The sequence below is a fragment of the Bacillus sp. JJ722 genome, from assembly GCF_036963345.1.
Taxonomy (GTDB): Bacteria; Bacillota; Bacilli; order Bacillales; family DSM-1321; genus Bacillus_AD.
Window position 1 is genome coordinate 1 of the sequence record NZ_JBALMO010000030.1, and the last position, 57,671, is coordinate 57,671.

Below are 57,671 nucleotides of genomic sequence, written 5' to 3' on the forward strand. Positions count from 1 at the left end.
ATAGTTAAAGTGTCTATAAAGAAACTTTACCAAATATAAACAATTGGAACAATCGTTCTCTTATCCACAGGTTGTGGTGGATAAGTTGTGGTTAATTTGTTTATAGTAGTCATTTATCGAAGTAAAACACTGTGGAATCTGTGTATAACTTTATCCACAGGTAGGTAAATATTGGGATTTTGTCGAAAAATATTGTTAGTATGTAATTTAGGCACAAAATAGTTAAAGGTAGCTTTGAAAGAAAAGAAAAAATTAGGTATGATGTATTACGGTGTATTTTATGAAATAGGTAGAGGTGTAGAGAAAAATGCTTAAGTTATTTTTGCCAAGCGAACATGTAAAAAGTATCTTTGAGATTACTCCTCAAAGTTTAATTGATAAAGGAATAAAAGGGATCATAACGGATTTAGATAATACGTTAGTAGAATGGGACCGTCCCAATGCTACACCCAAGCTAATCGAATGGTTTAACGATATGCAAGCACACGGTATTCGAGTAACCATTGTTTCGAATAATAATGAGAAAAGGGTCAGAGCTTTTTCAGATCCCCTAAAAATCCCTTTTATCTTTAGAGCAAGAAAACCTTTGGCTAGAGCTTTTAAAAAGGCTATAGCAGATATGGGCATTAAAAAAGAAGAGTCAGTTGTAATAGGCGATCAATTATTAACGGATGTATTAGGAGGTAATAGAAGTGGGTTTCATACCATTCTAGTTGTACCTGTGGCTCAATCAGATGGCTTTTTTACAAAATTTAATCGACAGGTAGAAAGAAGAATCCTTTCTAAGTTTCAAAAACAAGGATTAATCCAATGGGAGGACAAAAAGTGACAGTTCAAGAACACGTATCATGTATAGGGTGTGGCATCCAAATTCAAACAGGTGATCCAAAAGGAATGGGGTATGCACCAAAATCAGCTCTAGAGAAAGAGCAAATTATTTGTCAGCGTTGTTTTCGTTTGAAAAACTATAATGAAGTTCAAGATATTTCATTAACTGATGATGATTTCTTGAAAATTCTTCATGAAATTGGACAAAATGACGCCTTAATTGTAAAAATTGTAGATATTTTTGATTTTAATGGTAGTTGGCTTCCAGGCTTACATCGCTTTGTTGGCAATAATCCAGTACTTCTAATCGGTAATAAGGTTGATTTGCTACCAAAATCGGTGAAGCCAAATAAGCTAACTCACTGGATGAAATACAGCGCAAAAGAACTGGGTTTAAAACCAATCGATGTTATGCTTGTGAGTTCTGCGAAAGGGTCTCGTATGGCGGAAGCTGTTGAAGCAATTGAACAATACCGTAAGGGTAAGGATGTTTATGTTGTAGGCTGTACAAATGTTGGTAAATCGACGTTTATTAACCGCATTATAAAAGAAGTTAGTGGAGAGGGAAATGTTATAACGACTTCTCACTTTCCAGGTACTACGCTAGATATTATTGAAATCCCGTTAGATGATGGACATGCTTTAATGGATACTCCAGGGATTATTAATCATCATCAAATGGCCCATTATGTTGATGGGAAAGATTTGAAATATATTACCCCGAAGAAAGAAATTAAACCAAAGATTTATCAGTTAAATGAAAATCAATCGTTGTTTTTTGGAGGATTAGCTAGATTTGATTATCTTTCTGGTGGAAGAAGATCATTTACTTGCTATGTTTCAAATGAATTAGGCATTCACCGTACTAAATTAGAAAAAGCGGATCAATTGTATCAAGATCATGCTGGTGAACTATTATCACCAAGTTTAGATCGAGTGGATGGTAAGATGCCTGAGCTTGTACCACATCAATTTTCTTTAAAAGAAGGCAAGATGGATATTGTATTCTCAGGATTAGGATGGATTACAATTAATGAGCCTGGTGCAATGGTTGTCGCTCACGTTCCAAAAGGTGTATCTGTAATGGTTCGTAAATCATTGATTTAAATTCTAATATGAAGGTGGAGAAACTTCTCGGTCGCTAGGTTAGATTCCATCGAACAATAGTTGAACGAGATACTTTATATGAACAGGTTGGTGGGGAAGCTGAAACAATTATACGGCGTAATTGGAGATCCGATTTCACATTCAATGTCACCAGATATGCACAACGATGCGTTTACTGATCAAGAATTGGATGCTTATTATAATGCTTTTCACGTACTACCAAGTCATTTAGAAGAAGCAGTTAAAGGCATGAAGGCTTTAGGAGTTAAAGGGTTTAATATAACTGTTCCTCATAAAACAGCTATTATTCCTTTACTGGATCAAGTTGATCAGCTTGCCGCTACTATTGGAGCGGTAAATACGGTAAAATATGAAGATGGTCAATTTATCGGTTACAATACGGATGGATTAGGTTTTGTAGCTGGCTTGAAAGAAGAACTGCATGATTCATTAACTGAGAAGAAAACATTGATCATAGGTGCTGGTGGTGCCGCAAGAGGAATTTATTTTTCATTAGTAAAAGAAGGAGTACATGAAATCGACATTGCAAACCGTACCGTTTCTCGTGCTCAACAAATTATTGATGAAAATCCTTATGAAGCAAGATCAAAAAGTCTTTCGATTAAATTAGCAGAAGACCATTTGCATGATTACGATTTGATTATTAATACCACTTCGATTGGTATGAAGCCAAAAGTGGATGAAATGCCACTATCACTTCAACATTTACGAAGTGATGCTTTTGTGAGTGATATTATATATAATCCTTTGGAAACGAAATTTTTATCAGAAGCAAAGAAAAAAGGCGCTTCTATACAGAATGGTTTACCAATGTTTATACATCAAGGAGCTTTAGCGTTTCATATTTGGACTGGAATAGAACCAAATATTGAAAGAATGAAAGCAATTGTTTTAAGGAAATTAGGAGGTTAACCATGTTAACAGGAAAGCAAAAAAGATTTTTACGTTCGAAAGCACATCATTTATCACCGATTTTTCAAGTAGGAAAAGGTGGCGTAAATGATAATATGATTACACAAATTCAAGAAGCATTAGAAGCTAGAGAATTAATAAAGGTCAGCATTCTGCAAAATTGTGATGTTGATAAAGATTCAGTTGCTAAAGAACTAGTAGCTGGAACAAAAGCTGAATTAGTACAATTAATCGGGTTAACTGTTGTCCTTTATAAAGAATCGAAAGAGAACAAACAACTAGAGCTTCCACTGAAAAAATGAAAAAAGTAGGAATCCTAGGTGGGACGTTTGATCCACCACATATCGGACATCTAATCGTAGCCAATGAGATTTTAACAGCGCTAGAACTTGATGAAATCCGATTTATGCCGAATCATACCCCTCCTCATAAAGAGAAATCTCAAGGTGTTTCAAATGAGGATCGAGTAGAGATGTTGCGCCTTTCGATTGAAGATCATCCACGATTTTCATTAGAGCTAATTGAATTAGATTCACCAGGTACTTCTTATACATTTTATACAATGGAAAAATTAAAAGAAAAAGAACCTAATACAGCGTTTTACTTTATTATTGGTGCGGATATGATTGAGTATTTACCAAAGTGGCATCGAATTGATGAGTTAGTGGGTTTAGTACAGTTTGTCGGTGTTCAAAGACCACCGTTTATAACGGATACACCATACCCTTTTGAATTAATTGATGCACCCCTTATTTACTTATCATCTTCTGCCATCCGAGATAAAGTGAAAAAAGGGGATACTATTACATATTTAGTGTCACCTGCTGTTGAAGAGTATATAGAGGAGAACTCTTTATATGAAACGTGAACAAGCTTTAGCGATTGTAAAAGTGCAATTAACAGAAGAACGTTATGTGCATACAATAGGAGTAACAGACACGGCAGTCACATTGGCAAAAAGATACGGGGCTGATGTGGAAAAAGCAGAACTCGCGGGGATTTTTCATGATTATGCTAAGTTTCGCCCTAAAGAAGAAATGAGAAAAATTATTGAAGAACAGAAAATGGCTAAAGAGCTATTGGACTTTCATCATGAATTATGGCATGCACCTGTGGGCGCTTATTTAGTGCAAAAAGAAGCAGGAATACAAGATGAAGAAGTATTATCTGCAATTCTTTACCATACAACAGGACGAGCACATATGACGAAGTTAGAGAAGATTGTTTTTCTAGCAGATTATATTGAACCAGGTAGAAAGTTTCCTGGAGTTGAAAATGTTCGCAAGATAGCGAAGAAGGATTTAGATGAGGCGGTTGTTGCGGCTTTACGTAATACGGTTAATTTCTTAATGTCGAAAAACGCTACCATTTATCCGGATACAGTTTTTGCATATAATGATCTTGTACAGAAAAAGAAAATGGAGGAATAAGTTTGTTAAACGAAAAAGAATTGTTAGTTACTGTAGCGAAAGCTGCTGATGATAAGAGAGCAGAAGATATTATGGTTTTAGATATGCAAGGGATTTCTTCAGTTGCGGATTATTTCGTAATTTGTCATGGTAATTCAGATAAGCAAGTTCAGGCAATTGCACGTGAGATGAAGGATAAAGCTGAGGAAAAAGGTGTAGATGTAAAGCGTATTGAAGGTTTGGATGAAGCAAAATGGGTTCTTGTTGACTTAGGAGATGTGGTTGCACATGTCTTCCATCGTGATGAAAGAAGCTATTACAATTTAGAACGTTTATGGGGAGATGCTCCATTATTCCCAATTGAACAAGAGCTTCAACAATGAGTTATGAACGATTTGCCTTTGTATATGATACGTTGATGCAAGATGTTCCTTACGATAAATGGATTGATCGTTTTATTGAGAAGATGGCTCAATTTGATATTAAGGGTAATCGTGTACTAGATGTAGCATGTGGTACGGGTGAGTTTACTGTACGTCTTGCAGACAAAGGATACAATGTAACGGGCGTTGATTTATCGGAAGAAATGCTTTCCATAGCGAGAGCGAAAGCTGAAGAGTATAGCGTGTCGATTCCTTTCTATCATCAAAATATGGTTGAGTTAGATATGGGTGAGTTATTCGATAGTATTGTCATCTTTTGTGACTCGTTAAATTATTTAGAAAGTGAACAGGATGTTCAGTCTACATTTCAACATGTGCATGAGCAGTTGAAAAAAGGTGGATTATTTATGTTCGACGTTCATTCTATTTATAAGATGGAAGAAATCTTTGTAAATGCAACTTTTGCTGATGCTGGAGATGCTGTTTCTTATATTTGGCATTCATTTGAAGGTGAAGAGCCTTATAGTGTTGAACATGAGCTTTCTTTCTTTGTAAAGGATGAAGATACAAACCTTTATGATCGATTTGAAGAAGATCATTATCAACGTACTTATCCAATTGCGATGTATGAACAATGGTTGCGAGAAGCTGGATTTACTATTAAAGAAGTAATAGCAGATCTTGAGAATATTGAACCAAGTGAACAAAGTGAACGGATTATGTTTGTTGCTATAAAAGAATAACAAGGGAAGAGGTTTTCTTTAGGACAACCTCTTTCCTTGTTTTTATTTTTAACTAATATTGCAGGAGTTTAAAGTTTTTTGTCGAAATTTAATATTGTTCATGAAATTGTTTCTCTATCTTCGTAATTTCCTCTGCGAATTTATGATGTGTTGCTTGAAAAATTTGTTCAAACACATCTCCCAATTCATTTTCTAGCACTTTGATACCTTCTCCAGTAATACCACCTTTTACGCAAACCTTTTCTTGTAAAGTCGGCAAGGAATATTGCCCGCTTTTTAACAAATCTCCAAATCCAATCAGCATTTTTTCAGTTAATATTGTAGCTGTTTGTTTATCTATACCTGTAGTTGCAGTTGCACCATCAATAAAACACTGTGCTAAATAGCTGAAGAAAGCTGGACCACAACTTACGATATCTGATGATACCCTTGTAATATCGTTTTCAATTTCAATTCCTTCTGAAATATTATTTGCAAGTTTGCGAATATAATGCTTCCATTCCTCTTTGCAAGAGTCTCCAAATGTAATCAATGAAACACCTGATAATACTTTATTAGTAATGCTCGGAATGAAACGAGCAGTGTTGCAAGTTAATACAGACTCCATTTGTTTAGTACTAATAGGACTAGTTATGGATACAACACATTGATTTTCAGTGATAACTTTTTCCATTTCTACAAAAAGAGGATACATATCACCAGGCTTTACACAAACAAAAATTAATTGGCAATCTTGAGTGAGTTGACGAATGTTAGTGCTGATTTCAATTTTTGGATGTTGTTGTTGGAGGGCGAGTGCTTTAGTTTGCGTACGGTTGTAAACCTTTAAACAAGACGCTTGAACAGAATGTGATTGTAGTAAGGCATCTGCGAGAATAGAGCCCATATTACCTGTTCCAATGATTCCTACTATCATGTATTCCTCCTCCCTTCTGCAATTACTTCATAAAACAATATGAGCTACAAATGGAAATTATGCGAAATAATCATGTAATAAAGGATGTGAATCAAGTGAAACAATTGGCACAAAAGAAAGTGTGGATCATCATTGGTGGAGCTGTAGCTCTATTGATTCTACTTATAATCATATACTTTCCTAATAACCGCCAAGAAGAAGTATTGACTGCAGAAAATCTTTTAGAGCAAGCGACAGACCAAGAAGAGGTGACAAAAGATGTAACAAAAGAAACGAATGTCCAAGAAGAAACAATTAAGAAAGTAGATGTTAAAGGTGCCGTAAATCGTCCCGGTGTATACGTAGCTTCAAAGGATGACAGAGTGTTAGATGTTATTGAAAAGGCAGGTAGCTTTACTGCTAAAGCAGATCGGAATGCTGTTAACCTTGCGCAGCGTGTAGAGGACCAAATGTTAATATATGTTCCGAATGTTGGCGAACAACCTCCTCAAGCTATGTCTCCAATGTCAGTTGAAAGTAGTTCGAATGAGGCCTCCGGTGAGGGGAAAATAAACATCAATACAGCGAGTGAAGATGAACTACAAACGATACCTGGTATTGGGCCTGCTAAGGCTAAAGCCATCATTCAGTATAGGACTGAAAAAGGTTCATTTTCAAATGTGGATGAATTGAAAGAAATAAGTGGTATAGGAGATAAAACATTTGAAAAATTGAAAGACCAAGTAACAATTTAAGCAGCATGATCATTCAACTAATCAGTCTCGAATCTCGATATATACTGAGGTACTTCTTCTTATCTAAACTATTCAAATGTGTGCAAACGTTGTAGAATAATCTGTAACATATTAATTATTGAAAAAGAGGGAAGCAAGATGAGTCGAATTAGTTGGCATCAATATTTTATGGCACAAAGTCATTTATTAGCTCTTAGAAGTACTTGTACACGTTTAACGGTTGGCTCTACAATCGTTCGTGATAAACGAATTATTGCTGGGGGATATAACGGCTCAATTGCTGGTGGCGATCATTGTATCGATAAAGGTTGCTACGTGATTGATAATCATTGCGTTAGAACGATTCATGCTGAAATGAATGCATTGCTGCAATGCGCTAAATTTGGTGTGCCAACGGGCGGAGCAGAAATTTATGTAACCCATTTCCCTTGTTTACAATGTTGTAAATCCATTATTCAAGCGGGGATTAAAGCAGTATACTATGCCGAAGATTATAAAAATCATCCATATGCACTTGAACTTTTCGAACAAGCAGGTGTTCAAGTAGAGCACGTACCGTTTACACAAGCAGCTCTAGATTCAAAAATGCATGAGAAAGCGAAGTTGTTTGAAGAAATGTTAAAAGAATTAGAAAATCTACACGTAGATGAACAGAAACTTCTTACTCTAAAAGAACAAAAGGAAAAACTCTTTCAATAGCAGAGGTGATTGCTTGTGATATTATTACTGGCCGTAGCAGCTATTCTAGGTGTTTCGGCCTTTTATGATTGGAAACCCATTTTCTTTATGGTCTTAATCATTCTCCTTCTTTACTTTTTTATCTCATCTAAGAAAGCAATTGTTTATGTAATAATAACTATTGCTTTTTATTTCCTCATTTCACATGTTCATGCCTACTTTAATCAATCTACCCTTACAACTGCAGAGAAGCTCCATATCGTTCGTTTGACAGAGCTACCGGATATTAATGGAGCATCTATTCAAGCTGTCGTTACCACCTCCTCTGAAGATAAAATTTTATTGCATTACTCATTTAAATCTGAAGAAGAAAAGCGAGTAATAACATCTCAATTTAAGCTTGGTCTAACTTGTGCGGTTTCAGGTCAATTAGAACAGCCTGAAAGTAATCGCAATGAAAATGCTTTTAACTACAAAGCTTATTTGAGGAATCAAAGTATTTATTGGATTCTGAGGTCAGACAAAAATCCGTTATCGGCTTGCAGGTATACGAAGCCAAATGTAGTAGAAAGTATAAAAAGCATTCGCTCCAAAGGCTTACAACATATCAATCAATATTTTCCGGTTGAAGCGAAAGGATTTTCAGCAGCATTGTTGTTTGGTGAAAGTGATTGGATTGAGGAGGAAACATACAATGCCTATAAATCATTGTCGCTTGTTCATATTTTAGCGATTTCAGGCTTGCATGTGGCTATTATAACGGCTTGTTTATTCTTTGCAGGTATACGGATTGGATTAACGAGAGAGGCGACACAAATTATGTTAATCATATTATTACCGATTTATGGAATCGTTGCTGGTGGTGCTCCCTCAGTTGTGCGAGCATGTGTAATGGTAATGGTGTTTTTACTTCTTACACTTTTGAAAATCAAAGTTTCGCCAGTATCTTTACTGTGTAGTATCTTTCTTTTATTGATGCTTTTTAATCCTTTTTATCTTCAACAAGTAGGCTTTCAATTATCTTTTTTTATTACGTTTGCACTATTAATGAGCGCAAAGATTTTAGTTGCAGTTAAGCATCATAATAAAGTAGTACAATCGTTAATAGTAACAGTTATTTGTCAATTATGTTCCTTGCCGATTATTTTGTATTACTTTTATGAATTCTCATTATGGGGATTTTTAGCGAACCTTGTATATATTCCTTTGTATACGGTTGTATTATTACCTATAACTATGATTGCATTCTTTTTTTCTATTTTACATGCTCCTTTTTCTTCCCTCTTTTTAACCCTTCTCGAACGGCTTTTTATTATAAGTAACGATGTTGCTTTATTACTCTCTCGTATTCCTCTTGCATCGCTAACTTACGGGAAACCATCTTTTCTTTCTTCACTCTTGTTAATGATCCTTATTTTATTTTTATTTTATTGTTGGGAATTGAAGAGTCGGAAGCTTGTTATTCTATGTATGTGTGTGTTGGTTTCGAGTTTATTCTTGTTTTATCACAAAGTGAGTTTGTCCCCGATTGGTGAGGTTGTTGTAATTGATGTTGGCCAAGGAGATAGCATTTTAATCAAACGTCCTTTTGGTAAAGGGATTTATTTAATCGATACAGGTGGGGTATTGATGTTTTCTAAAGAAAAGTGGCAGGAGAAAAGAAAGCCATTTGAACCTGGGGAGGATATAGTTGTTCCTTATTTGAAAAGTAAAGGTATTCGAAAAATCGATAAGCTAATATTAACGCATCATGACCAAGATCATATCGGAGGAGCAAACGCTGTAATGGAAGCAATACAAGTGAAGGAAATTGTCATTCCTGAAGTGTTACAGAAAGATTTTATTACGACACCAATGTGGGAGGGCGCTGTTAAAGAAAAAAGCAAAGTTTCATTATTAGAAAACGGTGGAGGGTGGAGAAAAGGGGAAGATTCTTTTTATGTGGTGCATCCAGTTCGATACACTGAAAATTCAAATGAAAGTTCACTCGTTTTGTTAGCTGAGATTAATGAGCTCAATTGGTTATTTACTGGTGATTTAGGTGAAGAAGGAGAAAGTGAACTTATAAATAGATATCCGCAAATGGAAGTTGACGTATTAAAAGTAGGGCATCATGGAAGTAAGTATTCTAGTTCAGCTCCTTTCTTAGACCAACTAAATGCTGAGTTAGCGATTGTATCAGCGGGGAAGAATAATCGCTATAACCATCCAAGCCAAGAAGTAATAGAAGCTTTACAAGAAAGAAGAATACCCCTTCTACGAACCGATCAGCAAGGATCAATCCACTATAAATATTTATGGGGGGTAGGAACCTTTTCGGTGACATTGCCATAGTATAGGATTGTATTCAAAGAGCCCAACATAAAAAAAACGACCCCCATATCAGAAATGGAAGGTCTATGTACAGTATTAACCTGCAACGAATTGAATAACTGTTGCGATGATGAACATAGTAGCGAAAAATCCGAAAGAAACTATAAATCCTACAGCAGAATCAACGGCATCATTACGTTTTGATTGCACATCTTGTTCAAATGTATTCATTTTCCATCCCTCCCATTTATTATTAAATAGTATAAGCGATTATAATAAAAAAATCTATACGACACTAAATCGTTTTCCACAACTAGTAAGAGTTGTCACAAATAGTTTGTATTTGCGTGGAAAGAATAAGTAGTACACCACCGTTACTAGTGATGATTTGGTATACCGTAGAAAGTCAAGTTTTCCCGGGGCTTAACATTCTGCGTTTATATAGATTAGGGGTCGTCTTAATGAGGTGATGATGACCCCTTTATGCTTTCCTTGGTACGTAATTACTAATATCCAAATTACTCCCTATTATTCCTACTTGATAATTAAAACAATCATCGCTAACATTATGTTAATACAAGCAAAATGAGGCGATAAGATTGGCATTAGAAGTTTGGAAACAAATGAAACAAAAGCAATTTGCTCCTTTATACTTATTGTATGGACCTGAGCCATTTATAATAAAAAAAACACTTTCGACATTGATGGAACATGCTTTAGAGGAAAGTGAAGTAGAATTTAATGTTTCAAATTTTGATTTAGAAGAAACACCAATTCATATTGCTTTAGAAGAAGCAGAAACGTTTCCATTTATGGGTGAAAGGAAATTAGTGATTTTACATAATCCGTATTTTTTAACAGCTGAAAAAACGAAAGAAAAAGTAGAACACAATATACAATTATTGCTCGATTATGTAGAAAATCCTTCCCCTTTTTCAATAGTGGTTATTGCAGCGACCTATGAAAAACTTGATGAACGTAAAAAAATTACGAAACAGCTTAAACATCATGCAACGGTTGTGGAAGCAAATAAATTAAAAGACCAAGAATTAGTAAGATGGATTGAAGGGCAAGCAATAGCACACGGTGTACAAATTGAACGTGAAGCGATTCAGACACTAATGGAAACAGCGGGACAAAATTTATTATTGTTGGCCAATGAAATTGAAAAAATGGCTTTATATGTTTTGGAAGAAAAAATGATTACTGTGCAGACGGTAAATGAATTAGCATCTAAATCGTTAGAACAAAATATTTTTACACTGATTGATTTCATTATGAATCGTAGAACATCACAAGCAATACAATTATTACAATCATTACTACGTCAAAATGAGGAGCCGATTAAAGTGTTAGCGCTTATGGCTTCACAAGTGCGTATTATGTATGTTGCGAAAAGTTTATCGCAAAATGGTTATGGGCAGCAAAAAATAGCAACGCATTTGAAAATTCATCCATTTCGCGTCAAATTAGCAATGGAAAAAGCACGATATTTTCAAGAGAAGGAATTAATGACTTTCTTAAATAATATTGCAGATGCTGATTATAAAATGAAAACTGGTCAAATGGATAAAGCATTATTATTAGAGCTGATTATCTTGCAGAGCGGAAGTCGGGTAAGTAATTAATTTTAAAAACAAGAGAACAAATAAGTGAAAGATGATGAGACGTGGGCTATTGCCACGTCTTTTTTTAGAAGGTATAATTTCGCGCGATGTCTAAGCTTTTTGATTTAGAGTCAATCACAAGGGACTGATGATTGTTTTCTAAATAAAAAAACGATCCAAAGGATCGTTTTAATTATGCGTTAAGACTGTTTAGTCTTTTAGCTAAGCGAGATTTCTTGCGGGAAGCCGCGTTTTTATGGATAAGACCTTTAGAAGCAGCTTTGTCCAATTTTCTCACAGCCGCTAAAAGAGCGTCTTTTGAGTTTTCATCATTGTTCGCAATTGCAGCTTCAGCGTTTTTAACAGCTGTACGCATTGAAGATTTAGCAGTAATATTGTTAGCTCTTTTTACTTCAGCAGTTTTTACACGTTTAATCGCAGATTTAATGTTAGGCATTCCGGTGTCACCTCCTATATTAGGAATCGAGATCTATATAAAATAAACTCGACTTTTAAATTTCTTAGTTTAAGCAACAAAAATCATTCTATCAGACTGTCATTTATATTGCAATACTAATATGCATTGTACACTATTTTATTACGTAATGTAAAAGGGTTTTTCACCTCAATTAAATTTTTTAATAATGAGTAAGGAATAATTATAGGTAATGATGGAAAAATAAGAGAACTTTGGTTTGGGAGGAATCGTACATGGAAGAGAAAGTGGACTATAGTAAATATGCAATAAGAACAGATTTAGCATTGGAAGCTAATGATATGCTGATAGAAGAAAAAACCGTCGCTGGTGAAAAGAATATTTCACAAATAGAAGGCGTGATTATTAAAGAAAAAACGGAAAATGATATTACCGTATCTTTGATTGAAGTAACAACTGAAGGTGCGAAGCAGATTGGCAAAAAAGCTGGGAATTACATAACGATTGAAGTACAAGGAATTCGCTCTGGAGACAGCAAAACACAGCAACAAGTAGAAGAAGTATTTGCTAAAGAGTTTTCTTATTTTCTAAAAAAAATGCAAATTAAAGAAGATGCAAGTGCACTTATTGTTGGTTTAGGTAATTGGAACGTTACTCCAGACGCTCTCGGACCATCGGTCGTAGAGAATCTAATTATTACCCGTCATTTATTCAAATTAGAACCCGAGACAGTGAAAGAAGGCTACCGTCCAGTTAGTGCCATTGCACCTGGTGTCATGGGTATTACTGGTGTTGAAACAAGCGATATTATTTCAGGAGTTATTGATAAGACAAAGCCTGATTTTGTTATTGCTGTAGATGCTCTTGCTGCTCGTTCTTTAGATAGAGTAAATGCAACTATACAAATCTCAGATTCCGGTATCCATCCAGGATCAGGTGTTGGTAATAAACGAAAAGAATTAAGCCAAGAAACGCTCGGAATTCCTGTTATAGCAATTGGGATACCAACGGTTGTAGATGCCGTTACAATTACGAGCGATACAATTGATTATATTTTGAAGCATTTTGGTAAAGAATTGAAAGAAGGTAACCGACCATCTAGAGCACTTGCTCCTGCTGGAATGAATTTTGGCAAGCGAAAAAAATTAACCGAAGAGGATTTGCCAGGAGACGAAGAAAGGAAGACCTTTATGGGTGTAATAGGTAACTTATCCGAAGATGAGAAACGAAAGTTCATTCATGAAGTATTAGCGCCGCTTGGACAAAACCTAATGGTTACACCAAAAGAAGTGGATATATTCATTGAAGATATGTCGAATTTAATTGCAAATGGTTTAAATGCAGCATTACATGAAGCAGTAAATCAAGAGAATACTGGTTATCATACGAAATGATAGAGGCTATTAAATCAGAGTCAAGAGATTAATTTGATTTTATCCCGTTCAAACNNCCCACTTCAAAACGAAAGTAAGTGGGAGATGAAGCGCCAGTTTGAACCCGATTGGTTCAACTAATAATCGGTGGGGGATGAACGAAAACCCCCACCGATTAAGGTTTCACTTTATAAATCGTAAACAAGTTGAATATTTATTGTTCTACCTTTTCTAGCAAAGTCATATTTATTTAATAGACAAGCTATGAAGGGGGAAAATGATGAAAAAAAACTACCACTATAACCAGTTTACGATTATTCAAGGGTCTTTAATAGTTAAAATCTTTCTAGCCGTTATTGTCCTCTTACTGTTTGTTTTTTCGTTAAGTGGTTTACTTACTTCTGTAAAGCCTGAATATCGTCCATCTTCCAAATCAGTGAACGGTGCGACGAGTATTTTTTCAGGAAAAATGTTATTTTCGTTACTAGCGTTTGAAAATCGTTATTTTGCAGCAGCAATAGAAGATACCGGACATAAAGATTCATTGGAAAAACAATTGCTAAAGCTTTCAGCGAATATTTCATTAGACGACCCTCGGAGTTTATTAGGGCGTGAATTGCCTGGATTTGCACATTTTGATTCGGAAATATTAGTTGCTGGGGAAGGTACGGATTATACGAATATGCCATATGAATCTGCGCCACCTGATGATAGTGCAATAGCGAAAAAAGAAGTAGAATTACAAAATGTAGACGATATTGACTCTTCAATCGACGAATCAAAAAACACAAAAAACAATTTAACAAACGGAAAAAAAACAGTTTTAATTTATCATACACATACTCGTGAGGCCTATTTACCGTATTTGAAGGGCGTTACAGATCCAAATCGAGCAAACCATAGTAAAATCAATGTAACTAAGGTCGGAGAATTGCTCCAAAATAGTTTAGAGAATAATGGAATAGGTGCTACTGCAAATGCAACGGACATAAATGCTCGGTTATCGAGTAAGGGATTAAAGTACTCGAAAGCATATAAAGAATCCAGATTAGTTGTTCAAGAAGCAATGGCGAATAACAAAGACTACGCTTATTTAATTGATATTCATCGGGAAGCGACACGAAAGAAACATACGACGGTTGCTATTAATGGAAAAGCTTATGCTAGGCTTGCCTTTATTGTTGGTGGAGATAATGCACAATTTCAAAAGAATTATGCGTTAGCTGTTAAACTTCATAAAGCCATTCAGAAAAAATACCCTGGATTATCTCGTGGCGTTTTTAAACAAGGTGGCCCTGGAAATAATGGGGTTTATAATCAAGATTTATCTCAAAATGCCATGCTAATTGAAGCGGGTGGAGTGGATAATACATTTGATGAACTGCGGGCATCTATGGACGCATTCGCAGATGTGTTCACTGATTTTTACGTAGCTGAAAATGGTGTGAAGGAAGTTAATAGTGTGAAAAAAAATTCAAATTAAACATGATAAGCAGGGTGATTGTATGTTTCGCTTTTTTCTAAAGTTTCTATTGGTACTTATCATATTTTTTGTAGGGGTTTTGTTAGGAATGCAAAAAGCCAATATTGGAATATTGAATATGCGAGGCTATGATGATCCGAATTTATACAGTGCTGTCTCCATTGAGCAACACAATGGAGAAGTTGATGCTTCCATTCTCGGTAAAGAAATGAAAAGCTATGATCTGCAAGAGAAGAAGGAAAAGCTAGAAGAAATAAAAGCATTTAATGCCTTTTCAAATCTTGGGAAGAAAATTACTGAAAGCTCAAAGCAATTTTTTAATAAAGTTCTGGAATTTATAGTGCCAGGTTAGAAATTATTGAGTGCAAGTAACATAATTCTACTAATCAAGAGACAGAAATAAGAATGCCATGCTAGAAACATAATTCTCTCATTCTTTAGAATTACTCAATCTGAAGAAGGAAATTATTATGTGTATTGCATGGCTTCTTTTTGATGTAGAGTTAAACGGTTATTGAATCTTGCTTTTTGACAGGTTATAATGAAAAATAGTGTATTTGTGTCGACTTACAGGAGTGGATTAAATGAATAGAGAAGAAAAATTAAAACGACAATCGAAAATCCGTAACTTTTCCATTATCGCTCATATTGATCATGGGAAATCTACATTAGCTGACCGTATTTTAGAGAAAACAAATGCGTTAACTCAGCGTGAAATGAAAGCTCAATTGCTTGATTCTATGGACTTGGAACGTGAGCGTGGGATTACTATTAAATTGAATGCAGTTCAATTGAAATATAAAGCTTCCGATGGAGAAGAGTATATTTTTCATTTAATAGATACACCAGGTCACGTCGACTTCACATATGAGGTTTCTCGTAGTTTAGCTGCTTGTGAAGGTGCTGTATTAGTCGTAGATGCTGCACAAGGTATTGAAGCTCAAACGCTTGCAAACGTGTATTTAGCATTAGATAACAATTTGGAAATTTTACCAGTTATTAATAAAATTGATTTACCGAGTGCGGATCCTGAACGTGTCCGTAACGAAGTTGAAGAAGTAATTGGTCTGGATGCATCTGAAGCCGTTCTAGCTTCAGCGAAGGCTGGAATTGGAATTGAAGATATTCTAGAACAAGTTGTTCTTCAAGTGCCACCGCCAGAAGGTGACCCAGAAGCACCGTTGAAAGCTCTTATCTTTGATTCTTTATACGATGCATATCGTGGCGTTGTTGCCTACATTCGTGTTGTAGACGGAAGCATTAAGCCTGGTGACAAAATTAAAATGATGGCAACAGGTAAAGAGTTTGAAGTAATAGAGGTAGGTGTGTTTACACCGAAGTCTACTTTAGTGGATGAATTAAATGTTGGGGATGTTGGATTCTTAACTGCCGCTATTAAGAATGTAGGCGATACGCGTGTGGGTGATACAATCACAAATGCTAAGAATGGTTCCAATGAGGCACTACCAGGTTACCGTAAGTTAAATCCAATGGTTTACTGTGGTCTGTATCCGATTGACTCTGCTCGCTTTAATGATTTACGTGAAGCGTTAGAGAAATTACAGTTAAATGATTCTGCGCTACAATTTGAGCCGGAAACATCACAAGCATTAGGATTTGGGTTCCGTTGTGGATTCTTAGGGTTGCTTCATATGGAAATTATTCAAGAGCGTATTGAACGTGAATTCAAAATTGATTTGATTACTACTGCACCAAGTGTTATTTACGATGTAAAAATGACAGATGGTTCTTCTGTAACAGTTGATAACCCTTCTAATATGCCAGACCCTCAAAAAATTGAAAGCGTAGAAGAGCCTTATGTGAAAGCAACAATGATGGCTCCGAAAGACTACGTTGGAGCAATTATGGAAATTTGCCAAGAGAAACGCGGTGATTTCATCGACATGCAATATTTAGATGAAACACGTGTTAGCATTGTTTACGAAATTCCATTATCAGAAATTGTGTATGACTTCTTTGATCAATTGAAATCAAGTACAAAAGGATATGCTTCTTTCGATTATGAATTAATTGGATATAAACCGTCTAAGCTAGTGAAGATGGATATTCTATTGAATAGCGAAAATGTCGATGCACTAAGCTTTATCGTACACCGTGACTTCGCATATGAGCGTGGAAAAGTAATCGTAGATAAATTAAGAGAATTAATTCCAAGACAGCAATTCGAAGTACCAATTCAAGCAGCAATCGGTCAAAAAATCATTGCTCGTTCAACGATCAAAGCGATGCGTAAAAACGTACTTGCAAAATGTTATGGTGGAGATATTTCACGTAAACGTAAACTTCTTGAGAAGCAAAAAGAAGGTAAGAAACGAATGAAGCAAGTTGGATCGGTAGAAGTTCCGCAGGAAGCATTCATGGCAGTATTAAAAATGGATGATACAAATACAAAAAAATAAATTTTTTGAAAGGCTAGAAAAGGTTGACCTTCCCTAGCCTTTTTTCTATACAGCAGTGATTTGAAGGAGCTGAATTTAAGATGAAGAGCGCATACATTCATATTCCATTTTGCGAGCATATTTGTCACTATTGTGATTTTAATAAAATGTTTTTAAAAGGCCAGCCGGTAGAACAATATTTGCAAATGTTGAAGAAAGAAATGGAATTAACATTACAACAACAACCAACAAACCAATTATCAACTATTTATGTTGGTGGTGGTACCCCAACATCATTGAATGAGGAGCAGTTACAAATATTATGTGATTCTATAGAAGAAGTTCTTCCATTTGATTGTCATAGTGTGGAATATACGTTTGAAGCAAACCCTGGAGACTTATCGATCGATAAACTTCGCATATTAAATCAAGCAGGCGTTAATCGAATTAGTTTTGGTGTTCAAGCATTTCAAGAGAAAATCTTGAAGGGCATTGGTCGTACACATCGTCCGGAAGATGTATATGATTCAATCGCAAAGGCGCGTGAAGCAGGCTTCAAAAACATTACAATTGATTTAATGTACGGCTTACCGGGTCAAACAAAAGAAGATTTTAAGGGGTCCTTAAAAAAAGCTTTAGAGCTCGACTTACCTCACTATTCTAGTTATTCATTAATTGTTGAACCGAAGACTGTATTCTATAACTTAATGCAAAAAAATGCTCTTAGGCTTCCAAGTCAAGATATAGAAGCTGAGATGTATGAATTATTGATGGATACAATGGAAGAGCATGGGCGACATCATTATGAAATTAGTAATTTTGCGAAGGAAGGCTATGAGAGTCGTCATAATACAACATATTGGAATAACGAATACTATTATGGGTTTGGTGCGGGTGCTCATAGTTATGTGAATGGAGAGCGTATTGCCAACTATGGTCCGTTAAAGAAATACATGACTCCTATAGAAAATGGAGAACTTCCGCGAATGAGTGTTCATAAAGTGCCAATCAATGAACAAATGGAAGAAGAAATGTTTCTAGGGTTAAGGAAAATGGAAGGTGTTTCATTACAATTGTTTAAGGAACGCTTTAATAACGATTTGACGGAAGTGTTTAAAGTGCAGGTGGAGGATCTTTTGCACCGACAATTGGTTGTTATAAAAGAGGGAAGAATATCTTTAACAAAAGAGGGAAAATTGTTAGGGAATGAAGTGTTTCAATCCTTTATAGGAATTGGGTAAAACCGTTGACATTATATAGTGATTTTGATAAGTTATTAAGTAGATTTAGCACTCGTTGTGTAGGAGTGCTAACAGAGGTGATCAAATATGCTAACAGATCGTCAGTTATTAATTCTCCAAGTAATCATTGATGACTTTATTCGTTCTGCACAGCCGGTCGGCTCAAGAAGTTTATCGAAAAAAAGTGATATTACGTTTAGTTCCGCGACTATCCGTAATGATATGGCTGACTTAGAGGATTTAGGTTTTATTGAGAAAACACACACGTCTTCAGGAAGAGTTCCTTCAGAAAAAGGTTATCGATATTATGTTGATCATTTGTTATCTCCTCCTTTAGTTAGAAATGAGGAAATGCAAAAACTGAAGTCTGTTTTTGTTGATAAAATCTATGAATTAGAGAAGGTTGTTCAAAAATCTGCACAAATACTATCAGAAATTACGAATTATACTGCAATTGTTTTAGGACCAAAGGTTAGAGAGAATAAGTTAAAGAAAATTTCACTCGTGCCAATTGACCGAGGAACAGCAGTTGCTCTAATCGTAACGGATACTGGACATGTTGAAAATAAATTAATTCAGATACCAACCTCAATAGACGGAAGTCAAATTGAAAAGATCGTGAATATATTAAATGATCAATTAGTTGGTGTACCTTTAATTGAATTAAGTGCAAGGATTCAAAATGAAGTTGCTGCACTTTTTAAGCGGCATATAAGCAACTATGAACAGATTGTTACATCTTTAACAGAAACTCTACACATAGTTCCAGATGAGAAGATTTTCTTCGGTGGAAAAACAAATATGTTAAGTCAACCAGAATTCAATGATATTGAGAAAGTGCGATCATTATTATCGATGATTGAACATGAAAAAGAATTATATCAATTGATTGTAAAAAATCCGCTTGGTGTCCATGTGAAAATCGGAAGTGAAAATAATGATCCGGCCATGGAGAATTGTAGTTTAATTACTGCAACCTATTCGATTGGACAAAAGCAATTTGGTTCTGTTGCAATACTAGGACCTACAAGAATGGACTATTCGCGTGTTATTTCACTCTTAAAGTTATTCTCGAAAGATTTCTCTACTGTTTTGACAAGATTGTATCAAAATAGATAGAAGTGGAGATATTGAGAGAAGGGCGTGGCATCGCCTTGCCTTTTTCTCTGTTTATATTTTAAGAAGTGGATTATACCGTTAGTATATAAACCTTTTAGCCAACTGTTAGTTGCTATAAGATTTAATAAATAAAAAACATAGATATGACTTTCATAGGGAGGTGAGTATCATGTCAGAACAAAACAAAAAAGAAAATGAAGTTGAAGAAACATTAACTGACAATGCTGTTGTGGAAGAAATCTTCGCTGAAGAAGAAACTACATCTGCAGAAGGTAGTGGTAAAGTTGAGCAAGAATTAACTTGTGAACAACTACTTGCAAAGGCAGAAGAAAATACTCGAAGTTTAACAGGAAAGATTGAAGAAATGGAAAGCCGTTACCTTCGATTACAAGCTGATTTCGATAACTCAAGAAGACGTTCTAAATTAGATTTAGAAGCTGCTCAAAAATATAGAGTGCAAAACTTAGCTAGTGAGCTTATTACGTCGTTAGATAATTTCGAGAGAGCATTAGCTGTTACAACAGAAAATGAAGAAACGAAAAGCATGCTTCAAGGCCTTGAAATGGTGCACAAAAGCATTGTGAATGCCCTTCAAAAAGAAGGCGTTGAACCTATTGAAGCTGTAGGACAAGAATTTGATCCGAATTTCCATCAAGCAGTAATGCAAGTAAGCGATGAGAATTATGGTGCAAATATTGTGGTTGAAGAGTTTCAAAAAGGGTATAAGCTGAAAGATCGTGTTCTTAGACCGTCAATGGTTAAAGTAAATCAATAAAATACAATTACATATTATTATAGGAGGTAATTTTGTCATGAGTAAAATTATCGGTATTGACTTAGGAACTACTAACTCTTGCGTATCTGTACTTGAAGGTGGAGAAGCAAAAGTTATTCCAAATCCAGAAGGTAACCGCACAACTCCTTCTGTTGTTGCATTCAAAAATGGTGAGAGACAAGTTGGGGAAGTGGCTAAACGTCAAGCAATTACAAACCCTAATACAATTATGTCTGTGAAACGTCATATGGGTACTACTTATAAAGAAAATATTGAAGGTAAAGACTATTCTCCACAAGAAATCTCTGCTATTATTCTTCAACACTTAAAAGGTTATGCAGAAGAGTACCTTGGTGAAAAAGTAACGAAGGCTGTTATCACTGTTCCAGCTTACTTCAACGATGCTGAGCGTCAAGCTACGAAAGATGCTGGACAAATTGCTGGTTTAGAAGTTGAACGTATCATCAATGAACCAACTGCTGCAGCACTTGCATACGGAATGGATAAAACAGACGAAGATCAAACAATTCTAGTATTTGACCTTGGTGGTGGTACATTCGACGTTTCTATTCTTGAAATCGGTGATGGTGTATTCGAAGTTAAATCAACTGCAGGTGACAACCGTCTAGGTGGAGATGATTTCGACCAAGTGATCATTGATTATTTAGTAGAACAATTCAAGAAAGAAAATGCTATTGATTTAAGTCAAGATAAAATGGCACTACAACGTTTAAAAGATGCAGCTGAGAAAGCGAAAAAAGACCTTTCTGGTGTAACATCTACACAAATTTCATTACCATTTATCACTGCTGGTGCAGCTGGTCCATTACACTTAGATGTAACTTTAACAAGAGCTAAATTCGAAGAGTTATCTCATAACCTAATTGAACGTACAATGGGACCTGTTCGTCAAGCTGTTAAAGATGCTGGTTTAAGCACTTCTGAAATTGATAAAATAATCCTTGTTGGTGGATCTACTCGTATTCCAGCTGTTGTTGAAGCTGTACGTAAAGAAACAGGAAAAGACCCTCATAAAGGTGTTAACCCTGATGAAGTAGTAGCAATGGGTGCTGCAATTCAAGGTGGTGTATTAACTGGTGACGTTAAAGATGTAGTATTACTTGACGTAACGCCACTTTCTTTAGGAATTGAAACAATGGGCGGCGTATTTACAAAACTTATTGATCGTAATACAACAATTCCAACAAGTAAATCACAAGTGTTCTCAACTGCTGCTGATAGCCAACCAGCTGTTGATATTCATGTATTACAAGGTGAGCGCCCAATGGCTGCTGACAACAAAACGCTTGGTCGTTTCCAATTAACTGATATTCCACCAGCACCACGTGGAATTCCACAAATTGAAGTATCGTTTGATATTGATAAAAACGGTATCGTAAACGTTCGAGCTAAAGATTTAGGTACTAACAAAGAACAAACTATTACAATTAAGTCTTCTTCAGGCTTATCAGATGAAGAAGTAGAACGTATGGTTAAAGAAGCAGAAGAAAATGCAGATGCTGACAAAAAACGTAAAGAAGAAGTAGAATTACGTAATGAAGCTGATCAATTAGTGTTTACAACTGAAAAGACTATGAAAGAGCTTGAAGGTAAAGTAGATGCTTCTGAAATTGAATCTGCAAATGCAGCAAAAGATGCTCTTAAAGAAGCAATCAAGAAGAATGACCTAGAAGAAATTCGTACTAAGAAAGATGCTCTTCAAGAAATCGTTCAAAATTTGACTATGAAACTTTATGAAGAAGCTGCTAAAGCTCAACAAGCGGCACAAGGTGCTGATGCAGGTCAAGGTGAAGCAAAAGCGGACGATGACGTTGTAGATGCTGAGTTTACAGAAGTAGACGATAAAGATAAACAGTAAGTTTTGTTAGTAACAACGAATGTGAAAAAAGTCAAAGTCATCATTTAGGGCTTTGACTTTTTTTAGAGTTTGATTCATTTTTTCTGTGGATGTTCGTCGCGCAATAAACCAATCACTTTTTGATTTTTATGAAATATATTACTAGAGCGAGTGATAAGCGGTTGCTTAAGTTTCATTATTGCAACCACTATTAAGTAAATGATAAAATAACATTTATGTGAAAGAACCGGGAGTTGAAAGCTTATGAGTAAAAGAGATTATTATGAAGTGTTAGGTTTAGGCAAAAGCGCTTCAAAAGATGAAATTAAAAAAGCATATCGTAAACTTTCAAAAAAATATCACCCAGATATTAATAAAGAAGCGGATGCTGCAGATAAATTCAAAGAAATCAAAGAAGCTTACGAAGTATTAAGCGATGAACAAAAGCGGGCACATTATGATCAATTTGGTCATACAGATCCGAACCAAGGCTTTGGCGGTGGCGGCTTTGGTGGTGGAGATTTTGGCGGGGGCTTTGGCGGTTTTGAAGATATCTTCAGCACGTTCTTTGGTGGTGGAGGAGGTAGACGAGATCCAAATGCACCACGAAAAGGTAACGACCTTCAATATACGATGACTATTCCATTTGAAGATGCGGTGTTTGGTAAGGAAACGACAATTGAAATCCCGCGTGAAGAAAATTGTGATACATGTGATGGTACAGGGGCTAAACAGGGTACTAAAGTGGAAAAATGTTCTTACTGTAGTGGAAGTGGTCAAGTTAATATTGAACAAAATACCCCATTTGGAAGAATCGTAAACCGAACAACTTGTCGTCAATGTCATGGGACTGGTAAGAATATTCCAAACAAATGTTCAACATGTTCTGGTACAGGAAAAGTTAAGAAAAGAAAGAAAATCAATGTTAAGATTCCAGCAGGTATTGACGATGGTCAACAATTGCGTGTAACTGGACAAGGTGAACCAGGTGTAAATGGTGGTCCTTCTGGTGATTTATTTGTTGTGTTCCATGTAAGAGAGCATGAGTTCTTTGAAAGAGATGGCGATGATGTGTACTGTGAAGTACCTTTAACCTTCGTACAAGCTGCGCTAGGTGATGAAATTGAAGTTCCTACGTTACATGGAAAAGTTCAATTGAAAATCCCTGCTGGTACACAAACGGGAACACGTTTCCGCTTAAAAGGAAAAGGTATTCCGAATGTTAGAGGTTATGGTCAAGGGGATCAACATATTATCGTTAAATTAATAACACCAAGAAAGCTAAGTGAAAAGCAAAAACAATTGTTAAGAGAATATGCTGAAGTTAGCGGAGAAACAGCAGATGAACATGAAGAAGGCTTCTTTTCAAAAATGAAGCGCGCTTTTAAAGGAGAATAATTCAAACAGGAGTTGGTAGTAAATGAAGTGGTCTGAAATAGCAATCCATACAACAAGTGAAGCGGTCGAACCGATTTCGAATATATTACATGAGGCTGGAGCAAGCGGAGTTGTAATCGAAGATAGAGAAGATCTTTTTAAAGACAGAGAAGATCAGTTTGGTGAGATCTACCAACTTAATCCTGATGATTATCCTGAGGAAGGCGTTGTGATGAAAGCATATCTTCCTGTGAATAGTTTCTTAGGAGAAACTGTGGAAGGTATTAAAGAAGCAATCAATAGTCTAATTATTTATGACATCGATTTAGGATTAAATTCTGTAACAATCAGCGAAGTGAATGAAGAAGAATGGGCAACTGCATGGAAGAAATATTACCATCCAGTGAAGATTTCGGAACGGTTTACCATTGTTCCTACATGGGAAGAGTATGAACCGATTTCTAGTGATGAACTAATCATTGAACTAGATCCAGGTATGGCTTTCGGAACAGGTACGCACCCGACAACTGTATTGTGTATCCAAGCTTTGGAGAAAATGGTTAAGAGCAGTGATAACGTCGTTGATGTTGGAACAGGTTCAGGAGTATTAAGTATTGCTGCAGCAATGTTAGGAGCAGCTCATGTCGAAGCGCTAGATTTAGATGAAGTGGCTGTTAAGTCAGCAAAACTTAATATTAAGTTAAATAAAGTTCATGATATAGTAAATGTGTCTCAAAATAATTTGCTTGATGGCGTTACTGGGCTTCAAGATGTTATTGTAGCGAATATCTTAGCTGAAGTTATTATGAGATTTACTGATGATGTAGCGACTGGATTAAAACCAGGTGGTTACTTTATTTCTTCAGGTATCATTTTACCTAAGAAAGATGAAGTGAAGGAAGCTCTACTAGCATCTGGATTCGAAATCATGGAAACAATGGTAATGGAAGACTGGGTTGCTTTTATTGCAAAGAAGAAATAAGATCTTCTTGAAAATGAAATAAGGAAACTTTAATCGGTGGGGGCCTTCATTTCCCACCGATTATTAGTTGAATTTCGTTTAATCTCCCACTAGATAAATGCCAAATTGCGTTTTGTAATGGGTGTTTTATTGTTAAATTGTGATAAAATCATATTCCTGCCACGCATAGGTTTTAAGTAGCTGTCGCTAACATGCGCTTCCGCTTTTTGATTGAGTGTGGTGAGTTCATTTTTGAAAATGGAAATTTTACGGAGTAGGTGTAGGTAGCATGCAACGATATTTTGTTCCTGTAGAACAAATACAAGACGATGTTGTGACGATTAAAGGCAACGATTATCATCATATTGCAAAAGTATTAAGAATGACTCATGGTGAAGAAGTTATCTGTGTACTTGGTGATAACGGGAGTGCATTAGTTCGTATTGAAAACATTACCAATGAAGAAGTTTTAGGGACTGTTATAGAATGGTTGAATGAAGAGAAAGAATTGCCTGTTCAAGTAACTGTTGTGAGCGGTTTGCCTAAAGGGGATAAGTTAGAATATATTGTGCAAAAAGGTACTGAGCTTGGAGCGAGTTCATTTATCCCTTTTATTGCCGATCGTTCAATTGTGAAATGGGATGTAAAGAAAGCGGCGAAAAAAGTAGATCGTCTGCAAAAGATTGCGAAAGAAGCAGCTGAGCAATCGCATCGTACTGTCGTTCCATATGTCGAAGCTCCACATACTCTAAGTCAATTGCTTGAACGAGCAACAATGTTTGATGTGCTTCTCGTTGCGTATGAAGAAGAAGCTAAGCAAAATGAAAGTAGTGCTCTCTGCAAGGCGCTTCAAGCGCTGAAACCAGGAGCCTCTGTCATGGTAGTATTTGGCCCTGAAGGTGGTATAACAGAGTCAGAAGTACAATTATTAAGAGATGCCGGTTTTACAGCATGTGGTTTAGGACCGAGAATACTTCGAACTGAAACAGCACCTTTATATGTGTTATCAGCTGTTTCTTATCAATTAGAATTAATGGGGTGAAGATAAATGGCAACTGTTGCTTTTCATACATTAGGTTGTAAAGTAAATCATTATGAAACAGAAGCAATTTGGCAGCTGTTTAAAGCAGAGAATTATGAGCGTGTAGACTATGAAGCGAAGTCAGACGTATATGTTATCAATACGTGTACAGTTACAAATACAGGTGATAAGAAGAGCCGTCAAGTTATTCGTCGTGCGATTCGTAAAAATCCCGATGCGGTTATTTGCGTTACAGGCTGTTATGCACAAACGTCACCTGCGGAGATACTTGCCATTCCTGGAGTAGACGTTGTAGTTGGAACGCAAGATCGTAATAAGATGATCCCTTATATAGAGCAATTCAAACAGGAACGTCAACCAATTAATGGTGTTGGAAACATCATGAAGTCTCGAGTTTACGAAGAGTTAGATGTACCTGCTTTTACAGATCGTACACGTGCTTCATTAAAAATCCAAGAAGGTTGCAACAATTTCTGTACATTTTGTATCATTCCATGGGCTCGTGGTTTAATGCGTTCACGTAAACCGGAGGAGGTAATCCGCCAAGCGCAGCAGTTAGTAGATGCTGGTTATAAGGAGATTGTCTTAACTGGTATTCACACAGGTGGATATGGCGAAGATATGAAGGATTATAATCTTGCTATGTTATTACGTGATTTAGAAGAAAAAGTGGTAGGATTAAAACGTATCCGTATTTCTTCTATTGAAGCTAGCCAAATTTCGGATGAAGTTGTTGAAGTATTAAGATCGTCGAATAAAGTAGTTCGTCATTTGCATATTCCACTACAATCTGGTTCAGACAGTGTATTGAAAAGAATGCGAAGAAAGTACACGATGGAGTATTTTGGTGAAAGATTACGTGCGTTGAAAGATGCACTTCCTGGACTAGCTATAACATCTGATGTCATCGTAGGGTTCCCTGGTGAAACAGAAGAAGAGTTCAAGGAAACATATGATTTTATTAAAGAATATCAATTTTCTGAGTTACATGTTTTCCCGTATTCGAAACGTACGGGTACACCAGCGGCTAGAATGGAAGACCAAGTAGATGAAGATGTGAAAAACGAGCGTGTACATCGACTAATTGCTTTAAGTGATCAATTAGCTAAGGAATATGCTTCTAACTTTGAAAATGAAGTATTGGAAATGATTCCAGAAGAGCGCTTTACAGAAGGTGAAAATGAAGGTTTATACGTTGGTTATACAGATAACTATTTGAAGGTCGTATTCTCAGGAAATGAAGATATGATTGGAGAAATTGTGAAAATAAAGATTACAAAAGCGGGTTATCCTTATAATGAAGGACAGTTTGTTAAAGTGATGAGAGACGAAGAAGTGGCTTCATTGTCAAAGGCACAATAACAATTAAAAAGGAGAACTACAATGAATAATAAAATCGCAGGAATAATTGATCACACGTTATTAAAGGCAGATACAACTGAAAATCAAATTGAAACGCTTTGTAAGGAAGCACGTGAATATAAATTTGCTTCAGTATGTGTAAATCCAACATGGGTGAAGAAATGTGCTGATTTACTACAAGGATCAGGCGTTGATATATGTACGGTCATTGGTTTCCCATTAGGTGCTAATACATCAGAAGTGAAGGCATTTGAAACGACACAAGCAATTAAAGACGGCGCTACAGAAGTAGATATGGTTATCAACATTGGTGCATTAAAAGATCGTAATTATGAACTGGTTGAGGCAGATATTAAAGCAGTAGTTGATGCAGCGAAAGGTCAAGCTTTAACGAAAGTTATTATCGAAACTTGTCTTCTTACAGATGAAGAAAAAGTTCGTGCTTGTGAACTGGCAGTAAAAGCTGGAACTGATTATGTGAAAACATCTACTGGATTTTCAACAGGTGGAGCGACTAAAGAAGATATCGCTTTAATGAGAAAAACAGTTGGACCAGATATCGGTGTGAAAGCTTCTGGTGGAGTTCGTAATACGGAAGATGCAGAAGCAATGATTGCTGCAGGTGCTTCAAGGATCGGTGCTAGTGCAGGGATTTCAATTATTAAAGGTTTAACTGCAAATAGTGATTATTAATTTTTGGGATTTTAAGTAAATGAGAAGGCTCAAATTGCGCTAGTTTAGCGTGATTTGAGCCTTTTTACTTTGTCTCATTTTCATCAATCCGCTTAAATTTTCCGTTTTTTGAAGGTTTTTACACTTTAATTATCTTTAAAGAAGCAAATAATAACGTTGCACCTTAAAAAGAAAGCGAGGAGGTACATCGTGGAAGATCAAAAAAATGTTTATGAGCCTAAAGACAATAGCACCAACCACAATTATCATGAAGAAACAGCAGCAGAAGTGGCTGTTCCTTACGATGTTGGAAATACAGATGTGAATCGTACAGAAGAAGTTGGAGGAAAAGGGCTTGGTTACACAGCTTTAGCCTTCGCCATTCTTTCGTTATTTTTCGCGCCGTTACTATGGGGTACAGTTGGAATCGTCTTAGGGTTTATGGCTGTTCGCAAAGGAAGAGTAAGCTTAGGTTCTTGGGCGATAGGGATTAGTGCTTTTTCGATGATTGTTCGCTTGTTTTTTGTCCCGTTTTTTTAAGTTGTGTAGGGTTGAAGGGAGGGAGGTTGACAATAGTCAACCTCTTTTCCTATTTCCGATGAATAAAGAGTATAAACTGTGTAAACATATGTATGAAGGGCAGTACGAGCAATGAACAGATAACATTAAATATAACGCTAGCGTGGGCTAGTTGTACTTGTTCATCCGCAGTGAAGTAAGCTGCGGCCATACGAAGTTCTTCAATAAAAGGATAGAAGAGTAAAACACCTAAAATATTTAACCAAATATGGGCATACGCAGTAAGTCTTGCTTCTCGGCCGGCACCAAGACTTGCGATATATCCTGTTACGCATGTCCCAATATTTGAACCGAGCATTAACGCTATTCCAGCGGTAATGGAAAGTTGATCACCAGCTATAAAGCCCATCGCGATGCCGATGGTAGCTGTACTTGAATGAATAATTCCAGTAACACAAGCCCCTATGAAAATGGCATATAAGTTATGATTTTCAATAGATTGAAGAATGCTAGAAAAGAAATCATACGTAGCTAATGGTTGTGACAATGATTTAAATCCTTCTATTGCGAAGAAGATAAGAAATAATCCTAGAAGGGCAAAGCCAAGATGGCGAATAATATGATTTCTGCTTATGATGATTAGTAAACTTAGAATGATTCCAGGAAGAATCCATTGATCAATGGAAAAGGTCATAAATTCAGCAGTTACCGTTGTTCCAATATTACTTCCTAAAATGATTCCAATACTTTGTTGAAATGTTATGCCACCAACCGAAACAAGTCCTACGGTCATTACCATTACGGCAGAACTGCTTTGCAATAGAGCGGTGAAAAACATACCCGTGAAAAAACCTTTGACTGATGTATTAGTCAAAGATTGCAATTTATTTGTTAACCGTTCACCTGTTAGATTGAACAGGCCATTTCGTAAAATAGCCATTGCAAATAAAAACAACATGATATATATGGTAAAAAGAAATATTTCTCGCACATGTCCCACCCCTTAGGAAATCATATTGCTATGATTTCTAGGGCATGCCAAAAATTAATTATTTTTTGAGAAATATTAAAATGTATGTTACTTGAAAGTATCAATTTTTAGAGAAGTAGTTGACCTTATATAATCCTTATATTATAATCGATAAGTACATGATTTGAATTATGTTACACCTTGAGTTAGTGTGTTGTGTTCGGAGGGAGGGATAGAGATGTCTAAAACCGTAGTTCGTAAAAACGAATCACTTGAAGATGCTCTTCGTCGCTTTAAACGTACTGTATCAAAAACTGGTACATTACAGGAAGCTAGAAAGCGCGAATTTTATGAAAAGCCAAGCGTAAGACGTAAGAAAAAGTCTGAAGCTGCTAGAAAACGTAAATGGTAAGAGAGGGTGGAAGTATGAGTCTTCTCGAACGATTGAACATTGACATGAAACAAGCGATGAAGAACAAGGAAAAAGACAAGCTCTCTGTTATTCGTATGGTTAAGTCGTCACTTCAAAATGAAGCGATTAAACTTGGTAATTCAGAATTGACAGAAGCAGAAGAATTAACTGTCCTTTCTCGCGAATTAAAACAACGTAAAGACTCTCTCCAAGAGTTTTCAAATGCAGGTCGCGAAGATCTCGTTGAAAAAATTCAGACTGAAATTAAATACGTTGAAGCATATATGCCTCAGCAACTTTCAGAAGCAGAAGTCTCTGAAATTGTTAAAGAAACCATTCAAAGCGTTGGAGCTACTTCAAAAGCTGATATGGGTAAAGTAATGGGAGCTCTTATGCCTAAAGTAAAGGGCAAAGCAGATGGCTCTCTTGTTAATAAATTAGTACAACAACATCTATCTTAAACTCGTTTAGAAGCCACAAGCCTTGCTTGTGGCTTTTGAATTTTTTTTACAAGTAATTCATTGGATACGTGAATTATTTGTAAAATTAGTGGAAGACATTAAATAATACAATTATTTATTCCTAAAAAACATTTTTTTATTAACTTTTTGAAACTTTCTTTGTGTTTAAACGTAAAAATACATATCGCATAGTAAGTTTGAAGGGAGGGATAAACATGCGTAAATGGTTCTCCTTACTACTACTAACTCTTTTAGCTTTTTCTTGGCTCAGTTTACCAACAGAAGCGAGTGCAGCTAAGCCAAAAGTATATGTTGTACCTGTCGAAGATACCATTGAAAAGGGATTATATGCATTTTTACAAAGAGCATTATCCGTCGCAGAGGAGAATAATGCAGATGCGGTAATCTTTCAAATTAATACACTTGGAGGAGCAGTTAATGCCGCATGGGATATTGGTGAGCTTTTTGCTAATTCGCCTATAAAAACGACGGTTGCATGGGTTGATAAGCAAGCGTTATCAGCTGGTGCTTATATTGCTTTAAATGCAAGTGAAATCTATATGTCACCAGGTTCTACGATGGGATCTGCTGCTATTATCGATAGTGAAGGAAATGCAGCGGATAAGAAAGCACAATCTAGCTGGATTGGTTCCATGAAATCAGCAGCTGAACAAAATAACAGAGATCCTAAATATGCTGAAGCAATGGCCGATGTAAACAATACACTTACACATCTTGGTGCTGGACAAGGAAAGTTGCTTACATTAACAAATAAGCAAGCAGCTGAGATTGGTTATAGTGAAGGAACAGTTGAAAATCTAGATGATGTTTTAAAGCAAATAGGGCTTGAAGATGCAGAAGTAAGGAGCATTGATGAAAGCTTTGCAGAAAAAACAGCTAGATTTCTGACGAATCCAGTTGTTATTCCTATACTACTTACGATAGGTGCACTAGGACTTGTTATTGAATTATTCTCTCCAGGATTTGGGATACCGGGTTTTGTAGGGATAACTTCATTAGGATTATTCTTCTATGGACATTTAATTGCTGGACTCACAGGGTATGAAACAATTATATTATTTATTCTTGGACTAGCACTTCTCATAATGGAATTGTTCGTCCCGGGAGGAATTGTAGGTGCATTAGGTTTCGTCAGTGTCGTTGGGAGTTTGTTTATAGCTGGTGAAAATAATACCCATATGGCTGTTTCGATCTTAATTGCTCTTGTGGTATCCTTATCAGTATCTATCTTAATGGTAAAGGTGTTTGGTAAACAAATGAAATTCTTAAGAAGAATGATCTTAACAGACTCAACAAGTGCTGAAAGTGGTTATGTATCCAATGTTAATCGTCTTGACCTAATTGGTCGTGAAGGTGTTACATTAACGCCACTAAGACCATCAGGAATCGCTTATATTGATGATGAGCGAGTAGATGTTGTTTCAGAGGGTAGCTTCGTTGCGAAGGATATGCCTGTAAAAGTAGTTAAAACAGAAGGCTCTAGAATCGTTGTAAGACAAGTACAGAAGACTAAGGAAGGATGATTGAAACGATGGGTTCTGAAACAATTATGCTAATAGTAGCAGTTATTGTTGGTATCGTATTTTTATCAATATTTTTTACATTTGTGCCGGTTATGCTGTGGATTTCAGCATTAGCTGCAGGCGTTCGAGTAAGTATTTTTACTTTAATTGGAATGAGATTACGTCGTGTTATTCCGAGTCGTGTTGTGAATCCGCTAATTAAAGCACATAAAGCGGGTTTAGATGTGACAACAAATCAACTAGAAAGCCATTACTTAGCTGGTGGTAACGTAGACCGCGTAGTAAATGCCTTAATTGCTGCGCAACGTGCAAATATTGAATTGAGTTTTGAAAGAACAGCTGCTATTGACCTAGCAGGTCGTGACGTATTGGAAGCTGTTCAAATGAGCGTTAACCCTAAAGTTATTGAAACGCCATTCATTGCAGGTGTAGCGATGAACGGTATTGAAGTAAAGGCAAAAGCAAGAATCACAGTTCGTGCTAACATCGAGCGTCTTGTCGGTGGTGCTGGTGAAGAAACGATTGTTGCTCGTGTAGGTGAAGGGATTGTCTCAACAATCGGTTCTTCAGATAGTCATGCGCAAGTTTTAGAAAATCCAGATCGTATTTCACAAACAGTTTTATCAAAAGGTTTGGACTCAGGAACAGCATTCGAAATTTTATCGATTGATATTGCTGATGTTGATGTAGGTAAAAACATTGGAGCTATGCTACAAACAGACCAAGCAGAGGCTGATAAAAAAATCGCCCAAGCTAAAGCGGAAGAAAGACGTGCAATGGCTGTTGCAACTGAGCAAGAGATGAGAGCGAAAGTCGAAGAGATGAAAGCTAAAGTTGTGGAAGCGGAAGCACAAGTACCACTAGCAATGTCTGAAGCTCTAAGAGAAGGCAATTTAGGGGTTATGGATTATATTAATATTCAGAACTTGAATGCAGATACGGACATGAGAGGTTCTATTGGCAAAATGTCTAATCCAGAAAATAAACAATAGTCGTTTTAAAATGCTTCTAGAAAGGAGGTTTACTCCTTATGTTCGAAAGGATTATTTCCTTTTTTTCTGAAAATATTTTTTTCTTATTCGTTATTATAGGTATTATTAGTTCGCTGTTTGGTAAGGAGAAAAAAGACGCGAGTAAGCAGAAACGTCCTGAGTTTGACCCTATTCCAAAGCCTACAGCTCAACCTGTGCAAAAACGTAAAGTGAAAGAAATAAAGCAAGTATTAGAAGATGTAAATCCAAAGAAGATAAAAGAAATAAAGCATGTACTGGAAGATTTGAATCCGAAGAAAGTGAAAGAGATTGTGAGCTCAGCTCAAGTGAAGGCGAAAGAGATAGAGAACGAGGTTTCGGACACATATCAAGAATTGCTTAAACAGCAAGAGAGATGGGAGCAAGAAGCCGCTGCCCTAGAGGCTAAAGCAAACTCTATGAAGCAAGCTAATCACGTAGCTATTTACAGTGATGTTGGTTTAAATGCTTTTCATAAGAACGAACTGGTGAATGGAATCATTATGTCAGAGGTGTTAGGACCTCCTAAATCGAAGCAGCCGTTCAATCGTTTGAAAAAATGACCTGTTAAAAAACAGCATTTATCATAAAAAATGGTGCTAGAACCCCGTTTCATTTCATACATTTGAGATGAAAGGGGGTTCTTTTTTTATGGCAAAGAAATGGAGTCAGAAAGTCAGACAAATGCTTATAAACACCATTGATCTTCCAAAGGATGTCATGATGGACCTTCCGCGAATTACGATGATTGGCCAGCTACATATATATATTGAAAACCATAGAGGTTTAGTGGCGTTTTCAGATAATGAAGTTAGATTAGGTTTGAGTCAAGGTCAACTTTCTATCCGGGGGGAGACTTTTATCATTAAAGCGATCCTTCCAGAAGAAATCTTATTAGAGGGTGTCATTAGCTCAGTTACATTTATCCCAACTTAAATAGTGTTATGCCTTTCCTGCCTTATAAGAAAAGACGGGAAGAATGAACTGACAATTAGCGCTGACTAATGGTTATGGTATCACCAAAGTAATTAAGAATTCATCTGTTGGTGAGTTCTTAATTCCCTCTATTAGGAACAAATAGAAATGAATTTGTACGGGAGGAAACCCATGAAGAATCAATGGACAAACTTCTATGCGGGAAATGTGGAAGTGAAAGCATATGGTGATCAAGTTGAAGCGTTTGTAAATGATTTAGTAAGAAATCGTATACGAATTTGGAATATGAAGAGAATGGGCTCAGAAGCTATTTGCTTTACAATTGCCCTTTATAATGTGAAGAAAATGCGTGTGATTATTCGGAAGTATGATTGTAAAGCAGCGTTTCTTAAACGTTCAGGAGCCCCTTTTTTATGGCGGAGGTTGCTTTTTAATAGCGGATTTTTAATTGGATTTTTTCTATTTCTAACATGTCTTTTTCTTTTATCAAACGTAGTTTGGGGAATTGAAATAACAGGTGCCAAGCCAGAAACAGAGCACAAAATTCGGCAACAATTAACGAAAATGGGTGTCGAAACGGGAAAATTTCAATTTAAAATGGATGGCTCAGACGCGATCCAGAAAAAATTATCGAGTGAAATTGAAGAGATCACTTGGGTAGGTGTGGAGTTGAAAGGGACAACCTTTCATCTTCAAGTAGTGGAAAAGAAAGAGCCTAAAAGAGCGAAGACAGATTCACGTCAAAATATCATTGCGAATAAAAAAGCAATTGTGAGGAAATTATTTATTGAAAAAGGTAAAGCAGAGGTTAGTGTGAATGATTATGTGCATAAAGGGCAACTTCTAGTGTCGAGTAATATAAGTAAAGGGAAAGATGCTGTTCTTGTTCCGGCGAAAGGGAGTGTTTGGGGAGAGGTTTGGTATAAATCGGATGTGACAATCCCTTTAAAGACCCAGTTTTCTGTTTTCTCTGGTAAAGAGGAAACGAAACATTATGTTAATATGAAGGCGTTCTCCTTACCAATTTGGAACTTCAAAAAGACTACCATTGAGAATTATGAGAAAGAAATAATTGATAAGCCATTGTATTTCCTAGGATGGAAACTACCTATATCGTATAAAACAGTTACATTTCGTGATAAAGAAACAGTTGTTAGGGAATATTCAAAAAAAGAAGCTATTCAAAGAGGACATGAAGTAGCAGAAAATGATCTAAAAAAAATGCTTCCTAAAAATAGTGAAGTGATTGGTCGAAAAGTTTTGCGCGAAAGTTTTGAGAATGGTAAAGTTATATTATCTATACATTACCAAGTACTAGAAAATATCGCAATTGAACGATCAATTATTCAAGGAGATTAGGGAATGACAATAGAACAGAAAATGGTTGAAGTAAATTTGAAAACACCGAATGAAGCATTATCTCTACTTGGAACGGCTGATAGTAACATCAAGGTTCTGGAAGAAGAGCTGGAGATCTCAATTGTTACGAGAGGTGAATCCATCTTAATTGGTGGAGATTCAGAAAAAGTTGAATTAGCATATGACATAATTAAGTCGCTTCTTTTAGTTATAAGAAAGGGAATATCCATTAGTACAAGGGATGTTTCGTATGCGATATCTCTCGCTGAGAAAGGGACTTTAGAATATTTTCAAGAAATGTATGATGAAGAAATAGCAAAAACGGCAAAGGGTAAACCAATTCGAATCAAGACTCTAGGTCAAAAGCAATATATAACAGCTATTCGTAAACATGATATTGTATTTGGCGTCGGTCCAGCAGGTACTGGTAAAACATACTTAGCGGTAGTGATGGCTGTATCAGCTTTGAAAAGCGGTAAAGTGAACAAGATTATTTTAACGCGACCTGCCGTTGAAGCTGGCGAAAGCTTAGGTTTTCTACCTGGAGATTTAAAGGAAAAAGTTGACCCGTATTTAAGGCCTTTATACGATGCGCTAAACGATGTTTTAGGTGGAGAGCACACACAACGTTTGATTGAACGAGGTATTATTGAAGTAGCTCCACTTGCATATATGCGAGGTAGAACATTGGATGATGCTTTCGTCATTTTAGATGAAGCTCAGAATACGACAGAAGCACAAATGAAAATGTTCTTAACACGTTTAGGTTTTGGCTCGAAAATGATTATTACTGGTGATCAATCTCAAATTGATTTACCTAGAGGAGCAAAGTCTGGTCTGGTGGCTGCAATTGAAATATTAAGTGAAGTGGAAGGCATTAGTTTTATCTATCTAGATGGAAGTGACGTAGTGCGACATCGATTAGTAGGACGAATTGTTGAAGCTTATCAAAAGCATAATTCATAAATCCATAGAACCGTTTACTTTTATATACAGGTAAACGGTTTTCTTTTGTTCTGCCATTATTTTTATATTTATGGTAAACTTTGATGTACTTAAGTTAATAGCAAAATCCATTTTTTACTAGGGTAAGAATGAAGAAAAAATTATAGTGAATTCCCAAAAACTCGAGCGTATATTTTAAAGGATTAAAGCGAGTCCTTTTCATAATGAAAGTTAGCATAAAAACTGCTATGATTTTTATAATGAATCAACTCACAAATGATGTTTCTGATTAGAAGTGTTACTAGCTAATTTGGAGGAATATTACAATTATGGATATGAATCAATTAATGTCAAAAGTGAAGCAGCTGCTTCAACATACATTTTTTCAAGTGCTTCTATTTGCTATTCTTGCTCTTGTGTCATATGGAGTTATGTATTCGAATGTAAAGCCAGAAAAAGTAGACGTTCAATTACTTCAGGTTGCAAATGAAACGCTTAGAGCGCCGAAAACAGTAGAAGATGTTGAAAAAACAAATGAAGAAAAACAAGAAGCTGTTAAGCAAGTAAAAGATGTTTACACATTGAAGAAAGAGTATGAAGAAAATCGCGTAGATTTAATTTCTTCCATTTTTGATTCTGCAGCTGAAGTGAAAAAAGAAAGTGCTAAAAAAAATCCAGATGCTAACAGGTTAACTGATAAGGAACAGGAAGAATTATTAAACAATAATGTGTCTTTATTAAAGAAAAAGTTAACTGATGATGTGAATAAAGATCTCACAGATGATGTGTACAAGGCTCTCTTGAATGCATCTGATAGTGAATTGCAAAGTGCGAAAGATACGACTGTTACAGCTATTCACTCTGTTATGAAGGATAAAATAGCTGCAACGGAAGTTGAAAATGCGAAAAAAGCGGTTGAGGATGAAATCAAGTACATAACCATGCCAACTGATTTGAAGAATGCATCCATTACACTAGCACGCTATGCAATCACACAAAACTATTTTTTTGATCCAAAGAAAACGGAAGAACAACGTCAAATTGCATTAGAAGGAGTTGAACCTGTTAGAATCCTTCAAGGGCAAATTTTAGTTGAAAAAGGACAACTCGTAGATCGTGAAGTTTATCATAATTTAAAGTTAACGGGGCTGCTTAATAATGAGCATTCTGTATTACCGTTTCTTGGACTAGGTATTCTTGTGACTTTAGTGTTCGGTTGTATGTTTTATTTCTATCATAAAATCGAGAGAAAAGATGAACAAAAACAGGATCACATTTTAATTTTTAGCATGGTCTTTATTATTGCGCTTGTATTATTAAAGGCAATTAGTTTATTTTCCGATGAAAGTTTAGATTTAAGGTTCTTTATTCCGGCAGCAATGGGAACAATGATACTTAAAATATTGTTAGAGAATCGTTATTCACTTGTTTATACGATTATTTTAAGTGTTTTTGGAGCGATTATTTTCAACGAAAATACAACTACTAATTTTGATTTTTCAGTTTGTATCTATATTTTATTTAGTGGAATTGCTTCACTGCTTTTACTATCAACAAGAAATTTTCGTTCAAAGCTATTCCAAGCAGGTTTTCTGCTATCGTTAGTAAATGTATTAATTATTTTTGCGTTAGTCTTTATTATGGATTTACAAATTGCAAAGGTTGACTATGCTTTTTACCTATTAGCAGCGTTTGTTTCAGGTATTTCTTCGTCTATACTAGCTATAGGTTTGTTACCGTTTCTTGAAGGAAGCTTCGGGATCTTATCGACGATGAAGTTAATTGAATTGTCGAACCCTAATCATCCTTTATTGCGGAAAATATTAATAGAAGCACCGGGAACGTATCATCATAGTGTGATGGTTGCTAATTTAGCAGAAGCAGCTTGTGAAGCGATTGGAGCAAATGGACTTGTTGCAAGAGTTGGAAGCTATTATCATGATTTAGGAAAAACGAAACGCCCGCAGTTCTTTATTGAAAATCAAATGAATATTGATAATCCACATGAAAAACTACTTCCATCTTCAAGTAGAGATATTATTATAGCTCATGTCGCAGATGGAGTGAAAATATTAAAGAAATATAAAATGCCACATGAAATTATCGATATTGCGGAACAACATCATGGAACAACGTTGTTAAAGTTTTTCTATTACAAAGAGAAAGAAGCGAGTGGCGATGTGAAAGAAGAAGATTATCGATACCCAGGACCGAAAGCTCAAACTAAGGAATCTGCTGTAGTTGGTGTAGCAGATAGTGTTGAGGCAGCGGTCCGATCAATGAAGCATCCAACTCGCGAAAAAATCGAAATGCTTGTAAAGAGTATCATTCGTGACCGCTTAAATGATGATCAATTTTCTGAGTGTGATATTACCATTAAAGAACTTGTTATTGTTGAAAAAACTTTATGTGAAACGCTAAATGGAATATTCCATTCTAGAATTGAATATCCCGACATTAAAAACGAAACGAAGAAGGTGGATTAAATGCTTTCTATAGATTTTATAGATGAGATAAACATAGTGAAACATGAAGAAATTGATTTAATACAAAGCATTTTACAATTTGCAGCCAAGGCAGAGGGCATTGAAGAAGAATGTGAAGTGTCGATAACTTTTGTTGATAATGAAGAAATTCGAGAAATCAACAGAGAATTCCGAGGAAAAGATGCTCCTACTGATGTTATTTCCTTTGCAATGGAGGAAATGGGGGAAGATGAAATAGCGATTATAGGAGGAGATACGACAAGAGTACTTGGCGATCTCATTATCTCGATTGATCGAGCAAAAGAGCAAGCGGAAGAGTATGGTCATTCTTTTGAGCGTGAACTTGGATTTCTGGCATTACATGGATTTCTACATTTATTAGGATATGATCATATTGAAAAAGAAGATGAAATAGTAATGTTTAGTAAGCAAAAGGAAATATTAGAAAACTATGGCCTATCCAGGGGGTAATCAAAAAAGTTCCTTTATACGAAGTGTTGGTTTTGCACTTAAAGGGATTTCAACTTCTTTCCGAGAGCGTAATATAATCATTCATTACGTTGCAGCTGTATTGGCAGTGGGGGCGGGTATAGTATTCTCTATTTCTTCATTGGAATGGTTATTTGTTATTACATGTATAGCTGGTGTCATTGTGTTAGAAATGGTGAATACAGCTATTGAAAAAGTCGTTGATTTAGTTACGAATGATTATCATGTACTTGCGAAAAAAGCAAAAGATTTGGCAGCAGGTGCAGTCCTTTTATATGCCTTATATTCAATGGCGGTGGGAGCAATTATCTTTTTACCAAAGATTTTTGAATGCTTTTCATGAGCGAATGATACTTAAGAGTGAAGAAGAAAGTGTTACAACCGTGTAATGCTTTCTTCTTTTATGTTAAGGGGGAGGCAGTTTGCAGAAAATCAAATGGAACGATGGGAATACGTTGATGATTGAAGGGAATTGTTGCTTCAATATAAAGAAAGACACGAAGCTACTGTTTCCTGAAGGTAAGATATGTGGAGAAGTGTGGCTTGAGTCTTTGGATTTACAGGAGATGATCAAACATGCAAAGAGTATGGAAGAGAAAGATTACACAATACCTATTGTTTGTAATAGTATTTGGCTGGAGCAAAATCGCATGAATCTGTTTTTACAGAACAGAGATTTGTTTGAGAAGGTTGTTGTACTCCCGTATGAACGAGGTCAAGCATTGGATGAGAAGACATATTGGCGTTGCTTTCAACGGATTATGGAATGCATTAATGATGTTCCGAAAGAAATGCTTGTAATTGACCTAGTCATGGGTACAACGATTTCGTCTGAAACAAAAACAATTGAATCGTATGTAAGTATTTTGAAGACATTGAATCAAGAGGGGTATCAGACATTAATTTCTCTGGATAATTATAAATTTCATAGTAAGGACCAAAGAAAGGACGAGAACCTTTTAGCGTTATATGAAACGCTAAAAGAAAAAGATTTAACGTACTTGCTAAGTTTGAATAATTAAGCTATCATTAAATGCTTTGTACTGTAAAAGGCTAAAAGTAATATGTGTACTTATGCACGAAAGTAGATAAAATAAAAGTAAGTATGTTCATTGGAGTATTTTTGAAAACTGGTAAAGTATAACAACTATATTACATTTTTAGCTAATAACTCCATGGTAAGTATAAATATTGTAAAATAAAAATACGCCCTTTTGAAAGGAAGTTTTGTATGGAATCAAAACAACTTATGGAAGAAGCAAAACAAGCAAGAGAGAAGGCATACGTACCTTATTCAAAGTTCAAGGTAGGAGCCGCTTTACTTACAAAAGACGGAAAAGTATATCATGGTTGTAATATAGAAAACGCAGCTTATAGCTTATGTAACTGTGCGGAGAGAACTGCGTTATTTGCAGCTTATGCACAAGAAGATAAAGAATTTAGTGCACTTGCAGTAGTAGCTGATACAAAAAGACCTGTTCCACCATGTGGGGCATGTCGCCAAGTTATTTCGGAACTTTGTCCCAAAGACATGGTTGTGTATTTGACAAACTTAGAAGGGGATGTTCAAGAAATAACGGTTGAGCAATTATTACCAGGGGCATTTTCACCGGAGGATTTAGATGACAAGTAATAACCATACTGAAGAAAAAACGTATAAGTCAGGGTTTATCTCGATAATTGGTAGACCTAATGTAGGGAAATCAACATTCTTGAACCGTGTAATCGGACAGAAGATCGCAATTATGAGTGACAAGCCACAGACAACTAGAAATAAAGTACAAGGTGTATTAACCGGAAATGATTCACAAATGATTTTTATTGATACACCAGGAATTCATAAACCAAAGCATAAGCTTGGTGACTTCATGGTAAAGAGTGCGATTAATGCCTTACGAGAAGTAGATGTTATTCTTTTCATGGTGAATGCAGTTGAAGGATTTGGACGTGGAGATGAATTCATCATTGAGAAGTTACAAGATATAAAAACACCTGTATTTCTAGTTGTTAACAAAATTGATGAAGTACATCCTGATGAGTTACTACCATTAATAGAGAAATATAAAGAAAAGTTGAACTTTCAAGCGATTGTTCCTATCTCTGCACTTGAAGGTAATAATGTTGAGACATTGCTTACAACAATTAAAAATCAACTTTCTGAAGGGCCGCAATACTATCCTGCTGATCAAGTAACGGATCATCCGGAAAGATTTATCATTTCAGAGCTTATTCGTGAAAAAGTTTTACATTTAACACGTGAAGAAGTACCGCATTCTATTGCTGTTGTAATTGATTCTATTAAGAAAAAAGAAGGCAAAGATATCGTGGAAGTTATGGCGACGATTATTGTAGAACGTAGCTCGCAAAAAGGTATTGTGATTGGTAAACAAGGTAGTATGATGAAGGAAATTGGTCAACGAGCGCGTAAAGACATTGAACTCCTTCTAGGTTCAAAAGTTTATTTAGAGCTTTGGGTGAAGGTGCAAAAAGATTGGCGTAATAAAATGTCCGTGTTAAGAGACTATGGATTTAATGACGATTATTAATTAGTAATTTTTGTAGCACATGAAAAAATAGAGGTGGGTCAAGATAATATTATAGTTGGATTTACGATTGCTAGTGAAAAACTAAAAAGGTGGGATTTAAGATGTTGGATTTTACCTGGAAGATTTTTAAAGAAACAGGTAGCGTAGACACGTATCTTTTGTTTAAAGAAATTCAGTTGGACAATCAAGACCCATTTGAAAGTATGGATGACGAACTAGCAGAAATGAATACAACGCTTTCATAATATTGTCTTGGCTGGCTTAAGTTGAAGAAGGTGACTTGTCTTGATCCAAAAATGTGAAGGCATTGTCATTCGCCGGACAGATTATGGGGAGAATAATAAAATAATAACCATTTATACTCGCGAATGGGGTAAGATTGGAGTGATGGCAAGAGGAGCTAACAAGCCAAATAGTAGGCTCTCTTCCGTCACTCAGCTTTTTTATTACGGCTATTTTCTTGTTCAAACATCATCAGGATTAGGTAGTCTATCTCAAGGAGAGTCGATTGAATCATTTCGACATATCCGAGAAGATATTGTTAGTACAGCTTATGCTTCTTACATAATTGAGCTACTTGATAAAGCGACGGATGATAAGAAATCCAATCCGTATTTATTTGAATTGCTCTATCAAATGTTGAATTATATTAATGAAGGGTACGATCCCGAAGTACTTACAGCTATCTTTGAAATGAAAATGTTGAGTGTATTAGGCATTCCACCTGTGCTAGATCGTTGTGTATCTTGCGATCAAACAGAAGGGGAATTTTCTTTTTCAGTGAAGGAAGGTGGCTTTTTGTGCCATCGATGTAAGGATAGAGATCGTTATCGTATACCAACTAGTCCAATGGCAGTAAAATTACTGCGTCTATTTTATTACTTTGATCTTTCGAGATTAGGGAGTATTTCATTAAAGCCCGAAACAAAAAAAGAATTAAAGTTAATAATTGAATCGTATTATGATGAATATTCAGGCTTACATTTGAAGTCGAAAAAGTTTCTGCAACAAATGCATAAGCTTGATGGACTTATGTAACTATAAAAAAAACGAATAAAATTGTAATGTAATGTTGACAAAAGGTAAGTTATTTGGATAAAATGCTATGTAAATAATAGTAGTAAATTAGTAAATATTGCATTGATGGAAAAGAGTAACTGAAATCATTTATAGAAGCGAGCTCGGGGTTGGTGGAAGCCGAGTTATAAATCTTCAGAGAAGGCGTTCCGGAGCAAATGAAACTTGAAAAGAGGCAGTTTATTTTAAATAGACTGCAATTAGGGTGGAACCGCGGGTAACTCTCGTCCCTATGCGAAGAAGCATAGGAATGAGAGTTTTTTTGTGTTCTTTTCTCTATGTTAATCAAAAATCGGAGGTGCCGTATGAATATACAAAATATGATTTTAACTCTACAAAAACATTGGTCAGATCAAGGATGTATTCTTATGAATGCATACGATACGGAGAAAGGTGCAGGAACGATGAGTCCATATACGTTCCTAAGAGCGATTGGACCTGAGCCTTGGAATGTAGCGTATGTTGAACCATCTCGTCGTCCAGCAGATGGTCGTTATGGTGAGAATCCAAACCGTTTATATCAACATCATCAATTCCAAGTAATTATGAAACCGTCTCCTGACAATATTCAAGAGCTGTATTTAGACTCTTTACGTGCTTTAGGAATTAATCCATTAGCGCATGATATTCGCTTCGTTGAGGATAATTGGGAGAATCCATCATTAGGTTGTGCAGGCCTTGGATGGGAAGTATGGCTAGATGGAATGGAAATTACGCAGTTTACGTATTTCCAACAAGTTGGTGGTCTTGAATGTAAACCAGTATCTGTTGAGATTACGTATGGTATTGAGCGTCTTGCTTCATATATTCAAGATAAAGAAAATGTATTTGATCTTGAATGGACTGAAGGGTTCACGATTCGTGACATCTTCGGTCAACCAGAATTCGAGCATTCTAAATATACATTCCAAACAAGCAATACTGAAATGTTATTTGAACTGTTCAATATGTATGAGAAAGAAGCCCATGCACAGATGGAAGAAGGTCTTGTACACCCAGCGTATGATTATGTTCTAAAATGTTCACATACTTTTAATTTGCTAGATGCAAAAGGAGCAATATCTGTAACAGAACGTACAGGATACATCGCCCGTTGTCGTAACCTAGCCAGAAAAGTAGCGAAAACATTTTATGATGAGCGTGAAAAGTTAGGATTCCCAATCTTAAAGCAGAAGGGAGAAAATACTCATGAGTAAGAAAGATTTATTATTAGAGATTGGTTTAGAAGAACTACCTGCTCGTTTCGTTACCGATTCTATTGAGCAGTTATCAAATAAAGTAGAAGCTTGGCTAAAAGAGAAAAAAATTAGCTTTACAGCTATCCAAAAATATTCAACACCTCGTCGTCTTGCAATTCTTGTTACAGATGTAAATGAAATGCAAGAAGATACACAAGAGGAAGCAAAAGGACCAGCTAAGAAAATTGCACTTGATACGGAGGGCAATTGGTCTAAAGCAGCGATTGGTTTCGCGAGAGGTCAAGGTGTAGCGGTTGAAGACATCTATTTCAAGGAGATTAAAGGTGTTGAATACGTCCACGTACAGAAGTTTACGAAAGGTCAGCAAGTAAAAGAACTACTTGTTGAGCTAAAAGATATTATTACATCACTTTCTTTCCCGAAGAACATGCGTTGGGCTGACCAAGATCTACGCTTTGTTCGTCCAATTAAATGGATGATTGCTTTATTTGGCCAAGATGTAGTGCCATTCTCAATCACGGATGTTGCTACAAGCAATACGACACTTGGACATCGTTTCTTAGGTGAGAAAATTGTAATTGAAACACCGGCTTCATACCAAGAGAAATTAGAAGAACAATATGTTATTGCAGATGCTACAAAGAGAAAAGAGATGATTCTATCTCAATTAAAACAATTAGAGCAAGAGAATGGTTGGGTAATTCCAGTTGATGAAGAGTTATTAGAAGAAGTAAATAACTTAGTTGAATACCCTACAGCTTTATTTGGTAAGTTTGAGAAAGAATATCTAGAGTTACCAGACCGTGTTTTGATTACATCTATGAAAGAACACCAAAGATATTTCCCTGTGAAGAACCAAAACGGTGAATTACTTCCTTTCTTCGTTACGATCCGTAATGGTAACAGTGATGGTATTGAAATTGTTGCGAGAGGAAACGAGAAAGTACTTCGTGCTCGTTTGGCTGATGCAGACTTTTTCTACCGTGAAGATCAAACGAAAGATATTGCTTCTTGCTTGAAGAAATTAGAAACAATCGTTTATCAAGAAGAAATCGGTACATTGGCTGAAAAAGTAAGTCGTGTACGTGCATTAACGAATAGCTTGAGTGATATTTTAGCTACAGATGCAGAAACAAAACAATGTGCTGATCGAACGGCTGAGATTGCTAAGTTTGATTTAGTAACAGGTATGGTTTATGAATTCCCTGAGTTACAAGGATATATGGGGGAGAGATATGCTCGTATTAAAGGTGAAAGAGAAGTTGTAGCTGTAGCTATTAATGAACACTACATGCCACGTCATGCTGATGATAGCGTGCCACCAAGTGAAGTTGGAGCAATCGTTAGTGTAGCAGAGAAGATGGATACAATCACTTCTTGCTTTGCTATTGGAAACATTCCAACAGGGTCACAAGATCCATATGCATTAAGAAGACAAGCAAGTGGTATCGTTCAAATTTTAGTAGAGAAGAATTGGGAAATTCGTTTAGAAACTTTGGTAGACCTTTCTTTAAAACTAGTTGAAAGTGCAGGAATTGCAAAAAGCAGTGTCGAAGAAATTAGAGAAGCGATTATCACTTTCTTCAACGCCCGCATTAAGCATTTATTAAATGAAAAAGAAGTACGTTACGATTTAATTGATGCTGTGTTAGCAGGTCAAGTAGGTGTTATTTCTTCTTTAGTGAACCGTGCGCTAGTTCTTGAACAAGAAAAAACCAACGGAACATTTAAAGAGAGTATGGAAGCGTTAAGCCGTGTGATGAACATTGCGGTTAAGCTGACGGAATCTCCTGTTGTTAAACCTGAGTTATTTGAAAATGATGAAGAAACAAAGCTTTATAAAGCGTTTAAAATGGTAGAAAAGCAGTATGAATCTACCCAGGATGAAAGTGAACAATTCGCTTTACTTGTTTCATTAAAAGGTGAAATCGAGCAATATTTTGACAATACAATGGTAATGGCAGAAGTTGAAGCAATTCGTTTTAACCGTCTTTCTTTAATGAAAGAATTAAGCAATCTAATTAGTAGTTTTGCTCATATGAATAAAATTTTATCCATTTAATATTCCATGAGTGAAGTAATAAACAGAAAAAAGTACGATATACATATATATGTATATCGTACTTTTTACAAATGAATAATTAGTATATAATAATTATATATAGTATAGCTTAATTCTGCGTTAGGCAGTTAGGTGGTGAATGAAATCGAACTGAATAAACGGCAAGAGCATATTCTTCGAATTGTAAAAGAAAATGGTCCGATTACTGGTGAAAGTATTGCGGAACAACTGCATTTAACGAGAGCAACTTTACGGCCTGATTTGGCCATCTTAACAATGGCTGGATTTCTTGAAGCTCGTCCGCGTGTAGGTTATTTTTATAGCGGGAAATCAGGTACTCAACTGTTAACTGATAATCTTTCTAAATTATATGTTAAAGATTTTCAATCGATTCCTGTTGTTGTATCTGATAGTATTTCAGTATATGATGCGATTTGTACAATGTTCTTAGAGGATGTAGGAACTTTATTTGTTGTCGATCAAGATGCTCACCTTGTTGGTGTGCTATCAAGGAAAGACTTACTTCGGGCAAGTATTGGTAAACAAGACTTAACTACTATACCTGTTAACATTATTATGACAAGAATGCCGAACATCGCAATGTGTATGAAAGATGATTTAATAATAGAGGTTGCAAAGAAATTAATCGAGAAACAAATAGATGCACTTCCAGTAGTTAAACAAACAGACAAAGGCTATGAAGTTATCGGAAGGATTACAAAGACAAATATAACAAAAGCACTTGTTTCTCTAGCTACGGAGGAAATTTAAGATTTGGGGAGGACAATTCATGAGTTCACCAATTATTTATGTAGTTTCGGATTCAGTTGGGGAAACAGCTGAACTAGTTACGAAGGCAGCTGTAAGTCAATTTATTAATTCTAGTATTACGATTAAACGTATTCCTTATGTAGAACATCGTGAAGATATTGAAGAAGTTATTTCACTTGCTAAACTAAATGATGCAATTATTGCTTACACATTAGTTAGACCACATGATCGAGAGTATATGAAGAGTAGATCAATAGAGGAAGGAATAGTCGCATACGATATTATTGGTCCTTTAATGGATACTCTTCAAGATACGTTAAATTTAAGTCCAGTTTACGAGCCAGGATTGGTAAGAAAATTAGATGAAGATTATTTTAAACGAGTAGAGGCTATAGAATTTGCGGTGAAGTATGACGATGGTCGTGATCCACGTGGTATTCTAAGAGCGGATATTGTACTTGTTGGCGTGTCTAGAACGTGTAAAACACCCCTATCTCAATACTTAGCACATAAGCGATTTAAAGTTGCAAACGTACCGCTTGTGCCTGAAGTAGAACCACCAGAAGAATTATTCCTTGTTGCTCCAGAAAAGTGTATCGGTTTGAAAATTAGTCCAGAGAAATTGAATAATATCCGTAAAGAGAGACTTAAGACATTAGGCTTAGGTGACCACGCGATTTATGCTAACCTAGGTAGAATAAAGGAAGAATTACAATATTTCGATAGCATTGTTGAAAAGCTGAAATGCCCAGTAATCGATGTAACGAATAAAGCGGTAGAGGAAACAGCTAATAATATCATTACTATGATCCAAAATAACAAAAGATAGGTAATTTAAAGAGGGCACAATGACTGTGCTTTTTTAAAGGGGAGTAGGTATTATTCTAATGTAATACTCCTTAGTAGATCAAATCTGCCATGCGTGTAATTTTAAGCTATTTCTTAATGAAAACGGAAAGATGGTTTTCTAAAAGATTTACCTTAGCTTTTCTGCATGGCTCCTTTTTGGTCTCATTTACATAGAAGATTCAATTTAGTAAGTTTAACCTAAGGGTAACATTTATGTAGAAACTTCTGGAAAAGTAGTTAATTAGCCATGATAAATTAATTAAATGCCTAGATTTTTACTTTATTATGTTCTATAATGAAAAATTGTGATAAAAAGAATAATCTTTAGGTTTAGAGTTGCTTATGAAGGAATAAACTAATAATCATAAGTATGTCAAGAGAATCTTCAAAAAAAATTCGACAATTCCGCTCTCTTTTAAAAACTTATGAGAATTTAAGAAGGAATATGAAGAAAAATGGAGAAATAAGAAAACATGACTTATAAACCTTCCATAATCGTAGATGGGGATGCTTGTCCTGTTAAAGATGAATGTATTGCCTGTGCAAAGGAATATCAAGTCGATGTTGTTTTTGTAGCATCGATTAAGAACAAAACGGATAAATATCCGGAAGCACGTTGGGTATATGTCGATTGGGATAAGGAAGCAGCAGACTTATATATGATGAACGTGGCAAAGAAAGGCGATATTGCTATTACAAGTGACATCGGGTTAGCGGCAGCATTACTTGGTAAAGGGGTTTGTGTTCTTTCTCCAAAGGGAACATTCTATAATGAGAACAATATTGACTCACTCTTGTTTATGAGGCATACAGCCGCAAAGAAGAGAAGAAAGGGTGTTTACTCGAAAGGGCCAAAAGCTTTTACTGAAAATGACCGAATTAATTTCCATAATTCACTAGTGAAAATTTTGTCGAACTTTGCAGGAAAATAAGCAGATTTATCGAATATAATAGATTATCACCTAAAAAGAAAATGGTGTGATCCAATGACTAACAATAGAATACCTGAAGAACAACTGAATATGATTCGCGATGCTGTAGATATCGTTGATGTGATTAACGACTATGTTCAGCTAAAAAAGCAAGGTCGAAATTATTTCGGACTTTGCCCTTTTCATGGTGAGAACACACCTTCTTTTTCTGTTTCTCCAGATAAGCAAATTTTTCATTGTTTTGGATGTGGAGCTGGAGGAAATGTTTTTACCTTTTTAATGGATATTGAAGGATATTCATTTTTAGAAGCAGCTAAAGAGCTGGCTGAAAGAGGGAATTTACCGTTACAAATTGTAGCGAACGATTCCACGCACACAGAGCAGCAGCCTTCTGCTAATAAGATGATGATTGAAGCACATGAGCTATTATGTAAATTTTACCACCATCTACTCGTGAATACAAAGGAAGGTGAAAGTGCCTTACAATATTTACTTGATCGAGGTTTCACCCGTGAAGATATTGACAAGTATACGATTGGGTATGCGCTCAATTCGTGGGATTTTGTTCATAAACTTCTAACGAAGCGAGGCTTTGATGAACAATTATTAGATCAAGCAGGAGTAATTGTAAGAAGGGAAAATGATCAGAAAAGCTTTGATCGTTTTCGCAATCGCATTATGTTTCCTATTAGGAATCAGCAAGGCGATGTAGTTGCTTTCTCTGGAAGAGCACTTGGCGATGATGAACCAAAATACTTAAATAGTCCAGAAACACCGATCTTTAATAAGAGTAAAGTAATGTTTAATTTTCATCAAGCGAGGCCTTCTATTCGAAAGAAAGAACAAGCCGTATTATTTGAAGGTTTTGCAGATACGATATCAGCTTCAAGAGCGGGCGTTACAAATGGTTTGGCTACTATGGGGACGTCGCTCACGGAAGATCATATACATCTGCTTAAGAAAAATTGCAATGAAGTTCTTATTTGTTACGATTCTGATAAACCTGGTCTTGAAGCGGCAAATCGTGCAGCCGAGTTAATTTCACAAGCTGGATTAACTGTCAGAGTTGCGATTATGCCTGATGCATTAGACCCGGATGAATATATAAAGAAGTACGGATCTAAGAGTTTTATGCAAGAAATTATTGGTGATAGCCACACATACTTATCATTCAAGATGAGGTTTTTACGTAAAGATCGAAACATGAACAATGAAGGAGATCGAATATCTTATATTGAAGAAGTATTAAAAGAGATTACCAAACTTCCGAATGCGGTAGAAAGAGAGCATTATTTGCGCCAAATTTCTTCTGAGTTCTCTTTATCTCTGGATGCTTTAAATGCACAAGCAAAGAACATTTTCTTTGCAGAGAAAAAGCGAGGAAATTTGCCGCAAACTAATAGTCGTGAGCCTTCAAGTGGGATTGTTTTGCAACGTGAACAAAAGCTCTATCCAGCTCATGTAAAAGCAGAGCTCATGTTAATAGCTCATATGTTGCAAAGTAAGGACACAGCTTATAAGATTAAACAGTTTCTAGGTGATACAGAATTGAACATTGATGATCATCAAGCCATCATTACTTATTTATATGGCTATTATGAAGATAGTGAAAGTCCTGATGTTAGTCTTTTCCTATCATACATTCCTGATCAACAATTAAGAAAAGTCGTATCACAGGTAGAAATGATGTCAATTTCTCCAGATCCTTCTGATCAGGAGTTAAAAGATTATGTTAATGTGGTGTTGAAACAGCAAAAGTTGTTAATGATAAAAGAAAAAGAAGCAAAAAAGGCTGAGGCCATCCGGTTAGGTGAACATATCCAAGCAGCAAAAATAGCTTCTGAAATAGCTTTTGAGAGACAACAATTAAAAAGTTTATAAAGTGAAACTTTGATTGGTGGGGGTTTCTTTTATCTCTCCACCAAACAATAGTTGAACTAATCGGTTTCTTAGTGGTGCTTAATCTCCCACTTAAACGAATTTGTATTCTCTTCGTTTGGAAGTGGGAGTCTTAGCAACAGTTTGAACGGGATAAAATATATGAATGTTTCGTATGATGTGTCGAAAGTTTGGAAGGAGGGGAACACATGGCTGATAAATCAGCTCGTTCCAAAGACGTAGAAAATGAACTTACACTTGAACAGGTGAAAGAACAATTACTTGAGAAAGGTAAGAAAACAGGTCGTCTAACTTATGAAGAAGCAAGTGAAAAGTTATCAACATTTGAATTAGACTCTGAAGCTATTGAAGAGTACTTTGATTACCTACAAGAACAAGGTGTTGAAGTTCTTTCTGATGACGATGATGAAAGTGATCCGAATATGAAAGAATTAGCTAAAGAAGAAGAGTTTGACTTAAATGATTTAAGTGTTCCTCCAGGAGTTAAGATTAATGACCCAGTTCGTATGTATTTAAAAGAAATTGGTCGTGTAGATCTTCTTTCTGGTGAAGAAGAAATTGCTCTTGCTGAAAGAATTGAAGAAGGTGACGAAGAAGCGAAGCGTCGTCTTGCAGAAGCGAACCTTCGTCTAGTGGTAAGTATTGCGAAGAGATACGTTGGTAGAGGTATGCTATTCCTAGATCTAATCCAAGAGGGTAATATGGGCTTAATTAAGGCTGTTGAAAAGTTCGATTATCGTAAAGGATTTAAATTTAGTACGTATGCAACTTGGTGGATTCGTCAAGCAATCACTCGTGCAATAGCTGACCAAGCTCGTACAATTCGTATTCCTGTTCATATGGTTGAAACAATCAATAAATTGATTCGTGTTCAACGTCAGCTGTTACAAGATTTGGGTCGTGAACCTTCTCCAGAAGAAATTGCTGAAGATATGGATTTAACTCCAGATAAAGTTCGTGAAATCTTAAAAATCGCTCAAGAGCCTGTATCATTGGAAACACCAATTGGTGAAGAAGATGATTCACACTTAGGTGATTTCATTGAAGACCAAGATGCAACTTCTCCATCTGAACATGCAGCATACGAATTACTAAAAGAGCAATTAGAAGATGTGCTTGATACATTAACAGATCGTGAAGAAAACGTATTACGATTACGTTTCGGCCTTGACGACGGTAGAACACGTACACTTGAAGAAGTAGGTAAAGTCTTTGGTGTTACTCGTGAACGTATTCGTCAAATTGAAGCGAAAGCATTAAGAAAGTTAAGACATCCAAGCAGAAGCAAACGTTTAAAAGACTTTTTAGAATAGAGTTTATATATAGGGCTCATAAGCTGTGTTTGTCCTTCTTGTCATTCGAAAGGAGGAGAAGAATAGCTTATGAGTTTTTTTATGTTCTTTGCCTTTATTGTTAATAAATATAAATTTTAGGTCTCATTTACCATTTTGTGAACCATATACATATTCATCTTGAATTATAGTAGAATTTACCCGATATAAAGAATATAGAGATACAAGGATGTGTACATATGCATGGATGAAATGAGAAAAAAAGTCATAATAAAAGAAATCCATTATTGGAAAGAAACAAGAATCCTTCCTGAGAAATATTGTGATTATTTACTTGCTTTATATTCAGAAGGGGACGAAGAAGAATTCGTCACAGTTAAGCGCAAACCTTTTTTCACTTACCTTTTCGTTGCATTCATAATTGTTAGCGCATTAATTGTAAATTATTTTACAGAAAATAGTTCATCAATGCAAATTCCATTGTTCTTATTTTTAATAGGAGCGTTAATTGTGATAATGATTTATGAATATAAGAAGAATCGGACATTGCTTATTCCGCTCATCGCAGCAGCGTTTTTATTGATCCTATTGACCGTTAATACGTGGGAATCTTTTTTTCCTGAACAGATGATATTTTTGTATATTGGGTTGTTATGTAATTGTATGGTTTGGTTAGTCATCGGGAAGAAGTTAAATTTGCAGTATTTTTTGGTAGCCGGTGTATTAGGCTCTATTGTAATCGTTTACTTTATTTTTGTTAATTACGGCATTTTGTAGATAAGAAAATATTGTTAGAATATTTAGATAACTATCTTTGATTTCCTTTTTTTATCACCAATATGAAAATGTTTACATATTTGTCTAATTTCCGAAAATATTCCATAATATTCTGTTTTAGGCTTTTCCTTGTAAAGAATTTCAAGTAAAATAAGAGTTGTTTGAAATTATTGTATATAGAAAATAAATGTACATAGGGGAGGTAGGATCGTATGAAGAACAGTGCAATAATGCCTTTTGTTATGATTATGGTTATGGGAATTGTATTAATGTTTGCTCTTTCTTTCAAAGGCCTAGGGGATGCTAAAGAAGTGGCTAACGAAGGGAAAAAAGGTGACAAAGGCGCTAAGACTGAGCAAACGGCAGGTACTCCTGAAGAGATTTACCAAGCTAGTTGTCTATCATGTCATGGTAATTCTTATGAAGGTGGCATGGGTCCTGCTCTTAAAGGTGTAGGGGATAAGAAATCTGTTGATGAAATTAAAGCGATTCTTAAAGATGGTAAAGGTGCAATGCCTCCAGGCTTAGTACCAGAAGCTAAATTAGATGAAATGTCTAAATGGTTGTCAGAATTAAAATAAGAAACCATTTTTGAAAGCGGTTGAATTCTCAACCGTTTATTTTTTTAGGTTTAGATTACATGTTTTGATTCCGAATGCCCTTATAAGGGACTGTGTTGTTTTTCTTGTTAATAGGTTGCATATTGGCTTGAAACTTCTTTATACTGTAACAGTATAAAATAGAAAAAAGGTGACATACATGAATAGCGAAAATTTATCGAAACGATTACATACAGTGGTATCTTTTATACCAAAAGGTAGTGTATTGGCTGATATTGGATCAGACCATGCGTACTTACCTTGTTATGCAGTTTATAAAGGTCTCGTACAAGCTGCGATTGCTGGCGAAGTTGCAGATGGACCGTGGACTTCAGCATACAATCAAGTAAAGGAAGAAGGCTTTGAAGGGTTCATATCTGTTCGAAAAGGTGATGGACTAGAGGTATTAAATCCTGGAGAAGCAACTTGTATAACAATTGCTGGTATGGGAGGAACATTGATTTCTAACATACTGGAAAGAGGAAAAGAAAAATTAGAGGGCACAAAACGTTTGGTGTTACAACCGAACATTCAGGCTGTCAACATTCGTAATTGGTTACTTGAAAACGATTGGGAGTTAATTGACGAAGTTATTCTTGAGGAAGATGGCAAGATTTACGAAGTACTCGTTGCAGAAAAAGGAAATGGTAATCAGCCTTATACAGAAAACAAAGACGCTGAGCTGCTATTAGGACCATTTCTAATGAAAGAGTGCAATGATGTCTTCAAGAAGAAATGGAGTGCTGAAAAGGAGCATTGGCAAAACATTCTTAAGCAATTAGAATCTAGCGGTAAAACAGATTCATCAGAGGCAAAGCAAGAGCAATTAAAGAGATATAGTAGTTTTGTTGAGGAGGCATTAGCAAAATGAAAAAAACGCCAAATGGTTTTGAGGTGATTGGGGCATTTGAACAGTTCTCACCAAAGAAATTAGCTATGGAAGGCGATAAAATTGGCTTGCAAATAGGGACGTTAAACAAACCTATATCCAAGGTAATGATTGCATTAGATGTACTTGATGAAGTCGTTGATGAAGCCATTGAGAAACAAGTAGATTTAATCATTGCACATCATCCAATTATTTATCGTCCACTACAAAAGATTGCTACAGATCAACCTAGTGGTAAATTGGTTGAAAAGCTTATTAAGCATGATATTGCTGTTTATGCAGCACATACAAATTTAGATGTAACAAAAGGCGGAGTAAATGATTTGCTAGCAGAAGCTCTTCAGTTGCAAAATACAAAAGTGTTGGCACCAACATATGAAACAAAGTTGAGAAAGCTTGCTGTTTTTGTTCCGTTAGAAGCAGAATTAAAAGTTCGTGAGGCATTAGGTAATGCTGGAGCAGGTCATATTGGCAACTACAGCCACTGTTCATTCACTTCACAAGGTACAGGTACATTTCTTCCAGGGAATGATACAAATCCTCATATCGGCTCTGCTGGTAAGCTTGAAAGTGTTCAAGAAGTGAAAGTAGAAACCATTTTTCCTGAAGAATTAGAACGTCGCGTAGTTACTGCGATGATTAAGGCTCATCCATATGAAGAAGTAGCGTATGATATATATTCTCTACAAAATGGTGGAGAAACACTTGGACTAGGACGTATTGGAGAGCTTCCAACGGAAATGACATTAGCAAACTTCGCGAAATATGTGAAAGAAGCTTTTGATGTAAAGGGTGTACGAGTTGTAGGTGATTTACAAGATACAGTTAAGAAGGTAGCTGTCCTTGGTGGCGATGGTAATAAATATATTACACAAGCTAAATTTCAAGGTGCAGATGTCTATGTAACAGGTGATATGTATTATCATACTGCACATGATGCCATGATGATGGGACTTAATATTGTTGATCCAGGTCACAATATCGAAAAAGTGATGAAAGCTGGCGTAACGAACATGTTAACTTCTTATAAGGATAAGAAGGACTGGGAAGTTGAAGTGTTTACTTCAGAGATTAATACGGATCCATTTACCTTTTTATAAAAAATAAAGAAAAGGACGATTCACTAAATCAGTACAAATGATTTGATGAACCGTCCTTTTTTATCTTGAAGATTGTACTCGATTACTTTGTTCCAACATTCTTTTTAACTTTAGGTAAAATTTTATTTAATGGAACTTTCTTTTCAGCTTTCCATGTAGATGAATCTTTATTGTCGAATTGTTCCAAGTAAGCGATAACTTCTCTTGTAATTGGTGTAGGTGTAGAAGCACCAGCTGTAACAGCAACTGTTTCAACATCCATTAACCATTCAGGGTTGATTTCACTTACGTCTGCAACTCGATAAGCTTTCGTACCTGCAATCTCTACAGAAACTTGTGCTAAACGATTGCTGTTATTGCTCCGTGGATCACCAACAACGATTAAAAGATCCGCTTCACCAGCTTGTTCAGCCACTGCTTCTTGTCGTGTTTGAGTAGCATTGCAAATCTCTTTGTGAACTTCTGTTTGTGGATAGATTTCTTGAATTTTCTCCATTAATACTTGAACATCCCATTGACTCATAGTTGTTTGGTTCGTCACAATGATTTTGGAATCACCTAGTTGCAGGTTTTCCACATCTTGAATATTTTCTACTAAATGGACAACATCAGGAGCAACGCCTACTGCACCTTCTGGCTCTGGATGTCCTTTCTTACCTATATAAATAATGTGATAACCTTCTGCTTTCTTTTCACGAATTAAGTCGTGAGTGACAGTCACGTCTGGGCACGTAGCATCAATTGTAACTAGTCCACGTTGTTCGGCAATTTCACGTACTTCAGGTGAAACACCATGGGCCGTGAAAATAACAGTACCACTTTCGACTTGATTAATGATTTCTGTACGGTTTTTACCATCTAGCGTAATGATTCCATCCTCTTCAAAGGCATCTGTTACGTGTGCGTTATGAACTAGCATTCCTAGAATATATATTGGTCGTGGTAATGATTTATCTAAAGCAGCATTTCGCGCAATAACCATGGCATCTACAACCCCGTAGCAATAGCCACGTGGAGAAATTTTGATTATTTTCATAATGAACCTCCTTCATTCAAGCACATAGTGCACTATAACTTATTATATAGAACGTTTAAAAACTTTACAAAGATGTTATCACTGTTAAAGGAGGTAATTGTATTTTTACATAAATAATTTTGGCTTTGATTCACCTTCCCGAAACCTTGGAGTCGCAGGTGTTGGAGTAGGCGAATTTTTTCTTGGCTTTACATGAGGTTTTAAATGCACAGTTTCTTGTATTGGTACACTTTTACGATCTATTATTTTCGTCTCAATCGTTTGTTGAACAGGCACATGTTTAACTTCTGGTTTGTCATCTACTTTTTTTGATTCTGTTGTATCTGTATCTTTTAGTCCCCGATACATTTTCCACATAGCCGGTATGTTTTTGACAAGCGGTCCATATTGTTGAACAATCGGTGTGAAAGATTCGGCAGCCTGTAAAACTCTTTGGGTATTACTTAGCATATTTGTTAGGTTACCTGGATTTAATAGTGTTTTGAATACTCCTCCGCTGCTTGTAGCAGTACTAGCAGCAGTACTAGTAGCAGTAGTACTAGCAGCTCTAGTAGTAGCAGTTTGACTAGCGATTACAGCAGCGTTTCGTGCCTGGTTAGTTGGTAATGCAAAAGGTGAACTTAATCCGTTGGGTGGAGGAGGTGGTGGTGGTGTGTTATTTCTTCTCCCGGATTTTTTCAAGAGCTTTGATAATAGTCCTCCCTTTTGTTGATTATTCATATTAGCTTGCTGATCAAAAGGCATTTGTGCAAAGTTCTGTTGCTGGTTGTGGGACATAGGCCCTCTCTTTGGAGGACCCATTCGTTTTTGAAATCTCCCTTGATTGCCAGGTGGAGGAAATGGTGCCATATTATAAGGTGTATTTGGTCTAGGACCAGAATTGGGAAATACTCCAACTTGTCTTGGTGGAACTTGAATTGGCATATTATTTTGAAATGGGGGAGAGTTTCTAGGGAAATCATTGCCTACATTATTATGAAACATTCTATTCATGATCTATTTCTCTCCTCAACATATTATTTGTATTAATAAATGAAATACAGTAATCTTCCTTATTAAGTTATGCAAACTTGGGAAAAATGGGAATGAAACTATATATCAAATTAAAAGAATTTTCATAATGTGTTTAGAATTGTTGAGTTAATCAAGTAAAGAGGTTAAGATAATACAAGCAGTTATTGTTGAAAAATGTAGATTATTTAAGGAGTTTATATATGTCAAATCAATTCGAAAGATTTTCCTTTCATCCATATATTCTAGAAGCCATTGAAAAAAGAGGTTTTAAGAAGCCAACTGATATTCAGGAACGGGTGATTTCAGCTACACTAAAAGGTACTAGTATTATTGGGCAATCGCAAACTGGTACAGGTAAAACGCATGCATATTTATTGCCAATTATGCAGCAATTAGAACCAGAACGTGAAGAAGTACAAGCTATTATAACAGCACCAACTCGTGAGCTAGCAAAACAAATTTATCTGGAAGCTGTTAAAATTGCAGAGTGCTTCCCAGAAGATAAGCAAGTAAACGTTCGTTGCTACGTAGGTGGAACGGACAAGCAACGTACGATTGATAAATTAAAGCAACAGCCACATATCATTATCGGAACACCTGCACGAATTAAAGATTTAATGGATGCTAAAGCACTACAAGTATACACTGCAACAACTTTAGTAGTCGATGAAGCGGATTTAATGCTTGATATGGGATTTATCCAAGAAGTTGATTTCATCGCAGCGCGTATGACTGAAAAATTACAAATG

General features: G+C 35.9%; 60 protein-coding genes and 1 other annotated feature (1 of these 61 running past the window's edge). Of the genes, 54 read left to right on the plus strand and 6 right to left on the minus strand.

Features of this window, described 5'->3' with window-relative positions; translation table 11 throughout:
- Positions 1-307 precede the first annotated feature (307 nt).
- From V7014_RS04785 to V7014_RS04820, 8 genes are all read left to right on the plus strand, one after another.
- Positions 308-829, plus strand: coding sequence for a YqeG family HAD IIIA-type phosphatase (locus V7014_RS04785; RefSeq protein WP_335504707.1), 522 nt, complete (start codon positions 308-310; stop codon positions 827-829).
- Positions 811-1,935: a ribosome biogenesis GTPase YqeH gene (gene yqeH, locus V7014_RS04790; protein WP_335504709.1), complete on the plus strand. Its 1,125-nt coding sequence runs from the start codon at positions 811-813 to the stop codon at positions 1,933-1,935. Before V7014_RS04785 ends, yqeH begins: the two co-directional genes overlap by 19 nt.
- A 99-nt stretch (positions 1,936-2,034) precedes the next feature.
- Positions 2,035-2,868 (plus strand): shikimate dehydrogenase, encoded by an 834-nt coding sequence (gene aroE, locus V7014_RS04795; RefSeq protein ID WP_335504846.1) that lies wholly within the window; start codon positions 2,035-2,037, stop codon positions 2,866-2,868.
- 2 nt (positions 2,869-2,870) lie between these two features.
- Complete coding sequence (yhbY, locus tag V7014_RS04800) at positions 2,871-3,170, plus strand: ribosome assembly RNA-binding protein YhbY (protein WP_335504711.1); 300 nt, start codon at positions 2,871-2,873, stop codon at positions 3,168-3,170.
- Positions 3,167-3,736 (plus strand): nicotinate-nucleotide adenylyltransferase, encoded by a 570-nt coding sequence (locus tag V7014_RS04805; protein WP_335504713.1) that lies wholly within the window; start codon positions 3,167-3,169, stop codon positions 3,734-3,736. Before yhbY ends, V7014_RS04805 begins: the two co-directional genes overlap by 4 nt.
- Positions 3,726-4,298, plus strand: a complete 573-nt coding sequence (yqeK, locus tag V7014_RS04810) for a bis(5'-nucleosyl)-tetraphosphatase (symmetrical) YqeK (RefSeq protein WP_335504715.1) — start codon at positions 3,726-3,728, stop codon at positions 4,296-4,298. Before V7014_RS04805 ends, yqeK begins: the two co-directional genes overlap by 11 nt.
- A 2-nt stretch (positions 4,299-4,300) precedes the next feature.
- Positions 4,301-4,660: a ribosome silencing factor gene (gene rsfS, locus V7014_RS04815; protein WP_335504716.1), complete on the plus strand. Its 360-nt coding sequence runs from the start codon at positions 4,301-4,303 to the stop codon at positions 4,658-4,660.
- Positions 4,657-5,403 carry a class I SAM-dependent DNA methyltransferase gene (locus tag V7014_RS04820; RefSeq protein WP_335504718.1) on the plus strand — a complete coding sequence of 249 codons (747 nt, stop codon included), beginning with the start codon at positions 4,657-4,659 and terminating at the stop codon, positions 5,401-5,403. Before rsfS ends, V7014_RS04820 begins: the two co-directional genes overlap by 4 nt.
- Before the next feature lie 88 nt (positions 5,404-5,491).
- On the opposite strand, the gene comER is transcribed toward V7014_RS04820, so the two are convergent.
- Positions 5,492-6,319: a late competence protein ComER gene (comER, locus tag V7014_RS04825; RefSeq protein ID WP_335504720.1), complete on the minus strand. Its 828-nt coding sequence runs from the start codon at positions 6,317-6,319 to the stop codon at positions 5,492-5,494.
- A 59-nt stretch (positions 6,320-6,378) separates the two neighbouring features.
- Between comER and V7014_RS04830 the strand changes: the two genes are divergently transcribed.
- The 3 genes from V7014_RS04830 to V7014_RS04840 all read left to right on the plus strand — a co-directional run bounded on the left by V7014_RS04830 (position 6,379) and on the right by V7014_RS04840 (position 10,065).
- Positions 6,379-7,053, plus strand: coding sequence for a helix-hairpin-helix domain-containing protein (locus V7014_RS04830; protein ID WP_335504721.1), 675 nt, complete (start codon positions 6,379-6,381; stop codon positions 7,051-7,053).
- 138 nt (positions 7,054-7,191) lie between these two features.
- Positions 7,192-7,752 (plus strand): ComE operon protein 2, encoded by a 561-nt coding sequence (locus tag V7014_RS04835; RefSeq protein ID WP_335504722.1) that lies wholly within the window; start codon positions 7,192-7,194, stop codon positions 7,750-7,752.
- Positions 7,753-7,767: 15 nt separating this feature from the next.
- A complete protein-coding gene (locus V7014_RS04840; RefSeq protein WP_335504725.1) occupies positions 7,768-10,065 on the plus strand; it encodes a DNA internalization-related competence protein ComEC/Rec2 in 2,298 nt (765 codons plus the stop codon).
- Positions 10,066-10,140: 75 nt separating this feature from the next.
- Here V7014_RS04840 and V7014_RS04845 read toward each other — a convergent pair whose 3' ends face one another.
- Positions 10,141-10,275, minus strand: coding sequence for a YqzM family protein (locus tag V7014_RS04845; RefSeq protein ID WP_335504727.1), 135 nt, complete (start codon positions 10,273-10,275; stop codon positions 10,141-10,143).
- Positions 10,276-10,643: 368 nt separating this feature from the next.
- On the opposite strand from V7014_RS04845, the gene holA reads away from it, so the two are divergent.
- Entirely contained in the window at positions 10,644-11,672 is a 1,029-nt protein-coding gene (gene holA / locus V7014_RS04850; protein WP_335504729.1) for a DNA polymerase III subunit delta, read from the plus strand.
- Positions 11,673-11,844: 172 nt separating this feature from the next.
- On the opposite strand, the gene rpsT is transcribed toward holA, so the two are convergent.
- Positions 11,845-12,108, minus strand: coding sequence for a 30S ribosomal protein S20 (rpsT, locus tag V7014_RS04855; protein WP_335504731.1), 264 nt, complete (start codon positions 12,106-12,108; stop codon positions 11,845-11,847).
- A gap of 254 nt (positions 12,109-12,362) precedes the next feature.
- Here rpsT and gpr point away from each other — a divergent pair, with 254 nt between their 5' ends.
- From gpr to V7014_RS04925, 14 genes are all read left to right on the plus strand, one after another.
- Positions 12,363-13,481 carry a GPR endopeptidase gene (gene gpr / locus V7014_RS04860; RefSeq protein ID WP_335504732.1) on the plus strand — a complete coding sequence of 373 codons (1,119 nt, stop codon included), beginning with the start codon at positions 12,363-12,365 and terminating at the stop codon, positions 13,479-13,481.
- A gap of 259 nt (positions 13,482-13,740) precedes the next feature.
- On the plus strand, positions 13,741-14,943 hold the full coding sequence (gene spoIIP, locus V7014_RS04865) for a stage II sporulation protein P (protein WP_335504734.1): 1,203 nt from the start codon (positions 13,741-13,743) through the stop codon (positions 14,941-14,943).
- A 22-nt stretch (positions 14,944-14,965) separates the two neighbouring features.
- Positions 14,966-15,295: a YqxA family protein gene (locus V7014_RS04870; protein WP_335504735.1), complete on the plus strand. Its 330-nt coding sequence runs from the start codon at positions 14,966-14,968 to the stop codon at positions 15,293-15,295.
- A gap of 232 nt (positions 15,296-15,527) precedes the next feature.
- Positions 15,528-17,363 carry a translation elongation factor 4 gene (lepA, locus tag V7014_RS04875; RefSeq protein WP_335504737.1) on the plus strand — a complete coding sequence of 612 codons (1,836 nt, stop codon included), beginning with the start codon at positions 15,528-15,530 and terminating at the stop codon, positions 17,361-17,363.
- 80 nt (positions 17,364-17,443) lie between these two features.
- Positions 17,444-18,583, plus strand: a complete 1,140-nt coding sequence (hemW, locus tag V7014_RS04880) for a radical SAM family heme chaperone HemW (RefSeq protein ID WP_335504739.1) — start codon at positions 17,444-17,446, stop codon at positions 18,581-18,583.
- An 87-nt stretch (positions 18,584-18,670) separates the two neighbouring features.
- The gene (gene hrcA / locus V7014_RS04885) at positions 18,671-19,702 is read left to right on the plus strand and encodes a heat-inducible transcriptional repressor HrcA (RefSeq protein ID WP_335504741.1); all 1,032 of its coding nucleotides are present in this window, start codon (positions 18,671-18,673) and stop codon (positions 19,700-19,702) included.
- 169 nt (positions 19,703-19,871) lie between these two features.
- Positions 19,872-20,477, plus strand: coding sequence for a nucleotide exchange factor GrpE (gene grpE, locus V7014_RS04890; protein ID WP_335504743.1), 606 nt, complete (start codon positions 19,872-19,874; stop codon positions 20,475-20,477).
- Between the two features lie 37 nt (positions 20,478-20,514).
- Positions 20,515-22,356 (plus strand): molecular chaperone DnaK, encoded by a 1,842-nt coding sequence (gene dnaK, locus V7014_RS04895; protein ID WP_335504745.1) that lies wholly within the window; start codon positions 20,515-20,517, stop codon positions 22,354-22,356.
- 243 nt (positions 22,357-22,599) lie between these two features.
- Positions 22,600-23,733, plus strand: a complete 1,134-nt coding sequence (dnaJ, locus tag V7014_RS04900; protein WP_335504747.1) for a molecular chaperone DnaJ — start codon at positions 22,600-22,602, stop codon at positions 23,731-23,733.
- Between the two features lie 22 nt (positions 23,734-23,755).
- Positions 23,756-24,694 carry a 50S ribosomal protein L11 methyltransferase gene (prmA, locus tag V7014_RS04905; RefSeq protein WP_335504749.1) on the plus strand — a complete coding sequence of 313 codons (939 nt, stop codon included), beginning with the start codon at positions 23,756-23,758 and terminating at the stop codon, positions 24,692-24,694.
- 268 nt (positions 24,695-24,962) lie between these two features.
- The gene (locus tag V7014_RS04910) at positions 24,963-25,715 is read left to right on the plus strand and encodes a 16S rRNA (uracil(1498)-N(3))-methyltransferase (protein ID WP_335504750.1); all 753 of its coding nucleotides are present in this window, start codon (positions 24,963-24,965) and stop codon (positions 25,713-25,715) included.
- A 6-nt stretch (positions 25,716-25,721) separates the two neighbouring features.
- Complete coding sequence (gene mtaB / locus V7014_RS04915; RefSeq protein WP_335504752.1) at positions 25,722-27,077, plus strand: tRNA (N(6)-L-threonylcarbamoyladenosine(37)-C(2))-methylthiotransferase MtaB; 1,356 nt, start codon at positions 25,722-25,724, stop codon at positions 27,075-27,077.
- A 21-nt stretch (positions 27,078-27,098) separates the two neighbouring features.
- Entirely contained in the window at positions 27,099-27,770 is a 672-nt protein-coding gene (gene deoC / locus V7014_RS04920; protein WP_335504754.1) for a deoxyribose-phosphate aldolase, read from the plus strand.
- A 189-nt stretch (positions 27,771-27,959) separates the two neighbouring features.
- Positions 27,960-28,289 carry a DUF4190 domain-containing protein gene (locus tag V7014_RS04925; protein WP_335504756.1) on the plus strand — a complete coding sequence of 110 codons (330 nt, stop codon included), beginning with the start codon at positions 27,960-27,962 and terminating at the stop codon, positions 28,287-28,289.
- A gap of 49 nt (positions 28,290-28,338) precedes the next feature.
- On the opposite strand, the gene V7014_RS04930 is transcribed toward V7014_RS04925, so the two are convergent.
- The gene (locus V7014_RS04930; RefSeq protein WP_335504758.1) at positions 28,339-29,259 is read right to left on the minus strand and encodes a Na/Pi symporter; all 921 of its coding nucleotides are present in this window, start codon (positions 29,257-29,259) and stop codon (positions 28,339-28,341) included.
- Positions 29,260-29,476: 217 nt separating this feature from the next.
- Here V7014_RS04930 and rpsU point away from each other — a divergent pair, with 217 nt between their 5' ends.
- The 27 genes from rpsU to V7014_RS05065 all read left to right on the plus strand — a co-directional run bounded on the left by rpsU (position 29,477) and on the right by V7014_RS05065 (position 54,872).
- Positions 29,477-29,650, plus strand: a complete 174-nt coding sequence (gene rpsU / locus V7014_RS04935; RefSeq protein WP_101659120.1) for a 30S ribosomal protein S21 — start codon at positions 29,477-29,479, stop codon at positions 29,648-29,650.
- A gap of 14 nt (positions 29,651-29,664) precedes the next feature.
- A complete protein-coding gene (locus tag V7014_RS04940) occupies positions 29,665-30,111 on the plus strand; it encodes a GatB/YqeY domain-containing protein (RefSeq protein ID WP_335504763.1) in 447 nt (148 codons plus the stop codon).
- A gap of 215 nt (positions 30,112-30,326) precedes the next feature.
- Positions 30,327-31,655 (plus strand): NfeD family protein, encoded by a 1,329-nt coding sequence (locus tag V7014_RS04945; protein ID WP_335504765.1) that lies wholly within the window; start codon positions 30,327-30,329, stop codon positions 31,653-31,655.
- Between the two features lie 8 nt (positions 31,656-31,663).
- Positions 31,664-32,647 carry a flotillin-like protein FloA gene (floA, locus tag V7014_RS04950; protein ID WP_335504767.1) on the plus strand — a complete coding sequence of 328 codons (984 nt, stop codon included), beginning with the start codon at positions 31,664-31,666 and terminating at the stop codon, positions 32,645-32,647.
- Between the two features lie 38 nt (positions 32,648-32,685).
- On the plus strand, positions 32,686-33,228 hold the full coding sequence (locus V7014_RS04955) for a hypothetical protein (RefSeq protein WP_335504769.1): 543 nt from the start codon (positions 32,686-32,688) through the stop codon (positions 33,226-33,228).
- 88 nt (positions 33,229-33,316) lie between these two features.
- Complete coding sequence (gene yqfC / locus V7014_RS04960; protein WP_335504771.1) at positions 33,317-33,601, plus strand: sporulation protein YqfC; 285 nt, start codon at positions 33,317-33,319, stop codon at positions 33,599-33,601.
- A gap of 171 nt (positions 33,602-33,772) precedes the next feature.
- On the plus strand, positions 33,773-34,960 hold the full coding sequence (gene yqfD / locus V7014_RS04965) for a sporulation protein YqfD (protein WP_335504773.1): 1,188 nt from the start codon (positions 33,773-33,775) through the stop codon (positions 34,958-34,960).
- Between the two features lie 3 nt (positions 34,961-34,963).
- Positions 34,964-35,926 carry a PhoH family protein gene (locus tag V7014_RS04970; RefSeq protein ID WP_335504774.1) on the plus strand — a complete coding sequence of 321 codons (963 nt, stop codon included), beginning with the start codon at positions 34,964-34,966 and terminating at the stop codon, positions 35,924-35,926.
- A 308-nt stretch (positions 35,927-36,234) separates the two neighbouring features.
- Complete coding sequence (locus tag V7014_RS04975; RefSeq protein ID WP_335504776.1) at positions 36,235-38,391, plus strand: HD family phosphohydrolase; 2,157 nt, start codon at positions 36,235-36,237, stop codon at positions 38,389-38,391.
- Positions 38,392-38,862: an rRNA maturation RNase YbeY gene (ybeY, locus tag V7014_RS04980; RefSeq protein WP_335504778.1), complete on the plus strand. Its 471-nt coding sequence runs from the start codon at positions 38,392-38,394 to the stop codon at positions 38,860-38,862.
- Complete coding sequence (locus tag V7014_RS04985; protein ID WP_335504780.1) at positions 38,843-39,223, plus strand: diacylglycerol kinase family protein; 381 nt, start codon at positions 38,843-38,845, stop codon at positions 39,221-39,223. The genes ybeY and V7014_RS04985 overlap by 20 nt, the downstream gene beginning before the upstream one ends.
- A 79-nt stretch (positions 39,224-39,302) precedes the next feature.
- Positions 39,303-39,902, plus strand: coding sequence for a hypothetical protein (locus V7014_RS04990; RefSeq protein ID WP_335504782.1), 600 nt, complete (start codon positions 39,303-39,305; stop codon positions 39,900-39,902).
- Positions 39,903-40,111: 209 nt separating this feature from the next.
- Entirely contained in the window at positions 40,112-40,513 is a 402-nt protein-coding gene (locus V7014_RS04995) for a cytidine deaminase (protein ID WP_335504784.1), read from the plus strand.
- Entirely contained in the window at positions 40,503-41,426 is a 924-nt protein-coding gene (era, locus tag V7014_RS05000; protein ID WP_335504786.1) for a GTPase Era, read from the plus strand. The genes V7014_RS04995 and era overlap by 11 nt, the downstream gene beginning before the upstream one ends.
- Before the next feature lie 101 nt (positions 41,427-41,527).
- Entirely contained in the window at positions 41,528-41,671 is a 144-nt protein-coding gene (locus tag V7014_RS05005; protein ID WP_335504788.1) for a YqzL family protein, read from the plus strand.
- Between the two features lie 40 nt (positions 41,672-41,711).
- Positions 41,712-42,464 carry a DNA repair protein RecO gene (recO, locus tag V7014_RS05010; protein ID WP_335504790.1) on the plus strand — a complete coding sequence of 251 codons (753 nt, stop codon included), beginning with the start codon at positions 41,712-41,714 and terminating at the stop codon, positions 42,462-42,464.
- A 93-nt stretch (positions 42,465-42,557) separates the two neighbouring features.
- Positions 42,558-42,738 (plus strand) — a binding site (T-box leader).
- A 70-nt stretch (positions 42,739-42,808) separates the two neighbouring features.
- Positions 42,809-43,699, plus strand: a complete 891-nt coding sequence (gene glyQ, locus V7014_RS05015; RefSeq protein WP_335504792.1) for a glycine--tRNA ligase subunit alpha — start codon at positions 42,809-42,811, stop codon at positions 43,697-43,699.
- A complete protein-coding gene (gene glyS, locus V7014_RS05020) occupies positions 43,692-45,764 on the plus strand; it encodes a glycine--tRNA ligase subunit beta (protein ID WP_335504794.1) in 2,073 nt (690 codons plus the stop codon). Before glyQ ends, glyS begins: the two co-directional genes overlap by 8 nt.
- A 135-nt stretch (positions 45,765-45,899) precedes the next feature.
- On the plus strand, positions 45,900-46,535 hold the full coding sequence (locus V7014_RS05025; RefSeq protein WP_335504796.1) for a helix-turn-helix transcriptional regulator: 636 nt from the start codon (positions 45,900-45,902) through the stop codon (positions 46,533-46,535).
- A 19-nt stretch (positions 46,536-46,554) separates the two neighbouring features.
- Entirely contained in the window at positions 46,555-47,364 is an 810-nt protein-coding gene (locus tag V7014_RS05030; protein ID WP_335504797.1) for a pyruvate, water dikinase regulatory protein, read from the plus strand.
- A gap of 493 nt (positions 47,365-47,857) precedes the next feature.
- Entirely contained in the window at positions 47,858-48,316 is a 459-nt protein-coding gene (locus V7014_RS05035; RefSeq protein ID WP_335504799.1) for a YaiI/YqxD family protein, read from the plus strand.
- A 54-nt stretch (positions 48,317-48,370) separates the two neighbouring features.
- Entirely contained in the window at positions 48,371-50,197 is a 1,827-nt protein-coding gene (gene dnaG / locus V7014_RS05040) for a DNA primase (RefSeq protein WP_335504801.1), read from the plus strand.
- Between the two features lie 206 nt (positions 50,198-50,403).
- A complete protein-coding gene (gene rpoD / locus V7014_RS05045; RefSeq protein WP_335504803.1) occupies positions 50,404-51,528 on the plus strand; it encodes an RNA polymerase sigma factor RpoD in 1,125 nt (374 codons plus the stop codon).
- Positions 51,529-51,750: 222 nt separating this feature from the next.
- Positions 51,751-52,284, plus strand: coding sequence for a hypothetical protein (locus tag V7014_RS05050; RefSeq protein ID WP_335504805.1), 534 nt, complete (start codon positions 51,751-51,753; stop codon positions 52,282-52,284).
- Positions 52,285-52,496: 212 nt separating this feature from the next.
- A complete protein-coding gene (gene cccA, locus V7014_RS05055) occupies positions 52,497-52,865 on the plus strand; it encodes a cytochrome c550 (RefSeq protein WP_335504807.1) in 369 nt (122 codons plus the stop codon).
- 178 nt (positions 52,866-53,043) lie between these two features.
- Positions 53,044-53,754 (plus strand): tRNA (adenine(22)-N(1))-methyltransferase, encoded by a 711-nt coding sequence (locus tag V7014_RS05060; RefSeq protein WP_335504809.1) that lies wholly within the window; start codon positions 53,044-53,046, stop codon positions 53,752-53,754.
- Positions 53,751-54,872: a Nif3-like dinuclear metal center hexameric protein gene (locus tag V7014_RS05065; RefSeq protein ID WP_335504810.1), complete on the plus strand. Its 1,122-nt coding sequence runs from the start codon at positions 53,751-53,753 to the stop codon at positions 54,870-54,872. The genes V7014_RS05060 and V7014_RS05065 overlap by 4 nt, the downstream gene beginning before the upstream one ends.
- An 82-nt stretch (positions 54,873-54,954) precedes the next feature.
- Here V7014_RS05065 and V7014_RS05070 read toward each other — a convergent pair whose 3' ends face one another.
- Complete coding sequence (locus V7014_RS05070) at positions 54,955-55,908, minus strand: 4-hydroxy-3-methylbut-2-enyl diphosphate reductase (protein ID WP_335504812.1); 954 nt, start codon at positions 55,906-55,908, stop codon at positions 54,955-54,957.
- Positions 55,909-56,013: 105 nt separating this feature from the next.
- Positions 56,014-56,901 carry a VrrA/YqfQ family protein gene (gene vrrA / locus V7014_RS05075; RefSeq protein WP_335504814.1) on the minus strand — a complete coding sequence of 296 codons (888 nt, stop codon included), beginning with the start codon at positions 56,899-56,901 and terminating at the stop codon, positions 56,014-56,016.
- A gap of 221 nt (positions 56,902-57,122) precedes the next feature.
- On the opposite strand from vrrA, the gene V7014_RS05080 reads away from it, so the two are divergent.
- Positions 57,123-57,671 carry the 5' portion of a DEAD/DEAH box helicase gene (locus V7014_RS05080; RefSeq protein ID WP_335504817.1) on the plus strand. The gene runs 774 nt beyond the window's last position, so the window shows 549 of its 1,323 coding nt (coding positions 1-549); its start codon is at positions 57,123-57,125; its stop codon lies beyond the right edge, outside the window.

Coding starts and splice junctions, on each gene's coding strand:
- V7014_RS04955 (WP_335504769.1), top strand. CDS start 32,686: ATGTTCGAAAGGATTATTTCCTTTTTTTCTGAAAATATTTTTTTCTTA.
- V7014_RS05030 (WP_335504797.1), top strand. CDS start 46,555: ATGAGTTCACCAATTATTTATGTAGTTTCGGATTCAGTTGGGGAAACA.
- V7014_RS04975 (WP_335504776.1), top strand. CDS start 36,235: ATGGATATGAATCAATTAATGTCAAAAGTGAAGCAGCTGCTTCAACAT.
- comER (WP_335504720.1), bottom strand. CDS start 6,319: ATGATAGTAGGAATCATTGGAACAGGTAATATGGGCTCTATTCTCGCA.
- yqfC (WP_335504771.1), top strand. CDS start 33,317: ATGGCAAAGAAATGGAGTCAGAAAGTCAGACAAATGCTTATAAACACC.
- V7014_RS04940 (WP_335504763.1), top strand. CDS start 29,665: ATGAGTCTTCTCGAACGATTGAACATTGACATGAAACAAGCGATGAAG.
- V7014_RS04845 (WP_335504727.1), bottom strand. CDS start 10,275: ATGAATACATTTGAACAAGATGTGCAATCAAAACGTAATGATGCCGTT.
- V7014_RS04870 (WP_335504735.1), top strand. CDS start 14,966: ATGTTTCGCTTTTTTCTAAAGTTTCTATTGGTACTTATCATATTTTTT.
- era (WP_335504786.1), top strand. CDS start 40,503: ATGACAAGTAATAACCATACTGAAGAAAAAACGTATAAGTCAGGGTTT.
- prmA (WP_335504749.1), top strand. CDS start 23,756: ATGAAGTGGTCTGAAATAGCAATCCATACAACAAGTGAAGCGGTCGAA.
- floA (WP_335504767.1), top strand. CDS start 31,664: ATGGGTTCTGAAACAATTATGCTAATAGTAGCAGTTATTGTTGGTATC.
- V7014_RS05060 (WP_335504809.1), top strand. CDS start 53,044: ATGAATAGCGAAAATTTATCGAAACGATTACATACAGTGGTATCTTTT.
- dnaK (WP_335504745.1), top strand. CDS start 20,515: ATGAGTAAAATTATCGGTATTGACTTAGGAACTACTAACTCTTGCGTA.
- yhbY (WP_335504711.1), top strand. CDS start 2,871: ATGTTAACAGGAAAGCAAAAAAGATTTTTACGTTCGAAAGCACATCAT.
- V7014_RS04945 (WP_335504765.1), top strand. CDS start 30,327: ATGCGTAAATGGTTCTCCTTACTACTACTAACTCTTTTAGCTTTTTCT.
- deoC (WP_335504754.1), top strand. CDS start 27,099: ATGAATAATAAAATCGCAGGAATAATTGATCACACGTTATTAAAGGCA.
- yqfD (WP_335504773.1), top strand. CDS start 33,773: ATGAAGAATCAATGGACAAACTTCTATGCGGGAAATGTGGAAGTGAAA.
- V7014_RS04995 (WP_335504784.1), top strand. CDS start 40,112: ATGGAATCAAAACAACTTATGGAAGAAGCAAAACAAGCAAGAGAGAAG.
- dnaG (WP_335504801.1), top strand. CDS start 48,371: ATGACTAACAATAGAATACCTGAAGAACAACTGAATATGATTCGCGAT.
- V7014_RS04985 (WP_335504780.1), top strand. CDS start 38,843: ATGGCCTATCCAGGGGGTAATCAAAAAAGTTCCTTTATACGAAGTGTT.
- V7014_RS04785 (WP_335504707.1), top strand. CDS start 308: ATGCTTAAGTTATTTTTGCCAAGCGAACATGTAAAAAGTATCTTTGAG.
- V7014_RS04835 (WP_335504722.1), top strand. CDS start 7,192: ATGAGTCGAATTAGTTGGCATCAATATTTTATGGCACAAAGTCATTTA.
- yqeH (WP_335504709.1), top strand. CDS start 811: ATGGGAGGACAAAAAGTGACAGTTCAAGAACACGTATCATGTATAGGG.
- cccA (WP_335504807.1), top strand. CDS start 52,497: ATGAAGAACAGTGCAATAATGCCTTTTGTTATGATTATGGTTATGGGA.
- V7014_RS04830 (WP_335504721.1), top strand. CDS start 6,379: ATGCGAAATAATCATGTAATAAAGGATGTGAATCAAGTGAAACAATTG.
- V7014_RS05065 (WP_335504810.1), top strand. CDS start 53,751: ATGAAAAAAACGCCAAATGGTTTTGAGGTGATTGGGGCATTTGAACAG.
- rpsT (WP_335504731.1), bottom strand. CDS start 12,108: ATGCCTAACATTAAATCTGCGATTAAACGTGTAAAAACTGCTGAAGTA.
- V7014_RS04805 (WP_335504713.1), top strand. CDS start 3,167: ATGAAAAAAGTAGGAATCCTAGGTGGGACGTTTGATCCACCACATATC.
- gpr (WP_335504732.1), top strand. CDS start 12,363: ATGGAAGAGAAAGTGGACTATAGTAAATATGCAATAAGAACAGATTTA.
- glyQ (WP_335504792.1), top strand. CDS start 42,809: ATGAATATACAAAATATGATTTTAACTCTACAAAAACATTGGTCAGAT.
- yqeK (WP_335504715.1), top strand. CDS start 3,726: ATGAAACGTGAACAAGCTTTAGCGATTGTAAAAGTGCAATTAACAGAA.
- V7014_RS05035 (WP_335504799.1), top strand. CDS start 47,858: ATGACTTATAAACCTTCCATAATCGTAGATGGGGATGCTTGTCCTGTT.
- rpoD (WP_335504803.1), top strand. CDS start 50,404: ATGGCTGATAAATCAGCTCGTTCCAAAGACGTAGAAAATGAACTTACA.
- rpsU (WP_101659120.1), top strand. CDS start 29,477: ATGTCTAAAACCGTAGTTCGTAAAAACGAATCACTTGAAGATGCTCTT.
- hemW (WP_335504739.1), top strand. CDS start 17,444: ATGAAGAGCGCATACATTCATATTCCATTTTGCGAGCATATTTGTCAC.
- spoIIP (WP_335504734.1), top strand. CDS start 13,741: ATGAAAAAAAACTACCACTATAACCAGTTTACGATTATTCAAGGGTCT.
- hrcA (WP_335504741.1), top strand. CDS start 18,671: ATGCTAACAGATCGTCAGTTATTAATTCTCCAAGTAATCATTGATGAC.
- V7014_RS04820 (WP_335504718.1), top strand. CDS start 4,657: ATGAGTTATGAACGATTTGCCTTTGTATATGATACGTTGATGCAAGAT.
- V7014_RS04910 (WP_335504750.1), top strand. CDS start 24,963: ATGCAACGATATTTTGTTCCTGTAGAACAAATACAAGACGATGTTGTG.
- ybeY (WP_335504778.1), top strand. CDS start 38,392: ATGCTTTCTATAGATTTTATAGATGAGATAAACATAGTGAAACATGAA.
- V7014_RS05050 (WP_335504805.1), top strand. CDS start 51,751: ATGGATGAAATGAGAAAAAAAGTCATAATAAAAGAAATCCATTATTGG.
- V7014_RS04970 (WP_335504774.1), top strand. CDS start 34,964: ATGACAATAGAACAGAAAATGGTTGAAGTAAATTTGAAAACACCGAAT.
- glyS (WP_335504794.1), top strand. CDS start 43,692: ATGAGTAAGAAAGATTTATTATTAGAGATTGGTTTAGAAGAACTACCT.
- lepA (WP_335504737.1), top strand. CDS start 15,528: ATGAATAGAGAAGAAAAATTAAAACGACAATCGAAAATCCGTAACTTT.
- V7014_RS05005 (WP_335504788.1), top strand. CDS start 41,528: ATGTTGGATTTTACCTGGAAGATTTTTAAAGAAACAGGTAGCGTAGAC.
- dnaJ (WP_335504747.1), top strand. CDS start 22,600: ATGAGTAAAAGAGATTATTATGAAGTGTTAGGTTTAGGCAAAAGCGCT.
- vrrA (WP_335504814.1), bottom strand. CDS start 56,901: ATGAATAGAATGTTTCATAATAATGTAGGCAATGATTTCCCTAGAAAC.
- V7014_RS05070 (WP_335504812.1), bottom strand. CDS start 55,908: ATGAAAATAATCAAAATTTCTCCACGTGGCTATTGCTACGGGGTTGTA.
- mtaB (WP_335504752.1), top strand. CDS start 25,722: ATGGCAACTGTTGCTTTTCATACATTAGGTTGTAAAGTAAATCATTAT.
- grpE (WP_335504743.1), top strand. CDS start 19,872: ATGTCAGAACAAAACAAAAAAGAAAATGAAGTTGAAGAAACATTAACT.